Here is a 57,671-nt window from a genome sequence, read left to right on the forward strand (position 1 = left end):
GTCCTGAGCCAGGATCAAACTCTCCAACAATGATCCATAGCAACCAGACGTATCTGGTCAAATATACTCAAAGGAACCCACAAACAGGGGTTCACTTCATAAAAGCTCTACTGGCTTTCATCGGCACACTGTTGAGTTCTCAAACAACACACGCACATCCATCAGGCCGCACAGGCGACGCCTCAGGAGGCTGGTATTGCCTAGCTTTGGTTTTGCCCACCGACCAACCCGTGGAGGATCGAAGATCCTTACCGGAAGTTCTGGCTCGGGCAACGACGCACTACGTTACTCGGTCCGATTCGCGGTGTCAACCCGCTCGACCCGGTTGGAGTGTCCGTCCCGATCGGGCGCTAGTCCCGCTTTCGTTCCGGCCGCTCCGTGCGACAGGGAGAAAGTTACGCGGCTTCGATCAGCAAAGTCAAATCGGCTGGTCAGCGCGTTGCGGCGGGTCGGAGCCACAGGGTGCGCACCACCCCGGAGAGCACCTCGTCGAGCACGTCGTCGGGCGCCACCGCGCGGTCGTCGCCCAGGCGCACCAGCTCGTACCCCCACGTCCGGAACTCCCGCAGGACGACGGCGGGGTCATCCCCGAAACCGCTGGTCAGCGGCCCGTCCATCGCCACGATCACGTTCGGCCGGTCCTTGCGGAGCCTGCGCACGAGACCCCCGAGAACCCGGTGCCCACGGCCCGGAACGTCCACCTTCACGACCGACAACCGCTGCCCGGCGGCGGCCGGGACGGCGGTCAGCTCGCGGTCGAGCCGGACGCCCGCGATCGCGAATTCACCCGATGTGGTGGTGATCACGCTTTCTGGATCTTGGGGTCCCACTCCGTACCCACCGCCCGCCGCGGGGGTGGCCACCAGGTCCGCCTGCCCGTCCCACGCCGCCGCCGTCACGACCGCGAGCCGTTCGGCGACAGCCGGGGCGACGTTGGCGGAAACGTTGTGGCGCAACAACTTCACCGCGTCGGGGTCCGGCTCGACCGCGACGACCGTGCCGCTGGTCCCCAACCGCGCGAGCACCCGCAGGGAGTGGTAGCCCACGTACGCCCCCACGTCGAGGAACACCGAGTCGGGCTCGATCAGGGAGTCGACGAGCTCGGCGACCTCGGGTTCCCACACACCGTTGCTCGACAGGACCGCCGACATGACGCTGTCCTGCGCCGGTAGCCGGATCAGACCCGCGTCGCACAGCACCAGCGAGCTGGGCACGCCGACGTCATCGGGCTCAACCCGCTCGTGCTGCCTGACCACGACTCGCCGGAGCGCATCTGTGGCACGAAGCGCCTGGTCGGCGGACCACCGGCCGACATCGAGCCGGGCGTCGCGGTCGGCGAGTTCGCGCGTGAGCCGCTCCTCCAACGCGCTTATCCGCGCCTGGCTGCTCTCCAACGCCTCTGTCAGCGCGCGCACCTGGTCCGCAACTGCGGGATCGGCTCGCCTGGTCTGGTTCTTGCGGACGAGAGCCGCGAAGTCCCCTACGGTGCGGACCCCGTCGGCGACCTCGCCGCGAAGCCGCGCGACCTCCTCGCCTGTCGCCGCGATCTGCCTCCCGAGCTGCGAATTCCTCTCCGCGATGAGGTCCAGATCGGCGCGGAGCAGGTCTCCGTCGACGCCAGCACCAGCGGCCGCGATGCGGTCCTGGCGCTCGACCAACCCGGCCGCCGTGCGCTCGACGCCCTCCAGCAGCGCGGACATCACCCAGGTCAGGTGCGCGTCGTAGTGGTTGAGCACGCGCAGCACACCACGGCGGAGCGCGGGCGCCATCGGGATGCGGTAACCGGCGTCGACGTCGGGTTTGCGCAGGAGAGCGTGCCTGGCGGCCAGCAGCGGACGCAGCGGGTCTTCCTCGGTCGCGGCGGCCAGCGCCCGTTCCGCGCGCCACCCCCGGTAGGCCAGTTCCGTGCGTCTGCGGATAGCCGCTCCCGACACCGCGGGCGAGAGCACCTCGGACAGGTGCGTACGCGCGGCGGTGCCCACTTTGTCAGCAACGGCCACATCGTCGGCCAGGTCGCGGAACGCGCGCGCTCGCTGCTGCTCGGGCAGGGCGACGCAGCCGTCACCGCCCAGGAGTTCGGCGGCCAACCCACCGGCCGTGGTGATGACCGGGACGCCGCGCAGCGAGGTCGCGATCAGCCACTGCTGCACCTGTCCTGCTTGTGGGTGGTCCGACGGGTGCAGCGAGACTGCCCAGGTCGCGGCGTCTATCGCGCGCGGGAAGCGGTCCTCGTCGGTGACCAGCCGCACGCGCGGGTCGCTCGCGGACGTCAGCCGAAGGCGTTCAGCGGCCTCGCTGCGCGCGACCGGCTCGGGGACCAGCAGGACCAGGCGGGCGTCCTCCCGCTCGGGGAAGGCCGAGGTGAAGGCGGCGATGACGGCTTCCGAGCCGTCGGCCAGCGCGACGAAGACCGGCCCTTCGCCCAGGTCGAGCGCGGTGCGGGCGAAGTCGGGATCGTCGCGGGCGCCCGGGTCGACGACCGGGAGCGGGACGGTGTGGGTGGCGACGCCATCAGCGGCGGGCGCCAGGGACGGCCAGGCTAACCAGCGTTCCGCGGTTCCGTCTGGCAGCGGGCCGACGATCTCCCGCACGGCGATGACGTAGCGGTTCTTGGGAGCGGCTACCAGCGGGTCGCACAGCAGGACGACCGGGTAACGGCAGTCATCCGCGACCGGGAGGCCGGACGCCTCGGCGGCGCGACGGACGCGCTCGGCGAGCACGCCCTCCCCCAGCACGGTCACACCGATCTGGTCGAGCAGGGCGACCTCGCCCGGTGCTCCTGGTATCGCGCGTTGCGGCAGCCGTCCAGTCAGCACGCCGTCGGTCGCGCACCAGGCGCGATAGTCCGCTCCACTGGGGTCGCGGAACCGTTTCCGCAGGTCACGGTCGCTCGACCACACTGCTGCCGCCCAGCGGGTGAGGCCGGGGTGCTCGGCGTCCGGGGCGCAGGCCCAGCGCAGGAACTCGGTGGGGTCGGTGGCCGCGGGTGGGCGCTCTGCGGGGCGTGCCGCGCGGTAGGCGGCGCGGAGCCGGGCGGGGATCTCCGTGCCGTCGGGCAGGCTGCCGAAGCGCACCGTCGGGGTGGTCGCGGGGACGTCGAGTTCGGTGGCGTAGTCGGCGCAGAGCCTGCTGAGCAGCGGGAACTCCGACAACAGGACGCGCGGGTGATCGGTGATGGCCGCGCTGAGCAGCCAGGGGCGCGCCGGGTCGAAGTCGGTGAAGTCGACCGTGCGGAGGGGAGCACCCGCGGCCGTGAGCGTGTGGTCGGCCGCCTTGGCCAACGGGCGCTGGGCGGCGTTCCACCGGGACAGGCCGACGCCGGGATCGCGCAGCACGCGGTGGTCGACCAGCGCGGGGGCGCCGTCGAGGATCTCGGCGGCGCGGGCGGGGTCGGCCTGGGCCGTGTCTGCCCAGGCGTGCAGGAAGTGCTCGGCGCCGGGGGCGGCCAGGATCAGGCCGCCGTCGTAGATGCCCGCGGCGCGCAGGTCGGCGGGCGTCGGGCGCAGGCCGTCGTCGGGGAGCGGGCGCAGGACGCGCGGGACCAGCAGCAGGGCAGCGTCCCCGAGCGCGTCGACCAGGTGGTCGGCCACGGGCGCGTAGACGCGCACGTGCGGGGCGAGGAGCAGGACCGGGCGGTCGTGCTGGGCGATCAGCCACTCGACCAGGCGGGGGCGCAGCGCGGCGGCGGCCTCCGCCGCGGTGTGCCCGGTGGCCAGCACGGCCAGATCGGTCACCCCGATGTCGGCCGGGCGCAGGACGTCGGGCTCGGCGTCGGCGTCCACGAGCAGGAGGACGAATCGACCGCCGGGGTGGTGCTCGAGCCAGGTGCGGGCGGTGACACGGGCGGCGGGCAGTTCGGCTGCGGCGGCCACCGTGCAGGCGATCACCGGCGGGGACACGTCGGGCACCCGGCCAACCTAGTGCTTTCCGCCGTCTTCCCGCCTACCCCCGGTTGGGCGAAGTCGAGTTATCCACAGGCCGGGAGTTGGCCGTGACGGGGCCGGGGCGGGGTCGGCAGGCTGGAGGTGTCAGACCGGGAGGACCGGGTGGAGTTCCGGGTCCTTCCTGGCCTGGACCAGCCGTTCGAACGCGGCGGCTGTGGCCAGCAGATGGGCGTCCCGATGGGCGCCGGAGAGGAGGGTGATGCCTATGGGCAGTGGCCCAGCCGACCCCGCGGGGACGGTGACGGCCGGATATCCGGCGACGGCCGCGGGTGTTGCCGAGTCGATGGGGGAGCCGGGGGCTCCGGTCACCTCGGCGGGCCCGTTGGTGGGGGCGAGGACGGCGTCGAGGTCGTGTGCGGCGATGGTCCGGTCTATCGCGGCGCGGGCCAACCTGGTGGCGGTTGGCCGGTGGTCGCGGTGGCGCGGGTCGGCGTCGAGCGCGAGCTCGAAGATGTCCTGGTCGAAGCGGGACAGTTCGATCGGGTCGACACGGTTGAACGCGACCACTTCGGCGAGGCAGGCCGGGCCGCCCGGGCGTGTGCGCAGGTACTCGTCGAGCGCGCCTCGGAACTCCGCCACCAGGGCGAACCAGGACCGTTCATCGATCTCGTCCAGGTCCGGCAGGTCGACGTCCACGCACCGGGCCCCGGCCTCGGTGAGGGCGGCGACGCTGTCGGCGAGGACGCGGTCGACGAACGGGTCCCCCGGCCGCCGCCAGATGCCCAGTCGCCGTCCCCGCAGTGCCGCCGGGGTGGCTCGCGCCGCGAGCCCGGCGAGGTCGAGACCGGTTTCGTCCCGGTCTGCCACCCGACCCGCCGTCGGGAGTCCTGCCCGGGCAGGGCTCTCCACACCGTGCAGCACGGCGAGGGTCAGGGCCGCGTCGGCGACGGTCCGGGCCAGGACGCCCACCGCGTCCTGGTGCGGACTGATCGGGATGACGCCGTCGGTGGGCAACAGCCCACTGGTCGGTTTGAGCCCGACGACGCCGCAGTAGCCCGCTGGGCTGACGATGGACCCGTTGGTCTCGGTGCCGATGGCGATGTGCGCCATGCCCGCGGCGACGGCGGCGGCCGATCCGGACGAGGAGCCGCTGGGGTTGTGCGCGAGCACGTGCGGGTTGCCGGTCTGGCCGCCGACGGCCGACCAGCCGGAGATCGAGTGGGTGGACCGGAAGTTGGCCCACTCGGAGAGGTTGGTCTTGCCGAGGATCACCGCCCCGGCCGCCCGCAGGCGGTCGACGATGGCGGCGTCCTTGGGCGCGCGCAGATCGGCGAGCGCGCGGGAGCCCGCGGTGGTGGGCAGCTCGGCGGTGTCGATGTTGTCCTTGAGCAGGACGGTGACGCCGTCCAGTGGTCCGCGCAGGGTGCCGGTGGCGGCGCGCTCGTCGCTGGCGCGCGCCTGCGCCTCGGCGTCGGGGGCTAGGCAGAGGACGGCGCGCAGGAGCGGGTCGACTTGGGCTATGCGCGTGCGGCAGGCCTGGGTCTGCTCCAGCGCGGTGGTCCGGCCCGCGGCGCGCAGCTGCTGGAACTCGGCGATGTCCACCTCGGCTGTCCGACTCAGAGGACCGGGAGCATCGTGCGGAGCTCGTAGGGGGTGACGCTGCGGCGGTAGGCGTCCCACTCCGAGCGCTTGTTGCGGAGGAAGAAGTCGAAGACGTGTTCGCCGAGGGTCTCGGCGACCAGCTCCGAGTTCTCCATCTCCGCCAGCGCCTCGCCGAGGTTCTGCGGGAGGTGGGCGTAGCCCGCCGCGCGGCGCTCGGCGTCGGACAGGGACCAGACGTCGTCCTCGGCGGCGGGGGGCAGCTCGTAGCCCTCGGCGATGCCCTTGAGGCCCGCGGCGAGGATGACCGAGTAGGCCAGGTACGGGTTGCACGCGGAGTCCAGCGAGCGGATCTCGACGCGGCGGGAGGACGCCTTGCCCGGGGAGTACATCGGGACGCGGACCAGGGCCGAGCGGTTGGCGTGGCCCCAGCAGACGGCAGAGGGCGCCTCGCCGCCGACGATGAGGCGCTTGTAGGAGTTGACCCACTGGTTCGTGATCGCCGAGATCTCGCGGGCGTGGCGGAGCAGTCCGGCGACGAAGGCCTTGCCGGTGGCGGAGAGCTGGTAGGGGTCCTCGCCGTCGTAGAAGGCGTTGCGGTCGCCCTCGAACAGGCTGACGTGGGTGTGCATGCCGGAGCCGGGCTGGTCGGTGAACGGCTTGGGCATGAAGGAGGCGTGCACGCCCTGGGTCAGGGCGACCTCCTTGACGACGTAGCGGAAGGTCATGACGTTGTCGGCCATGGTGAGGGCGTCGGCGTAGCGCAGGTCGATCTCCTGCTGGCCGGGGGCGCCCTCGTGGTGGCTGAACTCCACCGAGATGCCCATGGCCTCCAGGGTCTCGATGGCGTGCCTGCGGAAGTGGGTCGCGGTCGCGTGGCTGGCCTGGTCGAAGTAGCCGCCGTTGTCGGCGGGCTCTGGGGCCGACCCGTCGGCGGGGAGGTTGCTGAGCAGGAAGAACTCGATCTCCGGGTGCACGTAGCAGGTGAACCCGGCCTCGCTCGCGCGCGAGAGCGTGCGGCGCAGGACGTGGCGCGGGTCGGCCCAGGAGGGGGCGCCGTCGGGCATGGCGATGTCGCAGAACATGCGCGCGGAGTAGGGCTCGCCGCCGGGGGTCTCCCACGGGAGCACCTGGAAGGTCGACGGGTCGGGCTTGGCCACCATGTCGGACTCGTATACGCGGGCAAATCCCTCGATGGCCGAGCCGTCGAAGCCGATGCCCTCGGAGAAGGCGCCCTCCAGCTCGGCGGGGGCGACGGCGACGGACTTGAGGAAGCCCAGCACGTCGGTGAACCACAGCCGGACGAACCGGATGTCGCGCTCCTCGAGCGTGCGCAGCACGAAGTCTTGCTGGCGATCCATAAGGCGCAGCGTAGACATCACCGGGCGGTGGGCGCTCCTTCGGCCGCTGCCTGTGACCGGATGCGCAGCGACAGCACGGCGGCGATGGCGCAGAGGCCGCCCGCGAGGTACCAGGCCAGGTCGTAGCCGCCGTGGTGGTCGCGGATCAGGCCCGCGCCCAGGGCGGCGACGCCCGCGCCGACCTGGTGGGCGGCGAACACCCAGCCGAAGACGATGGGGCCGTCGGCGCCGAAGACGCGGCGGCACAGGGTGACGGTGGGCGGGACCGTAGCGACCCAGTCCAGGCCGTAGAAGACGATGAAGGCCCACATGGGCGGTTCGGTGGTAGCGGCGAACAGGTGCGGCAGCACGATGAGGCTGGCGCCGCGCAGGCTGTAGTAGACGCCGAGCAGGACGCGCGGGTCGACGCGGTCGGTGAGCCAGCCCGAGGCGATGGTGCCCGCGATGTCGAAGATGCCGATGAGCGCGAGCAGGCCCGCCGCGGTGGTGGCGGGCATGCCGTGGTCGTGTGCGGCTGGGACGAAGTGCGTCCCGATCAGGCCGTTGGTGGACGCGCCGCAGATGGCGAAGCCCGCGGCGAGCAGCCAGAACGTGCGGTTGCGGGCGGCGGTGCGCAGCACGGTGATGGCGCGGCCCGCGCTGCGGACGCCCGAGGGCGGGGCGGGCGGGGGTGCGTCGGGGTCCGCGCCGAGCGCGGTGGCGCCCACGTCCTCCGGACGTTCGCGCAGGGCGAGGAGGACCAGCGGGACGACGGCGAGCGCGCCCGCGCAGACCGCCAGGGAGGCCGTGCGCCAGCCGTGGTCGGTGGACAGGTGCGCGACCAGGGGCAGGAAGACCAGCTGGCCCGCCGCTCCCCCGGCGGTCAGCACGCCCGAGACCAGGCCCTGGTGGCGGACGAACCAGCGGGAGGTGACGGTGGCGACGAACGTGAGCGCCATCGACCCCGTGCCGACGCCCACGAAGACGCCCCAGAACAGCAGCAGCTGCCAGCTCGCGGTCATGAACACCGTGAGGCCGCTGCCCGCGGCGACCAGCAGCAGGGCGCCCGCGACGACCCGGCGCATGCCGAGGCGGTCCATGAGGGCGGCGGCGAAGGGCGAGATCAGGCCGTAGAGCAGCAGGTTGACCGACACCGCCGCCGAGATGGTGGCCGTCGACCAGCCGAACTCCTGGTGCAGGGGGTCGATCAGCACGCTCGGGGCGGCGCGGAACCCGGCGGCGCCGACGAGGGCGACGAACGCGGTGCCTGCCACGAACCAAGCCCAGTGCGGACGACGCAGGCGTGTCGCGGGCTCCTCCAGTCGGGTCACGACGGTGAGCCTGCCTAGCGCGCGGAGCGGGGACGAGTGGCCCGATTGCCAATATGTGTAAAGATCTGGCCATGGCACACCGGGTGGCCGTACTGGCCGTCGATGAGGCGGTCGGGTTCGACCTGTGCATCCCGTCGCTGGTCATGGCGGCCGCCGTCGACGCCGACCTGCGGCCGCTGTACGAGGTCGCGGTCTGCGGGGTGGACTCGAAGCCGGTGCGGATGACGACGGGGTTCAGCGCGGTGCTCGACCACGGGCCGGAGGCGCTGGCCGAGGCCGACACGGTGATCGTGCCCGGCACGCGGGCCGTCGGTCCTCGCCGTGAGGGCGTGCTCTCGCCGGAGCTGGCCGCAGCGCTCGCCCTCGTCCGGCCCGGCACGCGGATGATCTCGATCTGCACGGGCGCGTTCGTGCTGGGCGCGGCCGGGGTGCTCGACGGGCGGCGAGCGACGACCCACTGGCGGTTCGCCCCGACCTTCCGCGAGCTCTACCCGCGGGTGGACCTCGATCCGGACGTGTTGTTCGTCGACGAGGGGGACGTGCTGACCTCGGCGGGCCTGGCGGCGGGCTTGGACCTGTGCCTGCACGTGGTGCGGTCGGACTTCGGCACCGAGGTGGCGAACCGGGCCGCGCGGTACTGCGTGGTGCCGCCGTGGCGGGAGGGCGGGCAGTCGCAGTTCATCGAGCAGCCGCTGCCCACCGACGGTGGCAACGGCGTGTCGGCGACGCGCGCGTGGGCGCTGGACCGGCTGGCCGAGCCGCTGGACCTGGCGTCGATGGCCCAGCACGCCCGGATGAGCGTGCGGACGTTCTCCCGCCGGTTCCGCGCCGAGACGGGGGTGTCCGCCGGGACCTGGCTGATCCGGCAGCGAGTCCAACGCGCGCGGCACCTGCTGGAGAGCACCGACCTGCCCGTGGACGAGGTGGCCCGGCGGTGCGGCCTGGGCACGGCGGCCTCGCTTCGTCAGCACCTGCGCACAGCGATCGGGGTGTCCCCGCTCGCGTATCGCAGAACTTTTCGGCCCGCGCGCTGAACCGGTGGCACGCTGACCCGTTCTCAGGCGGGGAGATCTACCATTCGCGGCATGGTCACGCGCCGGGTAGTCGTCGGGATGCTGTTGGCGGTCGGGTTGGCCGCGGGGTGCTCGTCCACCGAGGAGGCTCCCGGCGGGCTGCCGGACGCCGCCCAGGTGCTGCGCGAGGCCGCCGAGGCGAGCAAGACGATCTCCAGCGCGCACTTCACGCTGAAGGTCAACGGGTCGGTGTCGGCGATCCCGGTCCAGGAGGCCGACGGCGACCTCACCCGGGAGGGCTCGGCCAAGGGCACCGTCAAGCTGACGCTGATGGGCAACCTGTTCGACGGCGAGTTCGTGCTCGTCGACGACGGCCTCTACATCAAGGGCCCGACCGGCGGCTGGCAGCAGCTGCCCGCGGCGCTGACCAGCAGCCTCTACGACCCCTCCGCGATCCTGGACCCCGCGCGCGGCGTCCCGCACGTGCTGGCGAACCTCAAGGACGCGCGCACCGAGGCGCGGGAGGACGTCGGCGGCGAGTCCGCGTTCAAGGTGACCGGCACGGCGACCCAGCAGGACGTGTCCGGCCTGGTCCCGGGCGTGACGGGCGACACGCGGCTGACCGTGTGGGTCAGCGAGGAGACGAAGCGGCCGGTCAAGGCGTCCGTCGAGCTGGCCGGTGAGGGCGAGCCCGCGACCGTGGACCTGACGCTGTCCGACGTGGACGTTCCCGTCACGGTGACCCCGCCCGCCTGATGACCACTGTGGACAACCCGGTCCGCGGCCGTCGGATCGCCATCGGCGCGGCCGGGCTGGCGGTGCTGCTCGGCGCGCTCGACACCTACGTCGTGGTCAGCGTTATCCGGCAGATCATCGAGGATCTGCAGATCCCGCTGAACCGGTTGGAGCAGGTCACCCCGATCGTCACCGGCTACCTGCTGGGCTACATCGCGGCGATGCCGCTGCTGGGGCAGGCCTCCGACCGGTTCGGGCGCAAGCTCGTGCTGCACATCTGCCTGGGCGGGTTCCTGGTCGGCTCGGTCGTCACCGCGATGGCCCCGGACCTCACGGTCCTGGTGGTCGGACGCGTGGTGCAGGGCATCGCGAGCGGAGCGCTGCTGCCCGTCACGATGGCGCTGGTAGCCGACCTGTGGAGCGAGCGGCGTCGTTCGACCGTTCTCGGCGCGGTCGGCGGCGCGCAGGAGCTGGGCAGCGTTCTCGGCCCCCTGTATGGGGTTGCGGTCGCAACGATTCCGCTGTGGACGAACACGCTGGAGATCTCCGGCTGGCGCGGCGTATTCTGGGTGAACGTCCCGCTCGCGCTGCTGGCCATGGTCGTCATCCAGGTCAGCGTGCCCGCGCGGGAACGCACCCCGGTCCGCGTCGATGTCATCGGTGGGCTGCTGTTGGCGTTGGCCCTGGGATTGGCCGTGGTCGGCCTCTACAACCCGAACCCCCGCGACGCGGTGCTGCCGCCGTGGGGTCTGCCGGTGCTGATCGGCGCGGTCGTGGCCGCCGTCGCGTTCCTGGTGTGGGAGCGGCGCGCGGCGACCAAGCTGATCGATCCGGCGGGCGTCGCGATGCGTCCGTTCCTGGTCGCGCTGGGCGTCTCGGTGGCCGCGGGCGGCGCGCTCATGGTCACCCTGGTCAACGTCGACCTGTTCGCGCAGACGCTGCTCGGCCGCGACGACCAGGGCGGGGTGCTGCTCCTGCTGCGCTTCCTGGTCGCGCTGCCGGTGGGCGCGGTGCTCGGAGGTGTGTTGGCTGGCCGCTTCGGCGACCGGCCGGTGACGGTCCTGGGCATGGCGGTCGCCGGGGTCGGCTACCTGCTGATGTCGTACTGGCCGCTGGACGTGCTGTCCTCCCCGCACCCCCTGGGGCTGCCGAGGCTGGACACCGACCTGGTGATCGCGGGCCTCGGGCTGGGCCTGGTCATCGCCCCGCTGTCGGCGGCGGTGCTCAAGGCCGTGCCCGCGCGCGAGCACGGGGTGGCGTCGGCGGGCGTGGTCGTGGCGCGCATGACCGGGATGCTGGTCGGGGTGGCGGCGCTGTCGGCGTGGGGGCTGCACCGCTTCCACAGCCTGACGGCCGACCTCGCCGTGCCGCTGCCGTTCGGCAAGGACCCGGAGGTGGCGGCGCGGGAGCTGGCCGACTACCGGGCCGCGGTCAACGAGGCGCTGCTGACCCAGTACACCGAGATCTTCCTGATCACGGCGGTGCTGTGCGCGGCGGGCGCGGTGCTGGCGCTGCTGCTCAGCCCTGGCAGGTCAGGTCCTCCGCGGGAAGCGTGAGGTCGAGCAGGTAGGCCACGCCGACGTCGTCGACGCACGGGTCGCGCTGCAGGAACGCGGTGTGCTGGACGGCGTCGTAGGTGAGCAGCCGGGCGTCGAGGGCCTTGGCCAGGCTGACGCCCGCCTGGTACGGGGTCGCGGGGTCGCCGGTGGTGGAGATGACCAGGACCTGCGGCAGGCCGTCGACCTGGGGCTGGTGCGGCTCGGAGGTGTTGGGGGCAGGCCAGAACGCGCACACGTCCAGCGCGGGCAGGGGCGGCTCGGTGCCGTTGATGAAGGAGCCCTCGGTGGCCTCGGCGATCTCGTCGGCGACCCGCTCGGCCTCGGCGCGGTCGGTGATGCGCGGCTCGTCGACGCAGCGGACGGCGATCAGGGCGTCGGTGGCGTTGGAGTATTCGCCGTTCTGGTCGCGGCCGAGGTAGAGGTCGGCGAGCAGGAGCAGTTGGGCGCCGTCGCCCTCGGCGAGGCCGTCGAGGGCCTGCTGCAGGATCGGCCAGGTCTGGTCGTCGTAGAGGGCGGCGGCGATGCCGGTGACCACGTCGGATGCGGAGAGTGCGCGGCTGCCGACCGGCAGCGGGTTGTCCTCCAGGGCCTCGACGGCCTCGGTGAGGGCGTCGTCGTCGCCGATGAGGCAGTCGGTGCACTGGGCGAAGAAGGCGTCGAGGGCCTTGTCGAAGCCCTTGGCCTGGCCGATGGCCTGCTGGGCCGGGTCCTCCAGCGGGTCGACGGCGCCGTCGAGGATCATGGCGCGGACGTTGCCGGTGAACGCCTCGGCGTAGGCGGTGCCGATGCGGGTGCCGTAGGAGTAGCCGAGGTAGGTCAGCTTCTCCTCGCCGAGGGCGGAGCGGAGCACGTCCATGTCGCGGACGACGTCGCGGGTGCCCATGTTGGCCAGGACGTCGGCGCCGCCGCTGCGCTCGGCGCACTTGGCCGCGTAGTCCTTGTTCTCCGCCTCGACCTCGGCGACGGTGTCCTCGGCGGGCTCCATGCGGTCGGCGTCGGCCTCGGCGTCGGTCAGGCAGCGGATCTGGGGCTCGCTGACGCCGATGCCGCGCGGGTCGAACCCGACGAGGTCGAAGCTCTCGCCGAGCCTCGTCCGGGTGAACCTCGGGGCGAGCGAGACGGCGGCGACCATGCCGGACACCCCTGGTCCGCCGGGGTTGACCACGAGGGCGCCCCGGCGCTCGCCGGATGCGGGGATGCGCAGGACGCCGACGGTGATGGTGCGGCCCTCGGGCTTGGCGTAGTCCAGCGGGACGGTGAGCTGGGCGCAGCGGGCGTCGGGGTTGCCGAAGGTGGCCTTGCTCTGGTCGTCGTGGATCAGCGGGCGGCAGTCGGTCCAGGTCAGCGGCTGGGCGTAGTAGCGCTCCAGGCCGGGCGGCACCGGGCCTGCCGGGCCGTTGTGCTCGACGTTGCCCGCGGTGGGTACACCAGTGACGTGGACGGTGCAGCCGGTCAGGAGGGTCAGGGCGACGAGCAGCACGGCGGCACGCGTTCTGGGCACTCGGCCAGTGTGTCAAAAAGCCGTCACCAGCGAAGACCCGATCCTGTTCCGCGTTCGCGGAACCGACCTGTCATCCTCCGACGTTAGGTGGCAGGGTTCGAGAATCGCGTGTCGACCGACACAGGCGACTGAGGAAGGTGGCCATCGGACGTGGCTGGGTTGCTCACACGGGTCAGGGGCCGGTTCCAGCGGATGCTGGATCGGCCCGCCACAGTCGACCTCAAGAAGTACGCGGACCTGCTCAAGTCCATCGAGTGGCGGGAGGAGCGGGTCGCCGACCTCGACGACGCCGAGCTCACCGCCGCTGCCGAGAAGCTGCGCGGGAAGGCGGGCGACAAGGCCCTGGACAGCCAGGCCATGGTCGAGCTGTGCGCGCTGGGCCGGGAGGCGGCCCGCCGCGGGATCGGTGAGCGGCCCTACGACATGCAGCTCATCGGCGCGATGGAGCTGCTGCACGGGCGCGTGGTCGAGATGGGCACCGGTGAGGGCAAGACGCTGGCGGGCGCGCTGGCCGCGGCGGGGTACGCCCTGCAGGGCAGGTCCGTGCACGTCATGTCGGTGAACGACTACCTGGCCCGCCGCGACGCGGAGTGGATGGCTCCGGTGTTCGCGCTGCTCGGGGTGTCCGTGGGCTGGGTGGCCCAGGGGTCGACCCAGGAGGAGCGGCGGGCGGCCTACGCCAAGGACGTCACCTACGGATCGGTCAGCGAGATCGGCTTCGACGTGCTGCGCGACCGCATGGCCCTCGACGTCGATGACCTGGTGCAGGGAGAACCCGACGTGGCGCTGGTCGACGAGGCCGACTCCGTGCTGGTCGACGAGGCGCGGGTGCCGCTGGTGATGGCGGGCGCGACCGACGACGTGCAGGACGACCAGGAGGTCGCCGCGGTCGTGCGGTCGCTGCGCCCGGGCGACCACTACGAGCGCGACGAGGACAACCGCAACGCCTGGCTGACCACGCGCGGCGCGGGCATCGTGGAGAAGGCGCTGGGCGGGATCGACCTGTACTCCGGCGAGCACAGCGACCGGCTCGCCGCGGTCAACGCCGCCCTGCACGCCCACGCGCTGCTGGAGCGCGACGTCGACTACATCGTCCGCGACGGCAAGGTCCACCTGATCAACACCTCCCGTGGCCGGATCGCCCTGCTGCAGCGCTGGCCGGACGGGCTGCAGGCAGCGGTCGAGGCCAAGGAGAAGCTCAAGCCGACCGAGAGCGGCGAGGTGCTGGACTCGATCTCGGTGCAGGGCCTGGTCAACCGCTACAAGACGGTGTGCGGGATGACCGGGACGGCGACCGCGGTGGCCGAGCAGCTGCGCGAGTTCTACGAGCTCAAGGTCTCGGTGGTCCCGCCGAACAAGCCGTGCGTGCGCGAGGACGAGCCGGACCGGGTCTACGACACCGTCGAGGCCAAGGAGAAGGCGCTGCTGGCCGAGATCGTGAAGGTGCACGAGACCGGCAGGCCGATCCTGGTCGGCACGATGGACGTCGCCGAGTCCGAGCGGCTGGCCGGGAAGCTGACCGAGGCGGGCGTGACGCCGGTGGTGCTCAACGCCAAGAACGACGCCGAGGAGGCCGCGATCGTGGCCGACGCGGGCGCGTACGGCGCGGTCACGGTGTCGACCCAGATGGCGGGCCGGGGCACCGACATCCGGCTCGGCGGGTCGGACGGCGACGCCGAGGCCCACGACAAGGTCGCCGAGCTGGGCGGGCTGTACGTGATCGGCACCGGGCACTACACCAGCAGCAGGCTCGACGACCAGCTGCGCGGCCGCTCCGGCCGCCAGGGCGACCCCGGCGGTTCGGTGGTCTTCGCCAGTCTCGCCGACGACCTCGTCCTCCAGTACGCCCCGGAGGCCACGGCGGGCGGCGAGCCGGACGAGGACGGCAGGCTCACCGACGCCACCTCGACCCGGTTCATCGGGCACGCCCAGCGCGTCGCCGAGGGCGTCAACCTCGACATCCACCGCAACACCTGGCGCTACACCCGGCTCATCGAGCAGCAGCGCAGGATCGTCCTGGACTTCCGCGACGACGTGCTGCGCACCGACCTGGCCGCCCGCGAGCTCAAGGAGCGCTGCCCGGACCGGTGGGCCGAGCTGGTGGAGAAGCTCGACGACGACGTGCTGGTGGGCGTGGCCCGCCGGATCGTGCTGCACCACGTCGACCGGCGCTGGTCGGACCACCTGGCGTTCCTGTCCGACGTGCGGGAGACGATCCACCTGCGCGCCCTGGCCAGGGAGACGCCCATCGACGAGTTCCACCGCGCGGCGATCGGCGAGTTCAAGGGCCTGCTCAGGGACGTCGCCGAACGCTCGGCGGAGACCCTGGAGACCGCCGAGGTCACCGTCGACGGCATCGACCTGGAGCAGGCGGGCCTGCGCAGGCCGTCCTCGACGTGGACGTACATGGTCCACGACAATCCCTTCGATTCCGACGCCGAGCAGGCCTTGCAGCGGGTCCGCGCCATGATGCGGAAGGTGAAGGCCAAGGGCTGACACGCCCGTCACATTTTCGCCTGTCAGGCGAAAACGTGGAGGAGGATGGACCACATGCCGCAGCTACGCATCGCCCTCGCCCAGGTCAACCCCACTGTCGGCGACCTGGCGGGCAACGCAGACCTCGTCGTGCGCTGGGCCCGCAACGCGGTCGAGGCGGGGGCGGACGTCGTCGTGTTCCCGGAGATGGTCCTGACCGGCTACCCGGTCGAGGACCTCGCCCTGCGGGAGTCCTTCGGCGCGGCGTCGCGCTCGGCGCTGGACGCGCTGGCCGGGTCGCTGGACGACGCGGGATGCGGCGCGGTCCCGGTCTGGGTGGGCTACCTCGACCGCGATGAGGTCGGCCCGCGCAACGGCGCGGCGGTGCTGCACGGCGGTCGCGTGGTCGCCCGCCAGTTCAAGCACCACCTGCCCAACTACGGCGTCTTCGACGAGCGCAGGCTGTTCAAGCCGGGCACGAGCCTGGACATCGTGCGGGTGCGCGGCCTCGAGGTCGGCATGGTGATCTGCGAGGACGTCTGGCAGGAGGGCGGCCCGGTCGCCGCGCTCGGCCAGGCCGGGGTGGACCTCATCGTCTCCCCTAACGCCTCGCCGTATGAGCGCTCCAAGGACGACCAGCGGCTTCCCCTGATCGCCCGCCGCGCGCGTGAGGCGCAGGCGCCGCTGGTCTACGTCAACCAGGTCGGCGGTCAGGACGACCTGGTCTTCGACGGCGACTCGATCGTCGTGGCCGCCGACGGGACGCTGCTGGCCCGCGCGCCGCAGTTCGTCGAGCACCTGGCGCTGGTGGACCTCGACCTGCCCGGCGGCGCGGCGAGGACCGACGCCGACGTGGTGGACGACTTCTCCGTGCGCCGGGTGGTGCTGTCCGACGAGCCCCGACAGGACGGCGTGCGCCACCCCGGCGTGATCGCCGAGCCGCTGCCGGAGGAAGCCGAGATCTGGTCGGCGCTGGTCACCGGCCTGCGGGACTACACGCAGAAGAACGGTTTCCGCTCGGTGGTGCTGGGCCTGTCCGGCGGCATCGATTCCGCGGTGGTCGCGGCGCTGGCGGTCGACGCGCTCGGCGCGGACGCCGTGCACGGGGTGTCGATGCCCTCGGCGTACTCCTCCGAGCACTCCCGGGCCGACGCGGCCGAGCTGGCCGAGCGCACCGGGCTGCACTTCTCGGAGCAGCCGATCGCGGACATGGTCGAGGTGTTCGTCAAGCAGCTGGGGCTGACCGGGCTGGCCGAGGAGAACGTGCAGGCCCGCTGCCGGGGCATGACGCTGATGGGGCTGTCGAACCAGCACGGCCACCTCGTGCTCGCTACGGGCAACAAGACCGAGCTGGCCGTGGGCTACTCGACCATCTACGGCGACGCCGTCGGCGGGTTCGCGCCGATCAAGGACGTGCCGAAGACGCTGGTGTGGCACCTGGCGCGCTGGCGCAACGCCGAGGCGGAGAAGCGCGGCGAGACGCCGCCCATCCCGGAGAACTCGATCAGCAAGCCGCCGTCGGCCGAGCTGCGCCCCGGCCAGCTGGACTCCGACTCGCTGCCGGACTACGAACTGCTCGACGACGTCCTCGACGACTACATCGAGGGCGACCGCGGCTACGCCGACCTGGTGCGCGCGGGCCACGACCCGGAGCTGATCGACCGTGTGCTGCGCATGGTCGACCGCGCCGAGTACAAGCGCCGCCAGTACCCGCCGGGCACCAAGATCACGTTCCGGGCGTTCGGCCGGGACCGCAGGCTGCCGATCACCAGCGGGTGGCGTGAGGGCTGACCTGTGAGGTCGGTCCCATCAACGCTCTCATCCTCCGATCCTGGTGTCACGCTGAACGGGTAAGCCATCCGCGAACACCCAGGGACCACGCGACGAAGCGGGCCTTGAGGGAAGGACGGTCGACCCAGCTATGTCCGACAACCAGGAAGTGGCCGCACCGTACGGGTCCGGCGCCGCAGGGCAAGGCAAGCCTGCCAAGCGGGTACGCATCCACCACCTGCAGGAGATGAAGGCGCGCGGCGAGCACTGGCCGATGCTCACCGCCTACGACATGTACACCGCCGAGCTGTTCGACGAGGCGGGCATCCCCGTCCTCCTGGTCGGCGACTCGGCCTCGAACAACGTCTACGGCTACGACACCTCCCTGCCGGTGACGGTGGACGAGCTGCTGCCGCTGGTGGCCGCGGTGACCCGCTCGGCCAAGCGCGCGCTGGTCGTGGCCGACCTGCCGTTCGGCTCCTACCAGCTCTCCCCCGAGCAGGCGCTGGCCACGGCGGTGCGGTTCATGAAGGAGGGCCGCGCGCACGCGGTGAAGCTGGAGGGCGGCGGCGCGTTCGCCCCGCACGTCCAGGCGATCACCAACGCGGGCGTGCCGGTCATGGGCCACATCGGCTTCACCCCGCAGAGCGAGCACAACCTGGGCGGCTACCGCGTCCAGGGCCGCGGTGACGCGGGCGACCAGGTGGTGGCCGACGCGCTGGCGCTGCAGGAGGCGGGCGCGTTCGCCGTGGTGATGGAGATGGTGCCCGCCGAGGTCGCCAAGCGGGTGACCCACGAGCTGCGCATCCCGACCGTCGGCATCGGCGCCGGTCCCGACTGCGACGGCCAGGTCCTGGTCTGGCAGGACATGGCGGGCCTGCGCCGGGCCAAGCCCCCGCGCTTCGTCAAGCGCTACGCCGACGTGGCAGGCGTGCTCCTGGGCGCGGCCCGCGAGTTCGCCGACGATGTGCGCAACCGGGAGTTCCCCGGCCCCGAGCACGTCTTCCACTGATGAGGATGGGGATCTCCCGGTTCGCTGGGAGATCCCCATTTTTCGAGTTATCCACAGCCCTCACACGCCCGCCCCGGGCCGCTGGTAAACCTGGAAGCAGGCGGGAACACGCCCGGCGTCACCGGCCGTGCGGCTCCCACCAGCCTGCCGGATCCGGACCGGCGGGCACGATCCGCGTCGGGTTGATCTGCTCGTGGGTGGCGTAGTAGTGACGCTTGATGTGGTCGAAGTCGACAGTCTCGGCGACCCCCGGGATCTGGAAGATGTCGCGTGCGTACGCCCACAGCACCGGCATCTCGCTGAGCTTCTGTCGGTTGCACTTGAAATGCCCGTGGTACACCGCGTCGAACCGGACGAGCGTGGTGAACAACCGAATGTCCACTTCGGTCAACCGGTCGCCCATGAGGTACCGGCGGTCGGCCAACCGTTCGGACAGCCGGTCGAGCTCGGCGAACAGCTCGGCGTACGCCTTGTCGTAAGCGGCCTGCGACGTGGCGAACCCGGCCTTGTACACGCCGTTGTTGACATGGTGGAAGATCGGCTCGATCAACGCGTCGATCTCCGCCCGCAGCTCGACCGGATAGAGCTCGAACCCGTCGGCGGCGGGAGGGGAGGGGGAGGGCCCCTGGAAGGCACGCCACTGGGTGGACAAGTCCAGAGTGATCTGCGGGTAGTCGTTGGTGACGACCGTGCCGGTGGTGGTGTCGACGATGGTGGGGACGGTGACGCGGCCCTGGTAGTCGGGGTCGGTGGCGCGGTAGACGTCGGCCAGGTACTCGACGCCGAGGACGGGGTCGCGGTTGTCGGGGTCGAGGGTGAAGCGCCAGCCGCGGTCGTCGCGGAGGGGGTCGACGACGCCGAGGGAGATGGCGTCCTCGAGGCCGAGGAGCTTGCGGACGATGACGGCGCGGTGAGCCCAGGGGCACGCCAGGCTGACGATCAGGCGGTAGCGGCCGGGCTCGGGGCGGCGGGGGCCGTCGGTGGTGATGCGCTCGGTGAAGCGGTTGGGCTGGCGGACGAACTCCCCCCGCGTGGAGGTTTCCTTGCCGAACTGCGCCGTGGCCATGTCCTCGACCATAGTCTTGCCCGCATGGACGCGCTGTATCCGCCGATCGAGCCCCATGACGCCGGGATGCTCGACGTGGGCGACGGGCACCGGGTGTACTGGGAGGTCAGCGGGAATCCGCAGGGTAAGGCGGTGGTGGTGCTGCACGGCGGGCCCGGGGCGGGGACCAACCCGATGCAGCGCAGGCACTTCGATCCGGATGCCTACCGGATCGTGCTGTTCGACCAGCGGGGGGCGGGGCGGAGCACGCCGTTCGCGGCGACCCACGAGAACACCACCTGGCACCTGGTGGCGGACATGGAGCGGCTGCGGGAGCACCTGGGGATCGAGCGGTGGCAGCTGTTCGGGGGCTCGTGGGGGTGCGTGGTGGCGCTGGCGTACGCGCAGACGCATCCGGAGCGGGTGAGCGAGATCGTGTTGCGCGGGGTGTTCCTGTTGCGGGAGCGCGAGTTGGACTGGCTGTACCGGGGTGGGGCGGGGAACCTGTTCCCGGAGGAGTGGGCGCGGTTCGTCGAGTTGGTGCCCGCGGGGGCCGACCCGTTGGCGGCGTACGCGGAGTTGCTGGACGGGCCGGACGCGGTGGCGGCGGCGGTGGCGTGGAGTTCGTGGGAGGGGTCGACGGTGTCGCTGCTGCCGAGCCCGGCCGCGGTGGCGCAGTACCAGGAGCCGCGGTTCGCGGTGGCCTTCGCGCGGCTGGCGGTGCACTACTTCCGCAACCGGGGCTGGCTGGACGACGGGCAGTTCCTGCGGGACGCGCACCTGCTGCGGGGCATCCCGGGGGTGATCGTGCAGGGCCGCTATGACGCGGTGTGCCCGCCGGTGAGCGCGTGGGAGTTGCACCGGGCGTGGCCGGGGTCGCAGTTGCGGATCATCCCGGCCGCGGGGCACGCCGTCGCCGAGCCGGGGGTCCTCAGCGCGCTGCGGGCGGCGACCGACGGGTTCCGCTAGCCGGTCAGAGCCGCGGTCAGCTCCCGGCGGGCGTCCACGAGGGAAGGGCCGTACCAGGTCAGGTAGCGGCCGACGACCAGGACGGGGCGCTTGTCGGGGAAGAACTGGGGGCCGTCGTCCGCGGTGAACTCGTACGGCTCGTCGGGCAGGACGACGAGGTCGGCGCGGGTGGCCTGGAGTTCGGACAGGGGCGGGCGCGGGTAGCGCTCGGGGTGATCGGCGTAGGCGTTGGCGACGCCGAGGCGCAGGAGGACGTCGCCTGCGAAGGTGTCGCGGCCCAGGACGATCCAGGGCTTGCGCCAGACCGGGACCACGGCGGTGGCCCAGACCTCGGTGGTGTCCGCCCACAGCTCGGCGGCCTCGGTCAGCCAGGCGGGTTCGGGCAGGCGCAGGGCCTCGACCAGCAGGCGGCGGGTGGAGTCGATGCCCGCCATCACGGTCGCCGGGGCGGCGGTGACCCACACCGGGACGCCCGCGGCGCGGAGGGCGGCGACGTCCTCCGGGCGGTTCTCCTCGGCGCTGGCGATCACCAGGTCCGGGCGCTGGTCGAGGACCGCGGCGACCGTGGGGTACTTGGAGCCGCCGACGCGCGGGACGTCCAGGGTCGGCGGGTGGGTGCAGTAGTCGGTGGCGCCGACGAGCAGGCCGGGGGCGGTGGTCTCGACGGCCTCGGTGAGCGACGGGACCAGGCTCACGACGCGGGTGGGCGCGCCCGCCAGCGGGACGGGCGCGCCCAGGTCGTCCAGGTCAGACATCGGTGACGCGCAGGCCGGCGTGCGCCTTGTAGCGGCGGTTGACGGCGATCAGGTTCGCGGTCAGGGCCTCGACCTGGTGGGCGTTGCGGAGCCTGCCGCCGTAGATGCCGCGCATGCCGGGGATGGCGTCGGCCAGGGCGCGGACGACGTCGGTGGCCTCGCGGTCGTCGCCGAGGACCAGGACGTCGGTGTCGATCTCGGCGATCGCGAGGTCGGCGAGCAGGACCGCGGAGACGTGGTGGAACGCGGCGGTGACCCGCGACTCCGGCAGCAGGGCGGCCGCCTGCTGCGCCGCGCTGCCCTCCTCGACCGGCAGGGCGAACGGGCCCTGCTTGTCGAAGCCCAGCGGGTTGACGCAGTCGATCACGATCTTGCCCGCGAGCTGCTCCCTGAGGCTCGTCAGCAGGTCGCCGTGGCCGTCCCAGGGGACGGCGATCAGCACGATGTCGGCCTCGGCCGCGCAGGCAGCGTTGTCCCGGCCCGCCACCGTGTCGACCCCGGCGGCGGCGTTGAGCTCCCCCGCCGCGTCGACGGCGCGCTCTGCGGAGCGGGAACCGATCAGGACCCGCAGGCCCGCCTTGGCCCAGCGCAGGGCCAGGCCGCGGCCCTGGGGGCCGGTTCCGCCGAGAACGCCGACGGTCAGACCGCTCAACTCCACTGTGTTTCCCTCCGAAGTCATACCGAACATCCTTGTCAGCGGCGCGGACAGGCCGCTGACCGCTATCCCTTGGCGAACCGGACGCGGCGCGCCGCCGGGTCCGCCTCGACCAGGCGCAGGCGCACCATGCGGCCCTCCGGCAGCTCGGTGGCCGCCGCCTTGCCCAGCACGGGCGGGTCGGGCACGAACACCTCGGCGGAGTCGCCGTTGGCGCGCAGCACGACGGCGTCGAACTCCTCGCCGACGCGATCGGCCAGCACCCACGCCTCGACCTGGTCGAGGCAGGCGCGGTCGACCCGGGCGGCGAGCCCGTCAGACGCCTCCATCAGCGCGGGCAGGGTGGGCAGGGCCTCGCGCACCCACGACGGCGCCTCCGCGTCGGCCGACACCGCCAGGCACACCTCGGTGCCGAAGCGGTCGACCAGCCGCCGCAGCGGGGCGGTGACGTGCGCGTAGGGGGCGGCGATGCCCGCGTGCGAGGTCAGCTCGGGGGCCGTGCCGTCGAAGGCGGTGTACCCGGCGCCGCGCAGCAGGCGGGTGGCGTCCATCGACAGGGCCATCGCCGCGGGCGACGACGCGTCCAGGCGCGCCAGGACCTCCGCGGCGCTGTGCTCCTCCGGCCAGTCGATGCCCAGCGCGCCCGCCGAGTGGCGCAGCCAGGCCCGGTCCTCCTCGGTCGGGTCGGGCAGGGTGCGCAGCAGGCCGATGCCCGCGTCCAGCATCATCCGCGCCGCGGACATGCCCGTCAGCAGCGAGATCTCGGCGTTCCACGCGTCGACGCGGGTGCGGCCGCGCAGCACGAGCCGCCAGCCGCCGTCGACCCGCTCGACGTCCTGCTCGGGCAGCTGCAGCTCCAGCGCGCCGCGCCGGATGGCCGCCGCGCGGCGCAGCTCGCCCAGGGCGGGGAGCAGCGCGACCGAGGGATGCGGGTCCCCCGCGTCGACCGCTGCCTGCACGGACGCGTAGTCGAACTGCTCGGTGGAGCGCACCAGGGCGCGCTCGACCCGCACCGCCAGCGGTTCACCGGCGGCGTCGAGGTCCATCGTCCACAACGCGGAGGGCGCCACCTGCCCTGGCAAGAGGCTAGCGGCGCCCTCCGACAAAACCGCGGGGTGCATCGGCACGGACCCGTCGGGCAGGTAGATCGTCTGCCCCCGCCGCCGCACCTCGGTGTCGACGGCCCCGCCGGGTGTCACGAACGCGCCGAGATCGGCGATGGCGTAGTGCACCCGAAACCCGGAGTCGCCCAAGCGCTCGATGTGCACGGCCTGGTCGAGGTCCTTCGCGCCCGGCGGGTCGATGGTCACCAGCGGGATGTCGGTGCGGTCGACGCGCTCGCCCCGCGGTCCCGCGTCGACGGCGCGCTCGGCCTCGGCCAGCACCGCGTCCGGGAAGCGATCGGGCAGGCCGAACTCGGCGCGCACGCGGGAGAAGTCGCCTCGGCCCATCGCTGCGGTGTCCACCCCTGCACCCTATGCGGTGACGGCCGCCGCGGGGTCAGTCCTCGTCGTCGCCGCGCCACGCCCGGTCGGCGCGGTCGGCGGCCTCGGTGCGCTCGCGGGCGATCTGCAGCGCCCGCGCCGCGGTCTCCCGGTCCGGGTACGGGCCGAGCCGGTCGATCGCCTTGCCGACCGTGCCGTGCTCGACCTCGCCGGTGCGGGTGTTGTACCACCAGCCCTCGGGCGGGTTCGGGTCCTTGGCCATGATCGAGGCTAACCCCAACCCGGGCCCTGCCGCATCGGGAGACCGCGCGGCGGGGTGTCCTGGTTGGCGTTGATCTGGTCGGCCGGGATCGGGTCGAGGCAGGACACCAGGACCTCGTAGGTCTCCGGGTTCTCGATGCGGCGGCCGTTGCGCTCGCGGTAGACGAGCTCGCCGTCGGCGTCGATCTCCACCATGCAGCCGACCTCGGCGAGCTGCTCCTCGTCGAGGTCGACCAGCCGCTCCCTGCGGGAGGGCACGACCCGGTACTCCGGCCACTCCAGGTGCGCGTACACCTGGTGGAACTCGTAGAGCAGGTACGCCATCTGCTGCTGCCACGGCAGCGGCATGGCCTCGGCCAGCGAGCGCGGCAGCACCGCGTACCCCGGGCTGACCCCGGGACGGCGCGCGGAGTCGAGGAAGTCGCGCAGCGGCGTGCTGGAGGCGGGCGGGCCCGGATGCCGCGGCAGCGGCTCCGGGGAGTACATGGTCATGCCTTCTCCTAGACGCCGGGGCGGACCGCGTAGTCCATGAGCCCGCCCTCGGTCCACTCGATGGAACGGATGTGCACCGGGACGCCGGTCTGCTGCGCCTCCACCATCTTCCCGTCTCCGAGGTACATCGCCACGTGGTGGATGGTGCGCGGGTCGCTAGTGTCGCGCGCCCAGAACAGCAGGTCACCCGGCTGGGCCTTCTCGACCGGCAGGTACGCCCCGGCGCGCCACTGCTCGCGGGACGTGCGCGGCAGGCTGATCCCGGCGTCGCGGTAGGCCTGCAGCATCAGGCTGGAGCAGTCGAAGGAGTTCTGGTGCGTGGTGAGCGCGCCCCACTGGTACGGCTTGCCCTGCTGCCCGAGCGCGAACTGGATGGCCTCGCCCGCGGCCTTCGTCGGCGCGGGCAGCAGGCGGCCCCTGTCCTCGCCGCAGCCGGAGGCGTTGACGACGTCGCCGAGGTCGCCGATGAGGTGGGTCGCCATCGCCTCCCACCGGTGGTACCGGTCGGGGTAGGCCGAGCGCTCGACGTCCTGCGCGGAGTCGCCGGGCCGCTGGGTGTCCCAGTTGGGCACGGTCAGCAGCACGTCGTAGAACTTGTTGATCGCGTACTCGGGGTTGATGACCTGCGCGGGCGTGCCCCAGCCCATGGACGGCCGCATCTGGAAGATGCCGAGGGAGTCGCGGTCGCCGTGATCGAGCGGGCGCAGGCCGGACTCGGTCATGCCCGCCTGGATGGCGATCTGCCAGGCGCGCGGCGGGAGCTTGCGCTCCTTGCCGATCGCGATGATCGAGGTCACCGTGGCCAGCTGCTCGTCGGTCAGCCGGGCGGCGTCGCCTGCCCCGGTGCCGGGGGCGCCCTGGGTGGTGGGCCCGAGGGCGGCGTTGCAGGACACCGTCTGGTAGGCCGCCGCGTCGGCGGCGTGGTCGCGTTGGATCAGCGTCAGCGCACCGGTGCCGATCGCGGTCACCACGCCGACCACGGCGACCCCGGCGACGATCACCGCGCCCCGCATGTCAGCCCTCCCCCTCGGTGTAGTCCGACACCCGCCAGCCCTGCTCGGTCTCGATCAGGGTCAGCCGCAGCACCGCCTTGTCCGTCGGCACGTCGATCACCACGGACTTGTCGTAGGAGACCACGACGCGGGGCTCGCCGGTGACCGCTGTGGCGAAGACGTTGCGGGGATCGACGCTGTCGAGGGCCACCATGTACTCGACGTCGGTGAAGGGCCGCAGCTGTTCGCGCCACGTCTCCGGGCTGATGCCCTCGGGGTGGGTCACGAACGCGGTCGCCCATTCCTTCGCCACGCCCAGCGCCTCGGGCGCGGGCGGCGCCGACGACGGGGTGAGCGTGGGCTCGACGCGCGTCTCCGTGGCGGTCGCCGTCCCGCCCGCGCCGGGGGGCACGACGACGGTGCGCGAGCCGAACACCTTCGTCTCGGACGTCTGCGTGGACGTGCCCGAGGCGCGCGGGGTGTCGGTGCCCGCGAGCTTGGGGATGAGGATGCCCGCCGCGGTGATCAGCAGCGCGGCGACGAACGCGGCGACGGCCAGGTGCCGGGGCGAGCGCAGCGGCCAGCCCCACAGCTTCCGGTACACCGCGGCCCGGCCGCGGTTGGTGCGGATCGGCACGCGGTCACCTCACCAGCTGGTCGGTGTCGCGCGGGCCGTCGTGGCGCGGCAGCGGGCGCCGCACCGGCTCGGGAGCCACCTCCAGCCCGCGGGAGGGCCGGTAGACCACGTGCACCGGCCTGCCCGCGACCACCTCGACGTCGGCGGGACGGGCCTGCGGCGCGGGCAGCGCGTCGGCGGGCTCGCCCGGCACCCGGGACGGCACGACGACGGCGTCCTCGCCGCGGTCCCAGCCGCGGTCGGCCACCGGCACGGTGTCCGCCGTCCGGCTGCGCGGCACCAGGTAGGACGCCGACCGCGTGACCACGTCGCCCGGGGCGTCGGCCGCGGGGCCGAGCAGCGTCTGCGCGCCGCCGATCGCCGGACGCGGGGCGCCGATGGCCGCGCGGGTGGCGTCCATCCGCTCGGCGTGCACGGTGACCGGGTTGGCGGCCTCCGGCCGGTGCCGCCTGCCGCCGCGCACCAGCACCCCGGACTCGCCGACGTGCTCGTCCTCGTCGCGCAGGTTCTCCCAGAAGGCGTCCTGCGGGGTCGGGCCCGCGTGCTTGTTGCGGCGGAACCGGGAGAAGATGCCCGTCCCCGGCGCGCTGACCGTCGCGCCCGCCGCGCCGACGGACATCTCCAGCATCTGCCACATCCGGCGCATGGGCCTGCCGACGAGGAAGAACACGAACGTCACGATGGCCGCGAGCAGCATCTGCGTGAGCAGCGACAACCCGGCGTCCGGGGAGAAGATCAGGTCCAGGAACCGGGCGTGGATGCCCGCGAGGATCGCGAGAACCAGAACGCTGAGCACGACCGCGCCGACCGCCCTGCCGACCCTACGGAGGATGTCGTGGTGTACCAGCGCCACTAGTCCGATCACGGGTGCCGCGAGGGTCAAGATCCTCAGCAGCAGCTGGGCCAACAGCACGGCGAGCTTCGCGAAGAACTGGAAGATCGAGTAGAAGATCGACTGCAAGAACGCGAGCACACCCGCGCCCGTACGACTGCCGTCCGTGCCCTTGAAGTAGCCGGTGGCCGGGCCGAGTTGACCCGCGATGGCCATGTACTCGGTCTTCTTCGCCTGTTCCGCGGCGTCGTCGGCGTCACGACCCTTGTCGAGATCATCCCTGGTCCACGCCTGCGCATTCAGCAATCGGCGACCGAACTCGGCGGCTTGGGGAGCATCTGGACTGCCGAATTCGCCGCGAAGCCAGTTCTCATAGACAATCTTGTTGTGCAGCTCGGTCGGCAGAATGTCATACTCGGCGACATTTTCAGCCGGATCAAGGAAACCAGCCTGGACGCCCGTGGTGGCACCAACGATAAGACTGTCGATGCGATCGTAATTCGCCACCATGACAAGCGATGAGGCCGCCAACCACATTCCACCGAGGGCAAGCAGTGCGCGCTTGCTTACCGTCGCCAGGTCACCCTTCCAGATCTGACGAAACATCAGGATCGCCAGGATCAGGGCGAAGACACCGAACAGCTGCGCGTACACATTGTCGAAAACCATGTCGGCCGCTTCACCGAGCTGCTCATCGAGGCCACTGAAGATGCCGCCCTTGAGGAGCGTGTAGTGCAGCGAGTTCGTGGCGCCGACGGTGACCTTGGCCAGGTTGAAAAGCTGGTTGCCGACCCAGGTGTCAATGGTCGCACCGGGGTCGGTCACGCCGTTGGGGACCAGCCCGTTACAGGATTCGTCATAGACATGCCAGACCATGCCGGAACTGGGCCGCTCGGGATTGGGTGCGCAGTCCAAATCCTGAGCCAAGGCGGGACTGCCGATAATGGTATGCAGGCCAATAATGGATACGACGACCGCCAGTGACGCCCGGCGACTGAGGCCGACGTCTTTTCTCGCCCTCCGCCGCAGCGCTGCGAACAGTGCGGCGGCCGCAGCCACTACGAGAATCGTGATCATGGGGCCCCTGCCAATCTCACTGATCCGGTGTTCATGCCGCGTCCTCGCGGCCGGGCTTCTTGCCGTCCTCCGGCGGTGGCGGGTCGGTGGGCTCGCCGCCGATGTAGTCCTCTTCGGTCAGGCCGAGCTCGAACTCGGCCGCGCGCTCGAACTCCTCGTCGCTGGGCGCGGCGGCCTCGATCTGCTCGCGGGGCTGGGGTTCGGGGATCACCGGGGCGTGCGGGGCGGTGGCCTCCGGGAGAACGCGTTCGCGCTGGGCGTCCGGGGTGGTGTCCATGACCGCGCGCAGGTGGTCGAGGTGCCTGCCGGAGAGGTCGATGCGGATGCGCTCCACGCCGCCCGCGCCGTCGCCGAAGATGAACTGGCGCGGGGCGGTGTCGCGCTCGACGAGGCCGCGGTGGCTGCCCGGCCTGCGGCCCAGGCTGGCCACGACCTGCTCGTAGCCCGCGCCGACCGGCACCTTGAGCAGGCGCAGCGCGTCCGCCTGGGCCTGGTCGTCGTCCAGCCTGCCGATGAAGACCGAGTCCAGCAGGGCCACGAACCCCTGGATGCGCAGGAAGTCCGCGGGGATCTGCGAGGACAGCAGCACGCGCACGTTCCACTTGCGGGAGTCGCGGGCGAAGCGGTTCATCAGCACGCGGCCGGTCGGGACCTCGGAGAGGAAGAACGCCTCATCGATCCAGACGCCCTTGCGCAGGTCCTTGGGGCGGTCGTAGATGGAGCGCTGGGTCAGCCACGCTGCCAGGTTCAGCATCTCCACGCCGAGCGCCTCGGCGTCGGTCCAGTGCTCGCGGCCGACGCCGTCCTTGGGCAGGGTCAGCCCGGCCATGGTCAGCACGGTGAGCCGGTCGTCGCGCTGCTCGTCGTAGGGGTCGGCGCCGCGCTCGGGGATGAGCAGCGACATCCGCTCCTTCATCTCGTCGAGGAAGTCGGCGACGACGACGGCGTGCTCGTGGTGCTCGCTGGCGTCGCGGCGCAGCGCGTCGAACACCAGGCTCGGGTCGGCGTCGGCGCGGCCCCCGACGGTCCGCACCGCGCGCAGCAGCACGATCCGGGACTGCGGCAGGCGCGCGACCTCGTACGGGAGCAGACCGGTGAGCACGTCCAGCACGAGACGACGGCGGGTGGCGGCGGCCAGCGCCTTCTCCCTGCGCCACGCGCGCTCGGGGTCCTCGTCGTCGAGGAAGTGCTCCAGCCTCGGCTCGGCGACGACGCGGTACGGGTTGAGGATGCCCGCCTGGGCGTTGAGCAGGTTGATCGGCCGCGCGTACGGCCGCAGCTCGGGCAGGTCGCACAGCTTGGCCAGCGGGCCGGACGGGTCCAGCACCGTCCAGTGCGCGCCCGCGCGCAGCGTCTTGTAGACGATGCCGCCGCCGAGGAACGACTTGCCGCCGCCGAGCCCGGCGACCATGGCGGTCAGGCCGGAGCCGTCCCTGATCTCCTGGGCCATCCACGGGTCCCAGGCGACCGGGCGCCGGGTCGCCGTGCAGGTCTCGCCGAGCAGGATGCCGCGCCGGTCGCCGACCTCCGCGGTCGCGGTCGGCACGGCGGACGCCGCCCAGACCACCGAGCCACGGCGCATGTAGGCGCTGGAGGCCAGCGGCTCGCCGGGGATGAACTCCCTGGCCATGGCGTACTGGGCCTCGGGGTGCTCGATGGCGACCTTGGGCTTGTAGAGGTCGAGGAGCTGCTGGGCCAGCCGCAGCGCGTCGCGCTCGGTCGGGCCGGACACCGCCAGCCGCCACCACGAGCGCACCCGGGTGGCCAGGGCGGTGAAGCCCGAGGTCATCTCGTCGTCGATCTCCAGCACCCGCGACGCCTGCCGGGCCAGCGACTGCGGCGGCTCCAGCTCGTGCTCGTCGGTGTAGTGCTTGACCTGCGAGCGGACCTTGTTCATCTGCCGCTGCAGCTCGCCGGAGACCTCCTCGGGCCTGCGGACGTAGATGCGCGCGGACCACTCGACCGAGCCGGGCAGGCGGTCGCTGCGCTGCACCCACGGGTCGTCGACCTCGGGGATCTGCAGGCCGTGCATCATGCCGACGGTCAGCACGCAGACGTGCCGCGCGACCCCGGCGTTGGAGCCCGTGCGGCCGCGCACGACGACGGTCGGCGAGTAGGGCTCCTGGTGGAAGTCTGCGGCGTCGGTGAAGCTGGCCAGGTCCTCCGGCTCCCAGGCCGCGCCCGGCACCGCGGGCATGTTGCGCGGCGCGGGCAGTCCCAGCGAGCACGAGCGGTGCATCAGCCAGGACATCTCCTCGGCGGTGACCGGGCGGCCCTCCAGCCCGGCCGAGCCCAGCACCTGGTCGAGGTGCTCGACCTCGCTCTCGATGGCCAGCAGCTCGGCGTCGACGGCCTCGGGGAAGACCTTGCGCAGCAGCGGGGCGGCCCGCTCGACGGCCCGGTCGACCACGTTGCGGGTCTGCACCTGGACGCCGAGGTAGACCTCCTTCTCGGCCATCGAGCGGCCCATGAGCTGCTGCTGCTCGCCGACGAGGTAGTCGTCGAAGCTGAGCGCGCCCGGCACGTCCGGCAGCCGGTTGACGGCGTTGTGCACGTGGGCCTCGGCCCACATCCGGATCGGGTACGGGCGGGTGGTCACGCGCAGGTGCAGCCAGCGGCCCGACAGCTCGGCGTACTGGCCCGCGATCGCGGCGATCAGGTCCTGGCGCTGGGAGTCCGAGCGGAACGACCAGCGCTGCGGCGCCAGCCGGTACCAGGCGAAGACGTCGTTGCCGGTGCGCAGCAGGTGCCCGTCGATGCTGCGCGCGGCGATCTCCGGGGTGTAGCTGGGGATCGACGACTCGCCGGGCAGCCGCTTGCCGCGCTTGGGCGGCGCGGGCGGCTCGTAGCGCACCGGTCCACCGTTGCCCGCGTGGCCCCGCGGTGTCTGGTGCCGCGCGAGCTCCCGCCGCTCGCGCTTACGGCCTCCGAACACCGCTGACCTCCGCAATCCCCTTGGCAGGCATCCTGTTTTCCCGCGCGCCGGTCTCCGGCGACCGGCGACCGCGCGGCTTCCTCCTGGGCAGTTCCGCGCGCACGCGGACCTGCGCCGCGCTGGCCGCGCCGCCAGCGGCGGCCTCGGTCTCGCGCGGCGCGGTGAGTTCGCGGACCCACATGGTGAGCACGGCGCCCAGCGGGCGCTCGTGGCTGATCCGCGAGCAGATGACCATCGTGATGCCGATGGTGAGGACCATCCCCCAGGCGAACGACCAGAACAGGCTGACGCCGATGTTGCGGAGGACGGTCAGGACCAGCAGATAGACGACGGTGCCCACTCCCCAGGCCACGTAGCGGGCCCGCCACGGGAAAGTCGCCTTGGGCGGACCGAGCCAGACGGCGTCGACCCGGTAGACCTCGTCGTCGGTGCGTATCCGCACGTGTGCGCCCCCGGCCCGTCAGCTGTTCGTGGTGAACAGCCCGGCGATCCACTCGCCGATGGCGACACCGCCGTTGGTGACCGCCAGGCCGATGATCGCCAGCGCGACGATCACCCCGCCCAGCCTGCGCATCACGCCGGAGTTGTCCCCCTTGCCGCCGCCGAGCCAGAGCAGCAGCAGCGCCACGACCAGCAACAGCAGGGGGATGATGTTCTCGAGCAGCCAGTTGCGGACGTTGCCGGTCCCGATGTTGTTGGCGGGCTCCTGTTGGGCCAACTCGGTGAGCGAGGCGAGGAACGCGGTGGTCATGTCTTCTCCCAAGTGCGCGGAGATGGTGCTCTGCGCGGCCTATGCCTGCCGTGCCTGTCGAAGTAGAGCACGTCGGGCACATGATTGTCATTACGAACGGTAGCTAGGTGTGAGCGTTCCGTTGATCCACTCGATCCTCCATGCGGCCGTGCGCTGTCATCTGACCACACCCCATCATCATCCGGACAGGGCCCGCTGGACGCCACGACCACCCGATTTTCCTAGTGCCCACCCTGTTTCACCCGGCTGCGACCTTGGCGGCGACGCAGCGTGGGTGAACTCACAGATCGACTAAACGGTTTCGCGCGGCGAAGTTACTCCGTTCGGTGTATGGCAGACGTTGGGCGGGCGAGTCGGACCGTAAGCCGGATTCTGTCCCCGGTCGCCCGGGTGGCGGCCATCCATCTGGGCCTGGCGTCGCCGCCAGGCTCGTGCGGCCTACCCGCAGGCTCGGGCGGGCCGCCCTCGAACGCCTGCGCAGCAGGACCCTCTCGGGTCCGCCTCTTGGCCTTGCTCCGGGTGGGGTTTGCCGAGCCGCCCCGGTCACCCGGGGCGCTGGTGGTCTCTTACACCACCGTTTCACCCTTACCTGGCCTGTTGGCCAGGCGGTTTGCTTTCTGTGGCACTGTCCCGCGGGTCACCCCGGGTTGCCGCTAGCAACCACCCTGCCCTGCGGAGTCCGGACTTTCCTCGACGGCCGTTCCCGGCCGCCGCGGCCGCCCTGCCGACTCGCCCGCGCCGTCAAGGATATCCAGAGCATGGACGGCGTTGCCGCACCCGGTCGGCCGCTGCTCTACTGACGATCATGGAACCGGCCGTCGTCGTCTCCGGGGGCATGACCCCCGGCGGTGCCGTCGGTCTGCTCGCCGAGCACGCCTCGGCGGTGCTGGACGGCTTCGGGCACCCGGTGGCGCTGATCGAGGCCTGCGCGCTACCAGCGGTGGCGCTGCTGGAGTGCGATCGGTCCGACCCGGCGATCGCGGCCGCGCTGGCCGACCTCGCGGGCGCGCGCGGCATGGTGCTCGTCGCGCCCGTCAACCGGGCCGCGCACTGCGGGCTGGTCAAGTCCGTGCTCGACCTGCTGCCCCGCGGCGCGCTGGCCGGGCTGCCGATCCTGCCGGTGACCACGGGCGGGCGGCAGGGCCGGGGCGCGGTCGAGTTCTGCGTCACACCGCTGCTGCGCGAGCTGGGCGCGACCCGCCTGCTGCGCGGGCCGTTCGTCCCGGAGGCCGACTTGGCCGCCGGGGTGCCCGCGCGGGTGGCCGACGCGCTGGCCGAGTTCTCCCTCGCCGTCGGCCGCAGGCGGCGGCTGGCCGGTTAGCCCAGGTGGGAGATGTCGTTGACCAGCCGCACGGAGGCGTTGCCGTCGGGGTAGAACTCCGCGATCGACAGCGACGCGAGGTCGAGGTGCAGGCGGAACAGCAGGCTCGGGCCCGCGTCCAGCGCCATCCGCAGCAGCGACTTGATCGGCGTGACGTGGCTGACCACGATCACCGTCCGGCCAGCGTGCCGCTCCAGCAACTCGTCGCGGACCCCGGCGACGCGGCGGTGCACGACGTCGAAGCTCTCCCCGCCCGGTGCGGGCACGGTCGGGTCGGACAGCCAGCGCGTGTGCAGCGCGGGATCGCGCTCGCTCGCCTCGGCGAAGGTCAGGCCCTCCCAGTCGCCGAAGTCCGTCTCGATCAGGCCGGGGTGGGTGGTCACCTCGCCGCCGGTCGCCTCGGCGACGGCCCGCGCGGTGACCATCGTCCTGATCAGCGGGGACGACACGATGGGCGTGGCCGCGCCGACGCCGTCGAGCTTGGCGACGCGGCGGGCGGCGGCCTCGGCCTGGGCGCGGCCCAGCTCGGTCGGCTCGACGTCGCCCCGGCCGGAGTAGCGGCGCTCGGCGGACATCGGGGTCTGGCCGTGGCGCAGCAGCAGGAGCCGAGTGGGCTCGCCGCGGGCGCCGGTCCAGGCCGCCGGGGTGGTGCGCCTGCCCTCCTGGGCGTCCATGGCCTCGTTGGCCAGCCGGTCGGCGTGGGCGTTGGCCGCGCGCGGGACCCAGGTGTAGGCGATCCGCGCGAAGCGGCCCGCGAGCTGGCGGGCCTGGCTCGCCAGCGGGCGCAGACCCGGGTGCTTGACCTGCCAGCGACCCGCCATCTGCTCGACGACCAGCTTGGAGTCCATCCGGACCTCGACGTCGTCGGCGCCCAGCTCCAGCGCCGCCTCCAGGCCCGCGATGAGCCCGCCGTACTCGGCGACGTTGTTCGTGGCCACGCCGATGGCCTCGGACCGCTCGGCCAGCAGCGCGCCGGTGTCGGCGTCGAACACGGCCGCGCCGTAGCCCGCGGGCCCCGGGTTGCCCCGGGAGCCGCCGTCGGCCTCGACGCGGACCCTCACAGGCCCGACTCCGCCGTGCGCACCAGGATCACGCCGCACTCCTCGCACTCGACGACCTCGTCGGGCGCGGTCTCCTTGATCACCGAGATCACCCGGCGGTCGAGTTCGAGCCTGCACGCCCCGCAGCGGCGGGCGCGCAGCAGCGCGGCGCCGATGCCCTTGGCCTTGCGCTTGCGCTCGTACTGGGCGACCAGCGGCTCGGGGAAGGTGGCGACCAGCTTGGCCCGGTCGGCGTCGCGGCGGGCCTGCTGGGAGTCGAGGTCGGCCAGGTTCTCCTGGTGGCGGTGGCGGACCTCGGCCAGCGCGGCCTCGGCCTTCTCCAGCTCGACGGCGGCGTGCTGGCCGTCGGCCTCGACGGCCTCGCGGCGCTCCATCAGCTCCAGCAGGTCGTCCTCGAGGGCCGCCTTGCGCCGGACGAGGCTCTCCAGCTCGTGTTCGAGGTCGGCGACCTGCCGGGCGCCCGCGCCCGCGTCGAGGAGCTTGCGGTCGCGCTCCTCGCGGGCGCGGACCGCGTCGATCTCCTTCTCCTGGCGGGCGACCTCGCGGTCGAGGTCGTCGAGCTGGGTCTGCACCGCGACCCGGGCGTCGCGGCGGGCCCGCACCGCCTTCTCCGCCTCGGCGATCTCGGCCAGCTCCGGGGCGGTGCGGCGGCGGTGATCGATGCGGTTCAGCTCCGCGTCGACCTCGGCGAGGTCGAGCAGGCCGCGCTGGACGGCGGGGTCGGCTTTCACCGGGTGGACCTCCGGGTGGTCGGCGCGCCCGCGGCCTGGCAGGTCCAGGGGTCGGTTCGGCGCGTGGAGACGTGGATCTCGACCGTACCGCCGAGCGCGGCCCGCAGGACGCCCGCCGCCTGGCCGCACCACGGCCACTCGCTGGCCCAGTGGGCGACGTCGACGAGCGCGGGGGCGCCGGGCACGGCCAGGTGCTCGCCCGCGGGGTGGTGGCGCAGGTCGGCGGTGACGTAGGCGTCGACACCGGCGGCGGTGGCGGCGGCCAGGTAGGAGTCGCCCGCCCCGCCGGAGACGGCGACGGTCCTGATCGGGCGGTTGGCGTCGCCCGCGGCGCGGACGCCGCCCTCGGTGCCCGGCAGGGCGCGGGCGACGCGCTCGACGAACACGGCGAACGGCTCGGCCTCGGGGAGTCGGCCGACGCGGCCGATGCCGGTGCGGCCGTCGGGGTTGGGGTTGAGGGGCGCGGTGACGGTCAGGCCGATCGCCTCGGCGAGAGCGTCGGACACGCCGGGGTCGGCGGCGTCGGCGTTGGTGTGCGCGCAGAACAGCGCGATGCCCGCGCGGACCATGCGGTGGACCAGCGCGCCCTTGGGGGTGTCCGCGGGGACGCCGTGCACGCCGCGCAGCAGCAGCGGGTGGTGGGCGACGATCAGCTGGGCGCCGGTCTCGACGGCCTCGTCGACGGTGTCCGCGGTGGGGTCGACGCAGACGAGGACGCGGGTGATCTCCTCGGCGGGGTCGCCGCAGACCAGGCCGACCGCGTCCCAGCCCTCGGCGAGCGCGGGCGGGTAGGCGGCCTCGAGCGCGGCGATCGCGTCGGCCACGGTCGTCACAGGCAGACCTCCAGGGCTTTCAGCAGCGGCGCGCACTGCTCCGGCGGGCGGACGGCGACGCGCAGGTGGTTGGGGCCGAGCCCGGGGAAGGTGTCGGCGCGGCGGACGGCGACCCCGTGCTCGCGCAGGCTGGTGCGCAGGCGTTCCCCGTGGGGGTGTTCTATCAGGAGGAACGGGGCGTGCGCAGGTCCGTGGACGGTGACGCCCAGGGCGGCCAGCTCGCGGGCGAGGTGGTCGCGGTGGCGGGCGTACTCCGCGGCGATCTCGTCGGTGGGCGCGTCGCTGCAGGCGATCACCGCGTGCAGGGCTAGCGTGCCGACCGGCCACTGTGGACGATGGCGGGCGAGGGCTGCCAGGGTGTCGGGGTGGCCGACGGCGTAGCCCGCGCGCAGGCCGGGCAGCGCCCACATCTTGGTGAGGCTGCGGAATACCAGAACGTCGCGGTCGCCGGTGAGGGTCTCCGGCTCGCCGGGGACGGCGTCCATGAAGGCCTCGTCGACCAGGACGGTTCGCCCGGGGCGAACGAGGGAGCGGATGGCGTCGGCGCTGTGTAGCGTGGATGTCGGGTTGGTTGGGTTGCCGATCACGACCAGATCGGCGTCGTCAGAGACGCGCTCCGGGTGCAGCGCGAAGCCGTCCTCCGCGTCGAGGAGGACGTGCCGCACGGGCACCCCGGCGGCGCGCAGGGCGACTTCCGGTTCGGTGAACGACGGGTGGATCAGCGCCGCCGTCACCGGGCGAAGGTTCGGCAGGAGCGCGAAGCCCTCCGCGGAGCCGTTGAGGATCAGGACGTCGTCGGGGTCGCGGCCGTGCCGCCGGGCGACGGCCTCGCGCGCCGCGCGATCGTCCTCCGCCGACGGGTAGCGGCCGATGTGGTCGAGCGCGTCGACCAGCCGTCGCCGCAGCCACTCCGGCGGCCGCTCGCCGCGGACGTTCACGGCGAAGTCGGCGAGGCCGGGCGCGGCGTCGACGTCACCGTGGTGGCGCAGCGGGTCCGTGTCCATCGCAGGGAGTTTAGGCGGGTCACCGCGCCCTGATGAGGAGCCGGGTCTGCGCCCAGAGCCCGTCGAGCACGCCCGGGTCGTCGGCGAGCCGGGCGAACAGCACCATGCCCTCCAGGTGCGCGAGCACGGCACGGGCTGTCGGGGCGACGTCGAGGTCGGCGGGGACCGCGCCCTCGGCCACGGCGTCGGCGAGCGCGCTGGCCACGAGGTCGGTCTGCTCGGCGAACACGGCCGCCACCCGGGCGCCCAGGTCGCCGTCGGCGGGGGTGACCTCGGTGGCGAGGTTGCCGAAGAGGCAGCCGCGGACGCGGCCGTGCGCTCGCTTGCCGTCGGCCTGGGCCGACGCCTGGGCGCGGACGAGGCGCTCCAGGCGGGCGAGCGCGGGGTCGGGGCCGGACAGCTCGGCGGTCCAGACCGCACGGCGCTGCGCCCAGTGCTGGTCGACGGCCTCGGCGGTGAGGGCCTGCTTGGACTCGAAGAAGTGGTAGAAGCTGCCCTTGCGCACGTCGGCGCGCGCGCAGATCTCGGCGACGCCGATGGCGGCGTAGCCGCGTTCGTGGATGAGGTCGCAGGCGCTGTCGAGCAGGCGTTCCCGCGCTGAGCTGGTTCGTCCCACGAGCGCAGTATACGACCGGTCAACTATTGTCTTCATCACCCTTGACACTGACTAGACGACCGGTCAACTATTCCAGTGACCGGTCGACTGAGCAGAGGAGTCGGGATGACCGAGGTACTGGTCGTGGTGGCGTTCCACAGCGGGCACGGGCACACGGCACGGCAGGCGGCGGCGGTCGCCGCGGGGGCGGCGGGGGTCGGCGGGGTGAGCGCCGAGTTGCTCGACGTGGGCGACGTCGGTGAGGCGGGGTGGGCGCGGCTGGACGCGGCGGACGCGATCGTCTTCGGGTCGCCGACCTACATGGGCAGCCGATCGGCGGTGTTCCAGGCCTTCGCCGAGGCGAGCTCGACGGTGTGGGCGCAGGGGCGGTGGCGGGACAAGCTGGCGGCCGGGTTCACGAACTCGTCGGGCGTCAACGGCGACAAGCTGGGCACGCTGACCTCGCTGGCGATCTTCGCTGCCCAGCACGGCATGACCTGGGTGTCGCTCGGCCTGCCGCCGGGCTGGCTGTTCACCGCCGATGGGTCGCCCACCGACCTCAACCGGCTCGGCGGCTTCCTCGGCGCGCTCGCCCAGTCGCCCTCGGACGTGGGGTCGGACCTGGCGCCCCCGGACGCGGACCTGCGGACCGCGGCGCACCTGGGCGAGCGGGTCGCCGTGGCCGCGCTGCGGCTGGCGGCGGGCCGGGCGCTGGTGGGCGCCTGATGCGGCTGGAGGCGGTGCTCGGGATCGACGTGCCGGTCGTCCAGGGGCCCTTCGGCGGCGACCTGTCGACCGTGGCGCTGGCAGCGGCGGTGTCGTCGGCGGGTGGGCTGGGCTCCTACGGGGCGCACCTGCTGGCCCCGGAGCGGATCACCGCGCTGGTCGCGGAGTTGCGCGCGGCGACGGCGCGGCCGTTCGCGGTGAACCTGTGGGTGCCCCAGCCCGACGAGGACGTGCTGCCGACCGAGGAGGACGTCGCCCGGGTCCGGCCCTACCTGCGGGAGCTGGGCCTGCCCGACCCGGACACGACCGGGCCGCTGCTGCCCGACTTCGACGCGCAGCTCGACGCGCTGCTGGCCGCGGCGCCCCCGGTGATCAGCTTCGTGATGGGGTTGCCGCCCGCGGCCGCCGTCGCCGAGGCGAGGGCGCGGGGCATCGTCACGATCGGGACGGCGACGACCCCGGCCGAGGCCGTCGCCGTCGAGGCGGCCGGACTGGACGTGGTGGTGGCATCGGGCAGCGACGCGGGCGGGCACCGGGGCGCGTTCCTGCGGCCGGTGGCCGAGTCGCTGGTCGGCACGTTCTCGCTGGTGCCGCAGGTGGTGGACGCCGTCGGCATCCCGGTGATCGCCGCGGGCGGCATCGCCGACGCGCGCGGGGTCGCCGCGGCCAGGGCGCTGGGCGCGGACGGCGTGCAGGTGGGCACCGGCTTCCTGGCCACGGCCGAGTCGGGCGCCTCCGCCGCCCACAAGGCAGCGCTGCACGGCCCCGGCGCCGAGGTCACGGTGCTGACCAGGGCGTTCACCGGGCGCACTGCCCGCGCGCAGCTCAACCGGCTGGTCGCCGAGCTGGCCGACGCGCCGGTGCCGCCGTACCCGGCGCAGAGCGCGCTGCTGCTGGACCTGCGCAGGGCGGCGGGCGCGGCGGGCGACGCCGACCTGATCAACCTGTGGTCGGGCCAGGCGGCGGCGCTCACCGCGCCCCGGACGGCGCGGGAGTACCTGGAACTGCTGACCGGGTGAACCGCCGGGCGTGGCCACGGGCCAGACTCGCGGCCATGCACGTCTGCTTCGTCTGCACCGGCAACATCTGCCGCTCCCCGATGGCCGCGCTGGTGTTCGCCGAGCACCTGCGGCGGGCCGGGCTCGACCACGTGCGGGTCACCAGCGCGGGCACCGGCGACTGGCACGTCGGCGACGCCGCGGACCCGAGGACCCAGCACGTCCTCGCCCGCGCGGGCTATCCGACCGCGCACGTCGCGGCGCAACTCGACGACGACCACCTGGGCGCGGACCTGCTGGTCGCGCTCGACCAGGGGCACGCGCGGGCGCTGCGGCGGCGGGTCGGGCCGGAGCGGGTGCGGCTGCTGCGCGAGTTCGACCCGGCGGCGGACGGCCTGGACGTGCCCGACCCGTACTACGGCGGCGCGGAGGGCTTCGACGAGGTGCTGGCGATGGTGGAGGCGGCCTGTCCGGGCCTGCTGGACTGGGTGCGGCGGCGGTGACCCCCGCCGAGGCCGTCGCCGAGTTGCTGCAGACACCGGTGGCCGGGGTCGTGGCGGTCGCGGCCGACGTCTTCGAGGTCGACCTGGCCGACGGCGACCTGGTGGTGGCCAAGCGGCACCACCGGCTCGGGCAGGCGGCGGCCGAGGTGGGCGGGCTGGCGTGGCTGGCCGAGGCGGCGGTGCCCGCGCCGGGCGTGCGGGCGGCCGACGAGACCTGGGTGGTCATGGACCAGGTCGAGCCCGGCCACCCGTCGGTCGACGCGGCCGTCGGGCTCGGGCGCGACCTCGCCCGGCTGCACGCCGCGGGCGCCGACGCGTTCGGGGACGGCCCGACCGCCGACGCCTGGATCGGGCAGGCGCCGATGGCGAACGTGCCGGGCCGGGACTGGCCGGGGTGGTACGCCGAGCACCGGCTGCTGCCCTACCTGCGCGCGGCCGTCGACGCCGGGTCGCTGCGCGATCCCGGGCCGGTGGAGGCGGTGTGCGAGCGGATCGGCGAGCTGGCCGGTCCGCCGGAGGCTCCTGCCCGCCTGCACGGGGACCTGTGGAGCGGCAACGTGCTGTGGGCTGCCGACGGCCGGGCCTGGCTGATCGACCCGGCGGCGCACGGCGGGCACCGGGAGACCGACCTGGCGATGCTGGCGCTGTTCGGTTGCCCACACCTGGACACCGTGATCGCCGCCTACGAGGAGGTCTCGCCGCTCGCCCCGGGGTGGCGCGCCCGCGTGCCGCTGCACCAGTTGTTCCCGCTCCTGGTGCACACCGTGCTCTTCGGCGCGGGGTACGCGCGGCAGACGGTGAGCGCCGCCCGGGCGGCGCTGTCCGGGTGAGCCTGGCCTACCGTGGAGGCGTGCGGTTGAGGTTGCTGCTGCGGCCCGCATGGCTGCTGAGCGCGCTCGTGGTGATCACCTTCGCCACGGCGTGCTTCACGTTGCTCGCGCCCTGGCAGTTCGAGCGCCACGCCGAGCGGCAGGAGACCAACGCCGCGGTGCAGGCGTCCTTCGAGGCCACGCCGGTGCCGCTGACCGAGGTGCTCGCCGCCGACGCCGCGCCGAACCGGACGACGGAGTGGCGGCTGGTCACCGCGGTGGGCGAGTTCCTGCCCGACGAGGAGGCCGTCGCCCGGCTGCGGACCGTGCAGGGCGCGGCAGCCTTCGAGGTGCTGACCCCGTTCCGGCTGCTCGACGGCACCACGGTCCTCGTCGACCGCGGGTTCGTGCGGCCCGGCGAGGGCGTCAGCGTTCCCGACTTCGCCCCGCCGCCGACGGGCCAGGTGGAGATCACCGGCCGGGTGCGGGTGGGCGAGCGCGACCCGGAGAACCGGCCCGCGTTCACCGAGGGCGGGCACCTGCACGTGTACTCGATCGACCCCCAGGTCGTGCTGCCGGGCAGCCGCCCCGGCTACGTGCAGCTGGAGGCGGGGTCGCCGGGTGTGCTCGGGCCGCTGCCCCTGCCACAGCTGGAGGCCGGGCCGTCCTTCTCCTACGCCCTGCAGTGGATCGCGTTCGGCGCGATGACGCTGATCGGGCTGGTCTACTTCACCTGGCGGGAGGTCAAGCCGGGCGGCGCGCTCGACAAGCCGAGGCGCAAGTCGGTGGCCGAGATCCTGGCCGAGGACGAGGCCGCTACCGCCGCAGCAGCCCGATAAGGGCCGCCAGGCCCGCGGCCAGCCACCCCACCACGCGCGAGAGCTCCACCGCCCTGGTCACGTGCCCGGCGTCGGGCATCCGGCCGTCGCCGAGGACCGGGCGGTCCTCCACGCCATAGGGATAGACAGTGCGGCCGCCGAGCCGGACCTCCAGCGCGCCCGCGAACGCGGCCTCCACCCGTCCGGCGTTGGGGCTCGGATGGGCGGCGGCGTCGCGCTGCCAGGCCACCCACGCGCTGCGCCGGTTGCCGCCGACGACAGGCGCGCCCGCGACCGTCAGCCCGGCGGCGACGCGCGCGGGCACGAAGTTGGCGGCGTCGTCCAGCCGCGCCGATGCCCAGCCGAACCGGCGGTAGCGCGGTGAGCGGTGGCCGACCATCGCGTCCATGGTGTTGATCGCGCGGTAGCCCAGCAGGCCGGGCACGCCCGCGACCGCGCCCCACAGCAGCGGCGCGACGATCGCGTCGGAGGTGTTCTCGGCCACCGACTCCACGGCGGCGCGCGCCATGGCCGGGCCGTCGAGGCGCTCGGGGTCGCGCCCGCAGAGGGCCGGGATGCGCTCGCGGGCGCGCTCCAGCTCGCCCGCGTCCAGGTGGCGGCCGATCACGGTGCCCTCGGCGGCCAGCGACCGCCCGCCCAGCACGACCCAGGTGGCCAGCGCCGTCGACAGCATCCGCAGCACCGGCCGCTTGCGGCCCGCCCGCTCGACGGCGACGCCGAGGCCGATCACCGTGCCCGCGAGCGCGGCGGTGTAGGCGACGCCCGCCGCGGGGTGGTCGCGGTGGACGGCCTTCTCGACCAGGCCCGCGACCCTGCCGAACGCGGCCACCGGGTGCCCCCTGCGCGGATCGCCGAGCGCGGCGTCCGCGGCGGCCCCCAGCAGCAGTCCGATCGCACGCGGTGCGGGCACGCGTTCCTCCCTGACCGTGGTTCCCCCTGGAGAGGGAACCGTATCGCGGCGGCGCGGGCAGGCTGCGCGGGTGTCGGGCGGTCGGACTATCGTCGTCGGGCGTGGAGCCACAGCAGGAGACCGACCCCGAACGCAGGCTCCAGCTCTACGCCTACCTGCAGCCACGCGAGCATCACCGGACGTATCTGGCGATCATGCGGCTGTTCACCTCGACCCTGCTGGCCGACCTGTCGGCGGGCGAGGTGTCCGCGGCGCTGGCCTCCGCCGAGCGCGAGGGCCGCATCGATATCGGCGAGTCGCACATCGACGTGGTGATCCCCCGGCTTCGGCAGCTGGTCGAGTGGGGCAACCTCGTGCTGGGCCGTCGGGAGACGATCGCGTCGAGCATCGCCGAGTTCCAGCAGGGCAGCATGCGCTACCAGGTCGGCAAGCTGGCCGTGCGCGTGCAGCGCGACGTCGACGCGCTGCTGCGGGTGCCCGAGGGCGCGCGCGAGGTGTCCCGCGAGCTGCTGCCCGCGATCGAGCGCGGGCTGGCCGAGCTCGGCGAGACGCTGGCGGTGGCCACGGCCCGCGCCCAGGCCGATCCGCGCTCGCTGCCCGCGCGCCGGGCCAGGGAGCAGCTGGCCGAGCGGGTGACGACGTTGTTCCTGCAGCACGCCGAGCTCGCCGCGACCGTGCGCGACTTCTACGCCTACCTCGGCCAGATCCTCACCCGCAACCACCTGGCCCCCGACGAGATCTCCGGGTTCCGCAACCTGCTGGTCGAGTACATCCAGGTCGTCGTCGAGGACGTGCTGCGGCACACCCCGGCGATCGCGACCGCGTTGGCGACCCTGAAGCCCGCGCGCGGTGAGCTGTTGCGCCTGCTGAGCCCGGACGAGCCGCTGAGCCCCACGATGGAGCGCACGCGCGGCCGCACCGAGGCCGACTGGCAGGAGCTGGCCGACTGGTTCGCCGACCGCCCCGGCCACCCCAGCCAGGTCACCGCGCTGCGCGAGGCCACGACGCGGGCGATCGGCGCGCTGCTGGCCACCGTGCGCAGGGCGACGACCGGCGGCGGCCTGCTGCCGAGCCGCCGCGGTGAGCTGGTGCGGCTCGCGGCCTGGTTCGACGCCGCGGACGCCCGGACCGCGCACGACCTCTACGCCGCCGCTTTCGGCCTGTACTCCGCGCGCAACCTGCTGCCCGCCCCCGAGCACGACGCCGACGATGAGCACACGCCCTGGGCGGACGGCCCGGCGATCGAGGTGTCGGTGAGCGTGCGCGGGCGCGGCGACCGGGGCGCGCGCGGGCGGCCGTCGCGGATCATGGACGACCCGATCACCGAGCAGGGCCTGCTCGCCCAGGCCCGCGCCGCCGACGAGCTGCGCGAGGCCGCCTCGGCCGAGCTCGCCGCGGCGGCGCGGGACATCGAGGCGGCCGTGCTGTCCAAGCAGGCGCTGAGCGCGTTGTGCGAGCTGCTGACGCTGGCGATGGCGCAGCGGGAGAGCGCGGAGGACGCGGGCGAGGCCACCGACCAGGTGCGCGGCCTGACGCTCACGCTCACCCCGGCGCCCGGGCGGGTCACCCGCATCCGCAGCCAGGGCGGCGCGCTGACCCTGCGCGACACCGCGCTGGCGATCAGCCGGGCGGGGGCGTGATGCGCACCCGCGGTCCCCGCGTGCTCGACACCGTCCTGGGCGAGCTGTCCGACATCGATGCGGCGAACGTCGCCCGGTGCGCGCGCGTGCTGCTGCGCCATCCGCTGCTGCGGCCGGGCGGTCCGGACGGCGACATGCTTCCACTGGTCTACCGCTACCGCGTCCCGCTGCAGGAGATGTTCGCCGCGCTGCTGGGGTACCGGCTGGTCGTGCAGCGCCGGTTCGCGCGCCTGCACAAGCCGGGCCCGGGCGCCGGGGCGCACCGGGGCGAGCCGGGCATGACGCCCCGGGCGTACGCCTACCTATGCCTGGTGATGGCCGCGCTGACCGGCGTCGGGCGGCAGGTGCTGCTGTCGCGGCTGGTCGCCGACGTGCGCGCGGCCGGGAGCGAGGCGGGCCTGGCGGTGGCCGACGACCTCGCCGACCGGCGGGCGCTCACCGCGGCCCTGCGGCACCTGATCGCGCTGGGCGTGATCACCGAGACCGACGGCACGGTGGCGGGCGCGGAGGCGCTGATCACCATCGACACGGACCTGCTCGGCCAGCTGCTCGCCGGTCGGCCCGCCGAGGCGGCGTCCGGGGAGGAGCTGATCGCCCAGGCGTGCGCCGCCGCGACCCCGGACCACGCCGTGCGCCGCAGGCTGGTCGAGTACCCGGTCACCCTGCACAGCGCCCTCCCGCCCGAGCACCGCGACTGGCTGCTGCGCAACCAGCGCCGCGAGTCGGTGCTGCTGGAGCGCTGCTTCGGGCTGGTCACCGAGATCCGCGCCGAGGGCGTGGCGGTCACCGACCCGGAGGAGTACCTGACCGACGTCGTCTTCCCCGGAACCGGAACGGTCGCGCGGATCGCGCTGCTCGCGCTTCCCGAGCTGCTCGACGGCGGACGCCGCCCGGACGGCCGCGTGCCGGTGACCCGGGTGCGCCTGCGCGTGGTGTGCGACCGGCTGGTGGACGATTTCCCCTCGGCGTGGTCGCGGCAGGCCACCGAGGACATGGCCGCGCTGGTGTCCGACGTCGGCGACCTGCTGACCCGGCTCGGCCTGGCCGAGCCGGACGGCGACGGCTGGCTGCTCAGCCCGGCGGGGCACCGCTGGCTGCCCCGGCCGGACGACACCCCGGGCCGCGTGCCCGACCCGGCTCCGGCGGCCCCGGAACCCGGCTGGTCCCTGTTCGACACCGACGAGGAAGGAACACCGTGACCGACTTCGGCCGGTGGCGGCTGCACCGGGGCGGGATCGTCAACATCTGGCAGTACCGGGAGCAGACGTTCGACTTCTCCGGCGGGCGCGCGGTGTTCCAGGGCACCAACGGCTCCGGCAAGTCCCGCACGCTGGAACTGCTGCTGCCGCTGTGCCTCGACGGCGACCTGCGCTACCTGGGCTCCAAGGGCGCGGGCACGGTGTCGATCCGCCGCCTCATGCTCGACGACTACGACGGCGGCCCCAACCGCATCGGCTACGCCTGGATCGAGCTGCGCCGCGAGTCCGGGTCCGGTGAGGAGTTCCTGACCTGCGGCATCGGCGTCAAGGCCTCGGCGACGTCGCAGGCGATCAGCGACTCGTGGCGCTTCGTCACGCCGTCGCGGGTGGGCACGCACTTCCAGCTCGTCTCCGCCGACCGGGTCCCGCTGGGGCCCGCCGCGCTGCGCGACGTGCTCGGCGCGGACCGGATGTACGACGAGGCCGGGTTCCGCGCCCGCGTCGCCGAGGAGGTCTACGGCGTCCCGGCCGCCCGCTACGGCGACCTGCTGCACCTGCAGCGCACGCTGCGCAACCCCGACATCGGGCTGAAGGTGCAGGACGGGCAGCTGGAGCAGATCCTGTCCGACGCGCTGCCGCCGCTGGAGGCGGGCGTGGTCGAGCAGCTGGCGACCTCGTTCGAGGACCTGGAGTCGATCCGGGAGAACATCGGCAGGCTCGGCACGGCTGACGCGGCGATGAGCGCGTTCCTCACCGGCTACTCCGGTTACGCCCTCAACGCTCTGCACGCCGCCGGTGAGCGCGCGAACGCGGCGCGCCGCGCCCTGGACAACGCGCGTGCCGAGATCGACAAGCTGGCGGCGCGGTCCGGGCAGGACGAGGCGAGGCACGCCGAGGCCGAGGAGCGGGTCCGGGTCCTGGAGGAGCGCGAGGCCGAGCTGGAGTCGGCCATCGAGACCCTCCAGGCGTTGCCCGCCTACCAGGGCCTGCGCGACCTGCGGGACCGGGAGAAGCTCGTCGAGCGCACCCGCGAGGCGGCCAGCAGCGCGCTGGACAACGCCGCCGTGCGCCGCAACCACACCGACCGCGCGGTGGAGACCGTGCTGACCGTGCTGCGCAGGCTCGGCGATGACCTGGCCGATGCGAGCGCGCTCGCGGAGTCCACATCGGACGGACTGGCCGCCGCGGGCCTCGACCCCCGGCTGTGCCCGACGGTGCCCGCGGCGCCGGAGGCGACCACGACGACGGTCGTCGACCGGGTGCGCGCCAAGCCGGACCCGGAGGCCGAGCCGCTGGAGGTGCAGCGCAGGCAGCCGCCGTCGGTCGCGCCGGACGCGCTGACCACCGCGCTGGCCGAGGCCGCGGCCCGCGCCGACGAGGTCGGCGGCGTGGTGGCGCAGCGGGCGGCGTTGGCGATGACCCTGCACGAGCGGGCGCTGATGCTCGACCGCGACCGGCTGGCGCTGGACGCTGGCCGGGCGGCAGCGCGCGACGCGCAGATCGAGGCGACGGAGTCGGCGGGGCGGCGCAACGAGGCCCGGCAGCGCTTCGGCGTGGCCGCCGAGGTGTGGTGCGAGCAGGTGCTGGCCTGGACCAAGGCCGGGCCGTTCGCCGACGAGCACGCTCCGCGCCCGCCGATGCCGCCGACCCCCGACGACGTGCTCGCCGACCCCGACGTGGCCCGCGCGGCCCGCGACGCCATGCGCCAGTGGGCGGCTCCGCACCTCGCGGGGCTGCGGCAGCGCGCGGCGGCGGCACGACAGGGCGTGGACGCGCTGGAGGCCGCGATCGCCTCGGCCGAGGCGCGCACGATCGAGCTGCGCAAGGGCGTCGACCCGGTGCCGCCGGGCATCGAGCACGACCCGTCGACGGGCGCGCCGTTCTACCGGCTCGTGGACTTCACCGCGGGGCTGGACGAGGGCGAGCGGGCCGGGCTTGAGGCGGCGCTGCAGGCCAGCGGACTGCTGACGGCGTGGGTGACCGTCGACGGGACCGCGCGCAGCATGGACGGGATCGTCGCGGCGCCGGGGCGTCCCGCGGTCGAGCCGCTGGCGGCGGCGCTGGCGCCCGCGGTGGAGCCGGACTCGCCGGTGTCGGCGCAGACCGTGGCGGCTTTGCTGATGTCGGTGTCGTACGGGGGCGACCACGAGGGCCTGACCGTGTGGCCGGACGGGACGTGGCGCGCGGGCGTGCTGCACGGGACGTCGGCCAAGCCGGACGCCGAGTACGTCGGCGCAGGGGCGCGGGCGGCTGCGCGCGAGCGGGCGGGCGCGGAGCTGTCCGCCGAACTGGAGCGGCTGCGCTCGGCGTTGGCCGAGGCGGAGGCCGAGCTGCGCGCCCACACCGACGCCGTCGCCGTGTGGGACGGCCACCTCGACGCCTTCCCCGACGACCGGGAGCTGATCGGGGCCCGGGTCAGCGCGGACGAGACGCACCGGCAGGCGGCGGAGGCCGCCGCGCGCGCCGAGCAGCGGCGGGCCGACCACACCGCGGCCGACGGCCGGATCAGGGCGGCCGAGGCCGAACTGGCCCGGGACGCGGGCGCGGCGGGGCTGGCCACCGACACCGAGACGCTGCGCGCCGCGCACCGCTCGGCCGCGGGACTGCGCGACCTGGCCGCGAGCCTGCGCGACGCGCTGGGACGGCGGTGCACGGCGACCGTCCGCGACCTCGCCGACGCGCTGCACGACTACCACGCCGCGGTCGCCGACCGGGAGTCCGCCGAGGCGGTGGCCGACGAGCAGTGCGTCGAGTTCCACCGCGAGGCCGCCGCGCTGGCCGAGCTGACCTCGGCGGTCGGCGGGGAGGCCGAGCGGGTGCAGGGCCAGCTCGCGGAGCTGGACCGGGAGCGCAAGGCCGTGCGGGAGCAACTGCCCGCTGCGCGGCGCGCGGCCAACGACGTGTCGAACCAGGTCGTCAAGACGCAGACGCTGCTGGAGACGCGGACCGCCGAGATCGACGGCAAGGCCGCGGCGGCCGCGGCGGCGGCGCGCGCGTTCGGCGAGGCGCTGGCGGCGCCGGGGGTGTGGGCGGCGGCGGTCGACGTGGAGCGGCCGGAGTCCGATCTGGACGCCTTCGCGGTGCTGGCCGAGGCCGTGGCGGCGTCGAAGCGGCTGCCGGGCGAGGACACCGTGCTGACGAAGCTGCAGACGCTACAGGCGGCCCTGGCGGGTACGCACAACGTCGCGCCTGAGCGGCACGCGGGCATCCTGACGGTCGTGGTGTCGGCCGAGGACGGGCCCGCGCCGGTCGCCGTCGCCGCGCGGCGGGTGGCGGCCGACCTGGCCGAGCGGCGGGACTTCCTCACCGAGCGCTACCAGGGGATCTTCGCCCTGCACCTGGTGCGGGAGCTGGCCGAGCGGCTGGCGGCGCAGATCGGCGTCGCCGAGGACCTGACCCGGCGCATGAACGAGGTGCTGGAGACGGCGCGGTCCAGCCAGGGCGTGCACGTGCGCCTGGAGTGGCAGCCTGCGCCGTGGCTCGACGAGTCCACACTGGAGGGTCTGCGGCTGCTGCGCACGCCGTTCGCCCAGCGCACGCCGGAGCAGGACGCGCGGTTGCAGCAGGTGTTCACCGAGCGCATCGAGGCCGAGCGGGACTCGGCGTCGGCGGGCTTCGGGGAGATCCTGGCGCGGGCGCTGGACTACCGGTCGTGGTACGCGTTCACGGTGCGGGTGCGCGACACGGGGCCGGACGGCAAGCCCCGGTCGCGGCGGTTGCGCCAGCTGTCCTCGGGCGAGACGCGGTTGATCTCGTACGTGACGCTGTTCGCGGCGGCGGCGGCGTTCTACGGGGCGATCAGCGCGGGCTCGGCGATGTCGCCGCTGCGGCTGGTGCTGCTGGACGAGGCGTTCGAGCGGCTGGACGACCCGACGATCGCCCGCATGCTGGGGCTGCTGGTGGATCTGGACATGGACTGGGTGATCACCTGGCCGAGCGGCTGGGGCGTGTCAGACCGCATCCCGCGCATGCACATCTACGACGTGCTGCGCCCGAAGTCCGGCCACGGCGTCGCGTGCACGCACACGACCTGGGACGGCGCGTCATTGGACCGAGATGACCCCTGACCCGCGCCGCCCCGAGTACGAGGCGCTGTGGCGCCAGGCCCGCAAGGCGGTGCAGCGCGGGCAGGTCAAGCTGGGCTACAAACCATCCACACCCGCCGCGACGGCCGCCGTCTCGGCGCTGTTCGGGCGTACGCTGGAACTCGGGGTCGGCACGACGATCCGCGTCGCGGATCTAGACGAGCGCGTCCAGGCAGTCTTCCACTGTGGACTGCCGGACGTGCTGAGCGCCGTGCACGGCGAACCGGTGGAGTTCCGCCCGGACCAGGCATCGGTCGACGCCGCCCGCCGGGAGTGGACGGACGACCTGCTGCGGTCCGCCCTGGCCTCAGGGGGCCTGGCCGCCGCCCCTTGGGCGCAGACGTGGATCGACCAGGTCCGCCGCTACGCCAAGATCGCCCCCGAACGCCTGGAGACCCCCGCCCGCCAGGCGGCGGCCGTGCTGGCCCGCCTGAACCTGAGCCCCACCCGCCCCACCACCTGGCTGTCCCGAGTCGAGGTCGCCCGCGCCGCGGGCGACCCCCACGCCCTGGACCCCGGCCGCAAGGTCGCCACCCTGGTCCTCCGCGCCGCCGCCCTCGCCCACGACGTCCCCCTCCCCCGCACCCGCCGCGACGAGACCCACCTCTGGGAACGCTGCGGCATCACCGACGGGGTGGGCCAGCCGGTCCTGGTGCACGGCTTCCCCGGCCTACCCGGCCCCACCCACCTCCCCCTACGCGCCCTTCCGCACGCCCCCAACGGCGCCGCCCATGGCGACAGTGAGCGTGACGGCAACGTGCATGACGGCACCGCCCGCGACGGCGCCACTCACGAGGGCACTGCACACGGCAACACCGCTCACGAGAGCATCGCGGACGCCACAGCCCAGACCGCCTCGCCGCTGCGCAACCTGCCCCACCCACCAGCCGAGGCGGTCCCGCACGGCGACCCCGGCCACTCGGCCCCACCCGACCGGCCCACACCTTCCACGGAACCTGGTCAAGACCACACGTCCAACCGGTCCGCCTCCGATCCGGCACCGCTCGCCTCAACTGGCGGCGCCCACCACTCCCTGAGCCCCACAGGCCCCAACCCGGCCCCGCTCGCCTGGGCGAGCGGTATCGGCCCCGACGACTCCCCCAACCCGGCGGCCCCGTCCCGCGCTCCGGAAGGTGCGTTGTCGACGGGTGCCATCCATGGCAGCTCCCCCGCCTCGCCGGTCGCGGTCCATGCGGCCGAGCGGGCGTCGACTGGCGGGTCTCCCGGTTCTGCGGTCCCCGCTGGGTGGGGCTTGGTTGGGCTTCCGCGTGGGGTCGTGCGGGTGTGCATGCGGGCTCGGTTGGTGGAGGCGGTCGCGGACGCGGGGTTGGAGGTGCCGGTGGTGTGTGTTTCCGGCAGGCTCAACCCGACCGCGCGGGTGTTGGTGTCGCGGTTGGTGGCAGCGGGGTGTCGGGTGGAGGCGCACACCGACTTCGATCCGGCGGGGCTGGTGGTCATGCGGGAACTGCTCGCACTGGGCGCTACTCCCTGGCGCATGGGCGCGGACGACTACCGTGAAGCGCTGGACCACGCTCGGGCCAACGACATCGAGCTCCCGGCGCTCGATGGTGATCCGGGTGGGACGCCGTGGGATCCCGACCTTCCGGCCGCTATGCGGGCGGGGTGGGCGGTTCCCGAGGAAGTCGTCACGGAGTTGTTGCTCAGCGATCTGTGAGGTCGGTGCTGAGCCAGTCGAGCAGGGCTGTCGCTTGGGCGTGTTGGAAGGCGCGGACCGTCGGGAGTCCTGGGGGTGGGGGCTGGCGCGCGGCGTCGGTGAAGAAGCCCGCCATGGCGGCTAGCACGGCGACCAGGTCGTCGCGGTTCGCACGGTGGGTTGCGGCCCGCTCGGTGAGGAGCGCGCTGACGTCGTGGGCGCCGTAGAGGCAGACGTTGATCAGCAGCATCGTGCTGTCCAACCAGGACGGTCCTCGGCAGGCCCATGGCCAGTCCACGAAGGTCACTGCGTCGGCGATGAGGATGTTGTCGGCGCGGATGTCCATGTGGGTGAGGGTGTCGCCGTCTAGGGCGGCCAGCGCGCGGTCGGTGGCTGTGCGGAGGGTGCTCAGGTGGCGGGCGGCCCACGGGTGGAGGTCGTCGGGTGGGTTCTCCGCTATGCGGTGCCAACTGGTGAGGTCATGGGTCAGTTGGGTGGCGACGGTGTCCAGGTTCGGCACGGGCGAAGGCGTCGCCTTGGCGGCGAACTCGTCCAAGGCGGTGAGGACCTCTTGTAGTTCGTCCGGGCGCCAGGGCGTGCTCGGGTGGCGGCCGTCGATGTCCTGGAACACCAGGGCCACCCAGTCGCCGTCGTCGTGGTGGCCGAGCAGGGTGGGCACGGGCGCCCAGCCCGGCATCGCCGACGTCACCCGGGCCTCACGGCGGTGCAGGCTCGGGCTGTGCTCGTTCAACGCCGAACCGACGGCCTTGACGAACGCGCGCACGCCACCGGCGGTCCGCACGCGGTCCGCGGTGCCCGGCGAGAATCCGCCCGCCTGCGACACGGCCTCGACGACGGTGTCGCCCAGGATCGTCTCGACGGCATGGCGAACGTGGACTGGAAGCTGTGTCCAGCCGATCCGCACGCCCGATGCCGTGGCCATCACGGCGATGGTCGCATCGTGGACGTGCTCGGGGCATCCGGATATACCGGAACGAAGGGTGCCGACCCACTCGCCAGCCTACTGACGCCCCGGCCCCGCCGAAGGCACCTGTGGACAACCGTGTGGCCCCGCCGCTGGGTGCGACGGGGCCACGCGGTCAACCGGGGTTCAGGGTCAGCCGACGGGGCGCGGCGCCAGGGCGACCTCGATGGTGTTGCCCGGACCGGAGGTCAGGGCGCTGATCAGGCTGTTCATCGATCCACAGCCCTGCAGGGCGGGGAGCGTGTACGTGCCCGTCAGGGTGCCACCGGCCAGCGGGTCGAAGTTGGGCTTCGACTGCAGCGGGATGGTCGCCGGGGTCTTCGTCCGGCAGTCCGCGCTCGTGCTGATCGGGAAGCCCATCATCGTGATGCGCGGCATCTTGACGGTGACCTTCGACGTCGACTTGAGCACGCCACCGGCCAGCGAGCCCGTGGTGCGGTCCGCCTGCGCGAACTCGATCTTCGCCGAGACCGGGATGAAGCCGAAGATGCGGAAGTTGCCGCTCGTCGGGTTCAGCGCCAGGTCGGCGGTGAAGGTGCCGGTCGCCAGGTCGAGCTCGGCGTCGATGCCGCCGCGGAGGTTGACCGTGCCGTTGGCCGCCTTGATCTTGGTCTTGCCGGTCAGGTCGTAGCCGTACTCGATGATGGTCGAGTCGCGCGGCTGGGTGCGCGCGGTGACCGTCGCCGAGGGGGCGGAGACGTTGCCCGCGGCGTCCTTGGCCACGACGGTGAAGGTGTACTCGGTGTCGGGGGTCAGGTTCGCCACCGTCGCCGAGGTGCCCGTCACCGACGCCACCACGGTGGTGCCGTTGAGGACGTCGTAGCCGGTCACGCCGACGTTGTCCTGCGCGACGTCCCAGGCCAGCGTGATGCTGGTCTGCGAGGCGCCCGTCGAGCGCGGGTTGCCCGGGGCGGACGGCGCGACCGTGTCCGGCGCCTTGGCGGTGCGGGCGGTCAGCGCGGCGCTCGCCGCGGAGGTGTTGCCCGCGGCGTCGCGCGCCACGACCGTGAAGGTGTACTCGGTGTCGGGCTCGAGGCCCTCGACCAGCTTCGACGTGCCGGTCACCGTGCCCAGGGACGTGGCGCCCCGGAAGACCTCGTACTCGGTGACGCCCACGTTGTCGTCCGCGGCGTCCCAGGCCAGCGCGATGCTGGTCGGGGTGGTGTCCGCGGCGCGCAGGTTGGCGGGCGCGTCCGGCGCCTGCGTGTCGGGCGCGGGCTCGGTGCGGGTGTCGACCTGGTTGCTGGCCGCGGAGGTGTTGCCCGCGGCGTCCTTGGCGACCACGGTGAACGAGTACGCCGTGTCCGGCTGCAGACCGTCCACAGTGGCGCTCGTGCCGGTCACGCTCTTGACGACGTCGCCGCCGGAGAGCACCTCGTAGCCCGCGACGCCCACGTTGTCGATCGAGCCCTGCCAGCTCAGCGAGATGCTGGACTGGGTCCGCTCGGTGACGGTCAGGCCGGACGGCGGGGTCGGGCCCTCGGTGTCCGGGACGTCCTCGGTGCGCACGGTCACCGGGCCGCCCGCGGCGGAGGTGTTGCCCGCGGCGTCCTTCGCCACGACGGTGAAGGTGTACTCGGTGGAGGCCGACAGGCCGGTGATCGTGGTCGAGGTCTCCGCGACCTCGACCGACTCGGAGCCGTAGGTCACCACGTAGCCGGTGACGGCGACGTTGTCCGAGGACGCGTCCCAGGCCAGGCCGACGCTGTCCTGCGAGGCGCCGGTGGCGCGCAGGTTGCCCGGCGTGGTCGGGGCCTCGGTGTCCGGCGCGGCCAGGGTGCGCACGGTGACGCCCGGGCTCTCGGCGGAGGTGTTGCCCGCGGCGTCCTTGGCCACCACGGTGAAGGTGTACTCGCGGTCGGCGGTCAGGCCGCTGACCGTGGCCGACGCGCCGGTCGAGCTGGCGACGACGGAGCCGCCGGACAGCACGTCGTAGCCGGTGACCGCGACGTTGTCGCTGGAGGCGGGCCAGGACAGGTCGACGCTGGTCTGGCCGATGTTCGCCGCGACCGGGGCGCCCGGGACCGTCGGGGCCTGGGTGTCCGGGGCCGCCAGCGTGCGGGCGGTGACCGGCGCCGACTCGGCGGAGGTGTTGCCCGCGGCGTCCTTGGCCACGACGGTGAAGGTGTGCTCGGAGTCGGGCTCCAGGCCGTCGACGACGGCCTCGGTGCCGGTCACGCTCTTGACGACAGCGCCGCCGGAGCGCACGTCGTAGCCGGTGACGCCGACGTTGTCGGTGGCGGCGGCCCAGGACAGCGCGATGCTGTTCTGGGTGATCTCACCGGCGGCCGGGGCGCCGGGGGCCGAGGGGGCCTCGGTGTCGGCGGGCGCGGTCACGGTGAAGGTGTGCAGCACGGTGGTCTGGCCCGCGGTCGGCGTGCAGTCCGCGACGAAGGTGCCCAGGCCGGTCTCGGTGCCGTCGGCCCGGCGCGGGGTCATGGTCAGCACCAGGTCGTGCACCGACAGGGTCGCGGTGCCCGGCTCGTCGAAGCGCAGCGCGGGAGCGGACCCGGCGGCGTTGACGATCAGGTCGTTGCCCACGGCGGGGATGGTCTGCTTCGGCACGTCGGTGCCCACGGCGACGGCGAGGTGGCCCTGCGGCGACTTCACCAGCGAGGTGGCGACGGCCTTGCCTTCCACCGTTTCCGCGCCGACCAGGCGTAGACCCTGGGTGGCTGTCGCGCCCGCGTTGGACACGGCGCTGATGTTGATCGCCGGGGTGAACGTGCCCGCGGCGATCTCGGTCGGCAGGTCCGCGCTGATGTCGACGGTGACGTTCTGGTTGCCGATCAGCGGGAACGGGCAGGTGTAGGTCTGGCGCAGCGGCGGCGTGTTGCCCACGCCCAGCGGCTCCTCGGGCGTCACGGCGGCGCCGGTCACCTGGTAGGTGTGCAGGACGGTGTCCTGGCCGTCGGTCGGCGTGCAGTCGGCGACGAAGGTGCCCAGGTCGGTGGGGGTGCCGTCGGCGCGCAGCGGCGTCATCTCCAGCACGATGTCGGTGACTTCGAGCGAGGCGCTGCCGGGCTCGTCGAACCGAAGGCCCGGGGCGCTGCCGGTGGCGTTGAGGACGAGGTCGTTGCCCACGGCGGGGATGGGCTGGTTGGGCACCTGGGTGGTGACCTGGACGGTCTGGTCGCCCTGGCCGCCCGGACCCCGGACGGTGGAGGTGGCGCGCGCGACGCCCTGGATGGTCTCCGCGCCCACGAGGCGCAGGCCCTGGGTGGCGGTGGCGCCCGCGTTGGAGACGGCCGTGATGTCCAGCGCCGGGGTGAAGGCCCCCGCTGCGATGGTGTCGGGCTGCTCGGTGCGGATGTCGATGGTGACGGTCTGGTTGCCGATCAGCGGGAAGGGGCACGAGTAGCTCTGGGTGAGCTCCCCCTGCGCGGCCGAGCTCATGCCCGAGCCGATCACGAGACCGGCGACCACCAGCGCGGCGGTCCCCGCCGCGGTGATCGCCAATCTCCGGGTTTCTCTCTTGAGTCTCACGGTCATCCTCCCTGGCGCCGAGCACGCGCCAGAAATAGGGTCGGGGCGAAATACGTGTTACGGACACGCTACGGATCGCCAAATTAACGACCGGGGACACCGGGGCACAAGAGCCGGGAATACCGGCGGTGGATCAGGCGGCGAAATTGTCATGGACAGCCAATTCCACTCTACGGTGATTGCACTGTTGAGACACCCGTATCGGCTGGTCAGAGCAACATCAGCGGGAAGAGGCACGCGCTGTGGACGACAAGTGACAGCGGGTCGGCGAATAGGCCGGACGGCGCAATTGCCGATTAGTCCGCCAGTCGGTTATTAGCACAGGTTGAGTATGTGGTGGAGATCGTTTTATCACGGGGTGCGCAACTTTTTCGGAGCATTTCCGGGCAGTGACGACCCGGTTCCGAAACGGTCAGGCCAGCGCCCAGCCCGCCAGCATCTGCCCGGCGATGGAGGTGGCGCCCGGCAGCCGCAGGCCGGGGATCTCGCCCCCGGCCTCCAGCGCGGCCAGCACCTCCTCGCGCGGCACCCAGCGGGCTTCCTCGATCTCGCCGTCGGCAAGGCACAGCGGCGCGTCCGGGTCGGCCTCGGCGGCGAAGGCGATCATCACCGAGCGCGGGAACGGCCACGGCTGGCTGCCGAGGTACCGGATGCCGCGCACGGCGACCCCGACCTCCTCGGCGATCTCCCGCTCGACGCACGCCTCCAGCGACTCCCCCGCCTCGACGAACCCGGCGAGCACCGAGTACCGCTCCGGCGGCCACACCGGCTGGCGGGCCAACAGCACCCGCTCACCGTTGACGCCGACGCCGTCGTGCACCAGACAGATGACGGCCGGGTCGGTGCGCGGGTACTCCTCGCGCCCACACCCGGTGCACTCCGACGCCCATCCGGCCGCGATCCGCCGCACCGCGGCCCCGCAGCAGGCACAGAACTTGGCGCGGTCATGCCACCCGCGCAGGGCGACGGCGGTGGTGAACAGGCCAGCGGCGGTGTCGTCGAGGAGCCCGCCGACGGCCCGCAGGTCGTGCCACTCCTCACCGGAGGTCGAGCGGACGCCCGGCCAGAGCCCCCACGAGTTGGGCGGGGGCACGGCTTCCCCGGTCATCGCCTCATCCGCAGGCACGGCCCAGTACCCGACGCCATCGAGCGTGCCGAGCAACACGGCATCGTCGGGTCGGTCGGCCTGGATGTCGGCAGCCGGCCGCAGGCTCAACGCCACCACACCCCGCTGCGGCGCCCCGATCCGTCCGGACGCGACCGAGGGCCGAGACTGCCCAAGCGACAAGGCCTTGGCGGCCCCGGCGAGAGCGGGATCCGCTGCCGCAACGGAATCCGCGCCAGCCGACCCACCGGCAGCGTGGCCACGCTCCCCACCGGGCACCGGGACAGCACCAGCGGGCAACGAGTCGGCCGCCCCGGGGAGAGCGGGATGGCCCGCCCCACCGGAAGCCGGACCGGCCGCCCCCGCGAGCGCCGCGCCGGACGCCCCGCCGCGGGCAGGGTCGGCTGGAGCCGAGCCAGCCGGAGCCGGGCTGGGCGGTGCCGCCCCAGCCCCAGCCGGATCGGCCGGAGCAGAGCCATCCGGAGCCGGGTTGACCGAAGCAGGCCCAGCCGGGCCCGCGTCGGGTGAGGTCGAGCCAGCCGGGGCAGGGCCAGACGGAGCCGAGCCTGCCGGAGCTGGCTCAGCCGAAGCCAAGCCAGCCGAAGTCGATTCAGGCGGAGCCGACCCAGCCGAGGCCGCCTCGGCCGGAGCCAGGTCCGCCGGAGCCGAGCCGGGTTCGGGTGAAGTCGAGCCCGCAGGAGCCGAGTCCGCCGGAGCCGGGCCAGCCGAGGCCGCCTCGGCCGGAGTCGAGCCAGCGGGTGCCGAGCCAGCAGGGGCCGCGTCGGGTGGAGTCGAGCCAGTCAGGGGCGGGGTGGGTGGAGTTGGGGTGGGTGGTGTTCGGACTGGGGTGCGGCCCTTGGGGTCCACGAGGAGGACTTGGCCCTTGGACCACAGTTCGTCGAGGTGGGTGGGGGAGGTGCGGAGGGATTCGTCTCGTTCCAGGGTGGAGCGGGAGAGGGCGGGGACGTCCGCTAGGTCGAACGGGCGGGTCACCGCCACATCCCTTCTGTGCGTAGGGGCTGGGGGGTAAACGAATCAGGATTGGGTTACGCCGCCCAGGAGTTCCAGGTCGGGGAAGCCTGCGGGGTCGCCTACCACGACGCCGGTGAAGCGGGTGGGGGCGAAGAGGCGGGCGGCCTCGGCCACCTGGTCGGCGGTGACGGCCTTGATCCGCTCCGGGTGGTCGAGCAGCCACTCCAGGCCCAGGCCCAGGGGGGCCAGGCCGGACAGCTGGGAGGCCAGGCCCGCCTGGGACGCGGTGGAGGTCAGCAGCAGGCCGATGGCGTACTGGCGGACCGTCTCCACTTCGGACTCCGTGGGCGGGCTCAGCACCAGGCGGCCGAGTTCGTAGCGGATCTCGTGCAGGGCGCCTGCGGTCACCGCGCTGGCGGTGTCGGTCTCGACCAGCAGGGTGGCTCCGCTGGGGGTGAACTCCGAATAGGACCGCGCGTGGTAGGTGTAGCCCTTGTCCTCGCGGATGTTTTCCACCAGCCGGGAGGAGAAGAAGCCGCCGAAGGCGAGGTTGGCCAGCTGCAGGGCGGCGTAGCCGGGATCGGTCCTGGGGATCGACTGGGCGGACAGCCGCAGCTGGGACTGCACGGCTCCGGGGCGGGGCACCAGCTTCAGCGCGCCCGGGGTCAGCTCCGGCAGCGGGGGCAGGACGGTGGCCGAGCGGTCGGACGACCAGCCGCCGAGCGCGGCGTCGACGCGGGCGACGACGTCATCGGGGGCCAGGTCGCCCACCACGACCAGGACCGAGCCGCGCGGGACGACGGCGTCGGCGTGCAGGGCGCGGACCTGAGCTGCCTCGATCCCGGCGACGTCCTCGGCCTCGGGCATCTCGCGGGTGAACGGGTGGTCGCCGTAGCGGTGCTTCTGCAGCGCCTTGCGGGCGATGACCCGCGGCTGCGAGCCCGCGACGGTGATCCGCTCGACGAGCCTGCCGCGCTCGCCCGCGACCTCGTCGTCGGCGTAGACCGCGCCGGTGAGCAGGTCGGCGAGGACGTCGAGCAGGGTGTCGAAGCCGTCGGCGAGGGAGTTGGCGGTGATGGAGAGCTGCTCGGGGTCCGCCGACGCCGACATCTCACCGCCCACCAGGGCCAGCTCGGTGTCGATGGCGACC

44 protein-coding genes and 1 other RNA gene (1 of these 45 running past the window's edge) are annotated in these 57,671 nt (G+C 73.3%); 17 read left to right on the plus strand and 28 right to left on the minus strand.

All coding sequences use genetic code 11. The features are described from left to right. Window positions 1–431: 431 nt before the first annotated feature. The 4 genes from IEY98_RS00005 to IEY98_RS00020 all read right to left on the minus strand — a co-directional run bounded on the left by IEY98_RS00005 (window position 432) and on the right by IEY98_RS00020 (window position 8,154). On the minus strand, window positions 432–3,908 hold the full coding sequence (locus IEY98_RS00005; RefSeq protein ID WP_189208205.1) for an FkbM family methyltransferase: 3,477 nt from the start codon (window positions 3,906–3,908) through the stop codon (window positions 432–434). A gap of 120 nt (window positions 3,909–4,028) precedes the next feature. Then, the gene (locus IEY98_RS00010; protein WP_189208206.1) at window positions 4,029–5,486 is read right to left on the minus strand and encodes an amidase family protein; all 1,458 of its coding nucleotides are present in this window, start codon (window positions 5,484–5,486) and stop codon (window positions 4,029–4,031) included. A 14-nt stretch (window positions 5,487–5,500) separates the two neighbouring features. Next, the gene (gene glnA, locus IEY98_RS00015) at window positions 5,501–6,844 is read right to left on the minus strand and encodes a type I glutamate--ammonia ligase (protein ID WP_189208207.1); all 1,344 of its coding nucleotides are present in this window, start codon (window positions 6,842–6,844) and stop codon (window positions 5,501–5,503) included. Window positions 6,845–6,861: 17 nt separating this feature from the next. Continuing rightward, the gene (locus IEY98_RS00020) at window positions 6,862–8,154 is read right to left on the minus strand and encodes an MFS transporter (protein ID WP_189208208.1); all 1,293 of its coding nucleotides are present in this window, start codon (window positions 8,152–8,154) and stop codon (window positions 6,862–6,864) included. 71 nt (window positions 8,155–8,225) lie between these two features. Here IEY98_RS00020 and IEY98_RS00025 point away from each other — a divergent pair, with 71 nt between their 5' ends. From IEY98_RS00025 to IEY98_RS00035, 3 genes are read left to right on the plus strand one after another with little or no spacing between them, the layout of a single operon-like run. Continuing rightward, complete coding sequence (locus tag IEY98_RS00025; RefSeq protein ID WP_189208209.1) at window positions 8,226–9,188, plus strand: GlxA family transcriptional regulator; 963 nt, start codon at window positions 8,226–8,228, stop codon at window positions 9,186–9,188. Between the two features lie 51 nt (window positions 9,189–9,239). Next, window positions 9,240–9,923: an LppX_LprAFG lipoprotein gene (locus tag IEY98_RS00030; RefSeq protein ID WP_189208210.1), complete on the plus strand. Its 684-nt coding sequence runs from the start codon at window positions 9,240–9,242 to the stop codon at window positions 9,921–9,923. Further along, window positions 9,923–11,458 (plus strand): MFS transporter, encoded by a 1,536-nt coding sequence (locus IEY98_RS00035; protein ID WP_189208211.1) that lies wholly within the window; start codon window positions 9,923–9,925, stop codon window positions 11,456–11,458. Before IEY98_RS00030 ends, IEY98_RS00035 begins: the two co-directional genes overlap by 1 nt. On the opposite strand, the gene IEY98_RS00040 is transcribed toward IEY98_RS00035, so the two are convergent. After that, window positions 11,421–12,962 (minus strand): alpha/beta hydrolase, encoded by a 1,542-nt coding sequence (locus tag IEY98_RS00040; RefSeq protein ID WP_189208212.1) that lies wholly within the window; start codon window positions 12,960–12,962, stop codon window positions 11,421–11,423. The two genes, IEY98_RS00035 and IEY98_RS00040, sit on opposite strands and share 38 nt — an antisense overlap. Before the next feature lie 150 nt (window positions 12,963–13,112). Between IEY98_RS00040 and secA2 the strand changes: the two genes are divergently transcribed. From secA2 to panB, 3 genes are all read left to right on the plus strand, one after another. Continuing rightward, entirely contained in the window at window positions 13,113–15,458 is a 2,346-nt protein-coding gene (secA2, locus tag IEY98_RS00045) for an accessory Sec system translocase SecA2 (protein WP_189208213.1), read from the plus strand. Window positions 15,459–15,512: 54 nt separating this feature from the next. Continuing rightward, window positions 15,513–17,228, plus strand: coding sequence for an NAD+ synthase (locus IEY98_RS00050; RefSeq protein ID WP_189208214.1), 1,716 nt, complete (start codon window positions 15,513–15,515; stop codon window positions 17,226–17,228). Between the two features lie 130 nt (window positions 17,229–17,358). Further along, on the plus strand, window positions 17,359–18,219 hold the full coding sequence (gene panB, locus IEY98_RS00055) for a 3-methyl-2-oxobutanoate hydroxymethyltransferase (protein WP_189208215.1): 861 nt from the start codon (window positions 17,359–17,361) through the stop codon (window positions 18,217–18,219). A 118-nt stretch (window positions 18,220–18,337) separates the two neighbouring features. Here panB and IEY98_RS00060 read toward each other — a convergent pair whose 3' ends face one another. Then, window positions 18,338–19,285 carry a glutathione S-transferase family protein gene (locus tag IEY98_RS00060; protein WP_189208216.1) on the minus strand — a complete coding sequence of 316 codons (948 nt, stop codon included), beginning with the start codon at window positions 19,283–19,285 and terminating at the stop codon, window positions 18,338–18,340. Between the two features lie 24 nt (window positions 19,286–19,309). Between IEY98_RS00060 and pip the strand changes: the two genes are divergently transcribed. Next, window positions 19,310–20,233 carry a prolyl aminopeptidase gene (gene pip / locus IEY98_RS00065; protein WP_189208217.1) on the plus strand — a complete coding sequence of 308 codons (924 nt, stop codon included), beginning with the start codon at window positions 19,310–19,312 and terminating at the stop codon, window positions 20,231–20,233. On the opposite strand, the gene IEY98_RS00070 is transcribed toward pip, so the two are convergent. From IEY98_RS00070 to rnpB, 12 genes are all read right to left on the minus strand, one after another. Then, window positions 20,230–20,988 (minus strand): helical backbone metal receptor, encoded by a 759-nt coding sequence (locus IEY98_RS00070; RefSeq protein WP_189208218.1) that lies wholly within the window; start codon window positions 20,986–20,988, stop codon window positions 20,230–20,232. The two genes, pip and IEY98_RS00070, sit on opposite strands and share 4 nt — an antisense overlap. Further along, the gene (gene npdG, locus IEY98_RS00075) at window positions 20,981–21,667 is read right to left on the minus strand and encodes an NADPH-dependent F420 reductase (protein WP_189208219.1); all 687 of its coding nucleotides are present in this window, start codon (window positions 21,665–21,667) and stop codon (window positions 20,981–20,983) included. The genes IEY98_RS00070 and npdG overlap by 8 nt, the downstream gene beginning before the upstream one ends. 41 nt (window positions 21,668–21,708) lie before the next feature. Continuing rightward, on the minus strand, window positions 21,709–23,094 hold the full coding sequence (locus IEY98_RS00080) for an RNB domain-containing ribonuclease (RefSeq protein WP_189209943.1): 1,386 nt from the start codon (window positions 23,092–23,094) through the stop codon (window positions 21,709–21,711). A gap of 49 nt (window positions 23,095–23,143) precedes the next feature. Beyond that, complete coding sequence (locus tag IEY98_RS00085; RefSeq protein WP_189208220.1) at window positions 23,144–23,350, minus strand: hypothetical protein; 207 nt, start codon at window positions 23,348–23,350, stop codon at window positions 23,144–23,146. An 8-nt stretch (window positions 23,351–23,358) separates the two neighbouring features. Then, complete coding sequence (locus tag IEY98_RS00090) at window positions 23,359–23,841, minus strand: hypothetical protein (RefSeq protein ID WP_373292291.1); 483 nt, start codon at window positions 23,839–23,841, stop codon at window positions 23,359–23,361. An 8-nt stretch (window positions 23,842–23,849) separates the two neighbouring features. Next, window positions 23,850–24,854: a C40 family peptidase gene (locus tag IEY98_RS00095; protein WP_189208221.1), complete on the minus strand. Its 1,005-nt coding sequence runs from the start codon at window positions 24,852–24,854 to the stop codon at window positions 23,850–23,852. A 1-nt stretch (window position 24,855) separates the two neighbouring features. Next, a complete protein-coding gene (locus IEY98_RS00100; RefSeq protein WP_189208222.1) occupies window positions 24,856–25,470 on the minus strand; it encodes a hypothetical protein in 615 nt (204 codons plus the stop codon). 4 nt (window positions 25,471–25,474) lie between these two features. After that, the gene (locus IEY98_RS00105) at window positions 25,475–27,379 is read right to left on the minus strand and encodes a magnesium transporter (protein ID WP_229786381.1); all 1,905 of its coding nucleotides are present in this window, start codon (window positions 27,377–27,379) and stop codon (window positions 25,475–25,477) included. Window positions 27,380–27,410: 31 nt separating this feature from the next. Next, on the minus strand, window positions 27,411–30,233 hold the full coding sequence (locus IEY98_RS00110) for an ATP-binding protein (RefSeq protein WP_229786382.1): 2,823 nt from the start codon (window positions 30,231–30,233) through the stop codon (window positions 27,411–27,413). 64 nt (window positions 30,234–30,297) lie between these two features. Then, the gene (locus IEY98_RS00115) at window positions 30,298–30,756 is read right to left on the minus strand and encodes a hypothetical protein (RefSeq protein WP_229786383.1); all 459 of its coding nucleotides are present in this window, start codon (window positions 30,754–30,756) and stop codon (window positions 30,298–30,300) included. Window positions 30,757–30,774: 18 nt separating this feature from the next. Then, window positions 30,775–31,065: a hypothetical protein gene (locus IEY98_RS00120; RefSeq protein ID WP_189208224.1), complete on the minus strand. Its 291-nt coding sequence runs from the start codon at window positions 31,063–31,065 to the stop codon at window positions 30,775–30,777. Between the two features lie 345 nt (window positions 31,066–31,410). Continuing rightward, window positions 31,411–31,797, minus strand: an RNA gene (rnpB, locus tag IEY98_RS00125) — RNase P RNA component class A. A gap of 73 nt (window positions 31,798–31,870) precedes the next feature. Between rnpB and IEY98_RS00130 the strand changes: the two genes are divergently transcribed. After that, complete coding sequence (locus IEY98_RS00130; RefSeq protein ID WP_189208225.1) at window positions 31,871–32,386, plus strand: NAD(P)H-dependent oxidoreductase; 516 nt, start codon at window positions 31,871–31,873, stop codon at window positions 32,384–32,386. Here the strand turns inward: IEY98_RS00130 and IEY98_RS00135 are convergent. Genes IEY98_RS00135 through IEY98_RS00155 form a run of 5 tightly spaced genes read right to left on the minus strand, consistent with a single transcriptional unit; the run spans window position 32,383 to window position 36,631 of the window. Then, a complete protein-coding gene (locus IEY98_RS00135; RefSeq protein ID WP_189208226.1) occupies window positions 32,383–33,447 on the minus strand; it encodes a bifunctional RNase H/acid phosphatase in 1,065 nt (354 codons plus the stop codon). The genes IEY98_RS00130 and IEY98_RS00135 overlap by 4 nt on opposite strands. Next, window positions 33,444–34,178, minus strand: coding sequence for a zinc ribbon domain-containing protein (locus IEY98_RS00140; RefSeq protein ID WP_189208227.1), 735 nt, complete (start codon window positions 34,176–34,178; stop codon window positions 33,444–33,446). The genes IEY98_RS00135 and IEY98_RS00140 overlap by 4 nt, the downstream gene beginning before the upstream one ends. After that, window positions 34,175–35,011, minus strand: coding sequence for a Nif3-like dinuclear metal center hexameric protein (locus IEY98_RS00145; RefSeq protein ID WP_189208228.1), 837 nt, complete (start codon window positions 35,009–35,011; stop codon window positions 34,175–34,177). The genes IEY98_RS00140 and IEY98_RS00145 overlap by 4 nt, the downstream gene beginning before the upstream one ends. After that, window positions 35,008–36,015: an Rv2231c family histidinol phosphate aminotransferase CobC gene (gene cobC / locus IEY98_RS00150; protein WP_189208229.1), complete on the minus strand. Its 1,008-nt coding sequence runs from the start codon at window positions 36,013–36,015 to the stop codon at window positions 35,008–35,010. The genes IEY98_RS00145 and cobC overlap by 4 nt, the downstream gene beginning before the upstream one ends. Window positions 36,016–36,034: 19 nt before the next feature. Beyond that, window positions 36,035–36,631, minus strand: coding sequence for a TetR/AcrR family transcriptional regulator (locus IEY98_RS00155; RefSeq protein ID WP_189208230.1), 597 nt, complete (start codon window positions 36,629–36,631; stop codon window positions 36,035–36,037). Window positions 36,632–36,736: 105 nt separating this feature from the next. On the opposite strand from IEY98_RS00155, the gene IEY98_RS00160 reads away from it, so the two are divergent. From IEY98_RS00160 to IEY98_RS00180, 5 genes are read left to right on the plus strand one after another with little or no spacing between them, the layout of a single operon-like run. Beyond that, entirely contained in the window at window positions 36,737–37,336 is a 600-nt protein-coding gene (locus IEY98_RS00160; RefSeq protein WP_189208231.1) for a flavodoxin family protein, read from the plus strand. Then, window positions 37,336–38,355: an NAD(P)H-dependent flavin oxidoreductase gene (locus IEY98_RS00165; RefSeq protein ID WP_189208232.1), complete on the plus strand. Its 1,020-nt coding sequence runs from the start codon at window positions 37,336–37,338 to the stop codon at window positions 38,353–38,355. The genes IEY98_RS00160 and IEY98_RS00165 overlap by 1 nt, the downstream gene beginning before the upstream one ends. 35 nt (window positions 38,356–38,390) lie before the next feature. Then, window positions 38,391–38,837 (plus strand): low molecular weight protein-tyrosine-phosphatase, encoded by a 447-nt coding sequence (locus IEY98_RS00170; RefSeq protein WP_189208233.1) that lies wholly within the window; start codon window positions 38,391–38,393, stop codon window positions 38,835–38,837. Continuing rightward, on the plus strand, window positions 38,834–39,667 hold the full coding sequence (locus IEY98_RS00175; RefSeq protein WP_229786384.1) for a fructosamine kinase family protein: 834 nt from the start codon (window positions 38,834–38,836) through the stop codon (window positions 39,665–39,667). Before IEY98_RS00170 ends, IEY98_RS00175 begins: the two co-directional genes overlap by 4 nt. Window positions 39,668–39,687: 20 nt before the next feature. After that, window positions 39,688–40,485, plus strand: coding sequence for an SURF1 family cytochrome oxidase biogenesis protein (locus tag IEY98_RS00180; protein WP_189208234.1), 798 nt, complete (start codon window positions 39,688–39,690; stop codon window positions 40,483–40,485). Here IEY98_RS00180 and IEY98_RS00185 read toward each other — a convergent pair. Next, window positions 40,463–41,395 (minus strand): cobalamin biosynthesis protein, encoded by a 933-nt coding sequence (locus tag IEY98_RS00185; RefSeq protein WP_189208235.1) that lies wholly within the window; start codon window positions 41,393–41,395, stop codon window positions 40,463–40,465. The two genes, IEY98_RS00180 and IEY98_RS00185, sit on opposite strands and share 23 nt — an antisense overlap. Window positions 41,396–41,496: 101 nt before the next feature. Here IEY98_RS00185 and IEY98_RS00190 point away from each other — a divergent pair, with 101 nt between their 5' ends. The 4 genes from IEY98_RS00190 to IEY98_RS00205 are packed head-to-tail and all read left to right on the plus strand — an operon-like array spanning window position 41,497 to window position 49,994. Beyond that, entirely contained in the window at window positions 41,497–43,035 is a 1,539-nt protein-coding gene (locus tag IEY98_RS00190; RefSeq protein ID WP_229786385.1) for a DUF2397 domain-containing protein, read from the plus strand. Then, window positions 43,035–44,234 carry a TIGR02678 family protein gene (locus IEY98_RS00195; RefSeq protein ID WP_189208236.1) on the plus strand — a complete coding sequence of 400 codons (1,200 nt, stop codon included), beginning with the start codon at window positions 43,035–43,037 and terminating at the stop codon, window positions 44,232–44,234. The genes IEY98_RS00190 and IEY98_RS00195 overlap by 1 nt, the downstream gene beginning before the upstream one ends. Beyond that, window positions 44,231–48,301 carry a TIGR02680 family protein gene (locus IEY98_RS00200; protein WP_189208237.1) on the plus strand — a complete coding sequence of 1,357 codons (4,071 nt, stop codon included), beginning with the start codon at window positions 44,231–44,233 and terminating at the stop codon, window positions 48,299–48,301. The genes IEY98_RS00195 and IEY98_RS00200 overlap by 4 nt, the downstream gene beginning before the upstream one ends. Next, a complete protein-coding gene (locus IEY98_RS00205; protein ID WP_189208238.1) occupies window positions 48,291–49,994 on the plus strand; it encodes a TIGR02679 domain-containing protein in 1,704 nt (567 codons plus the stop codon). Before IEY98_RS00200 ends, IEY98_RS00205 begins: the two co-directional genes overlap by 11 nt. Here the strand turns inward: IEY98_RS00205 and IEY98_RS00210 are convergent. The 4 genes from IEY98_RS00210 to IEY98_RS00225 form a co-directional block, all read right to left on the minus strand. Then, window positions 49,981–50,916: a phosphotransferase gene (locus IEY98_RS00210; protein WP_189208239.1), complete on the minus strand. Its 936-nt coding sequence runs from the start codon at window positions 50,914–50,916 to the stop codon at window positions 49,981–49,983. The two genes, IEY98_RS00205 and IEY98_RS00210, sit on opposite strands and share 14 nt — an antisense overlap. 174 nt (window positions 50,917–51,090) lie before the next feature. Beyond that, window positions 51,091–54,444 carry a fibronectin type III domain-containing protein gene (locus tag IEY98_RS33000; RefSeq protein WP_268244556.1) on the minus strand — a complete coding sequence of 1,118 codons (3,354 nt, stop codon included), beginning with the start codon at window positions 54,442–54,444 and terminating at the stop codon, window positions 51,091–51,093. 412 nt (window positions 54,445–54,856) lie between these two features. Next, window positions 54,857–55,732 (minus strand): NAD(+) diphosphatase, encoded by an 876-nt coding sequence (nudC, locus tag IEY98_RS00220; protein ID WP_229786386.1) that lies wholly within the window; start codon window positions 55,730–55,732, stop codon window positions 54,857–54,859. A gap of 852 nt (window positions 55,733–56,584) precedes the next feature. Further along, window positions 56,585–57,671: the 3' portion of a M16 family metallopeptidase gene (locus IEY98_RS00225; RefSeq protein WP_189208242.1), read on the minus strand. 266 nt of this gene lie beyond the right edge of the window; the window shows 1,087 of its 1,353 coding nt (coding positions 267–1,353); its start codon lies beyond the right edge, outside the window — the gene reads right to left on this strand; it ends in the stop codon at window positions 56,585–56,587.

This window comes from Actinokineospora fastidiosa, from assembly GCF_014648415.1.
GTDB lineage: Bacteria > Actinomycetota > Actinomycetes > Mycobacteriales > Pseudonocardiaceae > Actinokineospora > Actinokineospora fastidiosa.

What these genes read in the sequence shown, in the direction of transcription:
- IEY98_RS00120 (WP_189208224.1), bottom strand. Translation starts at nt 31,065, where the DNA reads ATGACCACCGCGTTCCTCGCCTCGCTCACCGAGTTGGCCCAACAGGAG.
- IEY98_RS00035 (WP_189208211.1), top strand. Translation starts at nt 9,923, where the DNA reads ATGACCACTGTGGACAACCCGGTCCGCGGCCGTCGGATCGCCATCGGC.
- IEY98_RS00070 (WP_189208218.1), bottom strand. Translation starts at nt 20,988, where the DNA reads ATGTCTGACCTGGACGACCTGGGCGCGCCCGTCCCGCTGGCGGGCGCG.
- IEY98_RS00050 (WP_189208214.1), top strand. Translation starts at nt 15,513, where the DNA reads ATGCCGCAGCTACGCATCGCCCTCGCCCAGGTCAACCCCACTGTCGGC.
- IEY98_RS00130 (WP_189208225.1), top strand. Translation starts at nt 31,871, where the DNA reads ATGGAACCGGCCGTCGTCGTCTCCGGGGGCATGACCCCCGGCGGTGCC.
- IEY98_RS00165 (WP_189208232.1), top strand. Translation starts at nt 37,336, where the DNA reads ATGCGGCTGGAGGCGGTGCTCGGGATCGACGTGCCGGTCGTCCAGGGG.
- pip (WP_189208217.1), top strand. Translation starts at nt 19,310, where the DNA reads ATGGACGCGCTGTATCCGCCGATCGAGCCCCATGACGCCGGGATGCTC.
- IEY98_RS00090 (WP_373292291.1), bottom strand. Translation starts at nt 23,841, where the DNA reads ATGACCATGTACTCCCCGGAGCCGCTGCCGCGGCATCCGGGCCCGCCC.
- IEY98_RS00170 (WP_189208233.1), top strand. Translation starts at nt 38,391, where the DNA reads ATGCACGTCTGCTTCGTCTGCACCGGCAACATCTGCCGCTCCCCGATG.
- cobC (WP_189208229.1), bottom strand. Translation starts at nt 36,015, where the DNA reads ATGGACACGGACCCGCTGCGCCACCACGGTGACGTCGACGCCGCGCCC.
- IEY98_RS00080 (WP_189209943.1), bottom strand. Translation starts at nt 23,094, where the DNA reads ATGGGCCGAGGCGACTTCTCCCGCGTGCGCGCCGAGTTCGGCCTGCCC.
- IEY98_RS00210 (WP_189208239.1), bottom strand. Translation starts at nt 50,916, where the DNA reads ATGGCCACGGCATCGGGCGTGCGGATCGGCTGGACACAGCTTCCAGTC.
- IEY98_RS00205 (WP_189208238.1), top strand. Translation starts at nt 48,291, where the DNA reads ATGACCCCTGACCCGCGCCGCCCCGAGTACGAGGCGCTGTGGCGCCAG.
- IEY98_RS00085 (WP_189208220.1), bottom strand. Translation starts at nt 23,350, where the DNA reads ATGGCCAAGGACCCGAACCCGCCCGAGGGCTGGTGGTACAACACCCGC.
- IEY98_RS00095 (WP_189208221.1), bottom strand. Translation starts at nt 24,854, where the DNA reads ATGCGGGGCGCGGTGATCGTCGCCGGGGTCGCCGTGGTCGGCGTGGTG.
- panB (WP_189208215.1), top strand. Translation starts at nt 17,359, where the DNA reads ATGTCCGACAACCAGGAAGTGGCCGCACCGTACGGGTCCGGCGCCGCA.
- glnA (WP_189208207.1), bottom strand. Translation starts at nt 6,844, where the DNA reads ATGGATCGCCAGCAAGACTTCGTGCTGCGCACGCTCGAGGAGCGCGAC.
- npdG (WP_189208219.1), bottom strand. Translation starts at nt 21,667, where the DNA reads ATGACTTCGGAGGGAAACACAGTGGAGTTGAGCGGTCTGACCGTCGGC.
- IEY98_RS00025 (WP_189208209.1), top strand. Translation starts at nt 8,226, where the DNA reads ATGGCACACCGGGTGGCCGTACTGGCCGTCGATGAGGCGGTCGGGTTC.
- IEY98_RS00030 (WP_189208210.1), top strand. Translation starts at nt 9,240, where the DNA reads ATGGTCACGCGCCGGGTAGTCGTCGGGATGCTGTTGGCGGTCGGGTTG.
- IEY98_RS00060 (WP_189208216.1), bottom strand. Translation starts at nt 19,285, where the DNA reads ATGGCCACGGCGCAGTTCGGCAAGGAAACCTCCACGCGGGGGGAGTTC.
- IEY98_RS00195 (WP_189208236.1), top strand. Translation starts at nt 43,035, where the DNA reads ATGCGCACCCGCGGTCCCCGCGTGCTCGACACCGTCCTGGGCGAGCTG.
- IEY98_RS00105 (WP_229786381.1), bottom strand. Translation starts at nt 27,379, where the DNA reads ATGATCACGATTCTCGTAGTGGCTGCGGCCGCCGCACTGTTCGCAGCG.
- IEY98_RS00160 (WP_189208231.1), top strand. Translation starts at nt 36,737, where the DNA reads ATGACCGAGGTACTGGTCGTGGTGGCGTTCCACAGCGGGCACGGGCAC.